Here is a 56,969-nt window from a genome sequence, read left to right as displayed (position 1 = left end):
GGAGCGGTGTGTACGCCGAGGAGAGACAACAGGCGATCGTCGACGAGGTGCGACTCGCGGGGCGGGCATCCGTGGCCGCGCTCGCCGAGAAATTCGACGTCACCAGCGAGACCGTCCGACGCGATCTCGCGGTACTGGAACGCGCCGGACATCTCCAGCGGGTCCACGGCGGCGCCGTGCGCGCCGAGATCATGCGCACCCTCGGCGAGCTCGGGATCGACGAACGGGAGTCGAGCCAGATCGAGCAGAAGACCGCGATCGGCCGGGCGGCCATCCGGTTCCTGCCGCCCGACGGCGGCTCGGTGCTCTTCGACGCCGGCACCACCACCTACCGCGCGGCCGAGGCGACCGCTCCCGATCGGAGGCTCACCCTGTTCACCAACAGCCTGCCCATCGCCGGCCTGCTCGCGGGAACCCATCCCGACGGTCTCCATGCCCTCGGCGGACGCGTACGCGGTCTCACCCAGGCGACCGTGGGCGTCGACACCGTGGACGCGCTTCGCCGACTGCGCGTGACCACCGCCTTCATCGGGACGAACGGCCTGAGCGAGGCCCACGGGTTGTCGACACCCGACCCGGACGAGGCCGCGGTCAAGGCGGCGATGGTCGCAGCCGCGCAACGGGTCGTAGTCCTTGCCGACAGCTCGAAGATGGACCGCGAGGACCTCACCTCCTTCGCCGGACTCGACGACGTCGACGTCCTCATCACCGACTCCGGGATCGACCCGGCCTATTCGGCGGCCCTGTCCGCGCGTGGCGTCGAGGTCGTGATCGCATGATCGTCACCGTCACCGCCAACCCGAGTCTCGACCGCACCCTCGAACTCGGCGCACCGCTCGCCCGCGGCGAGGTGCAGCGCGCCGGCGTGGTCCGCACCGAGCCGGGCGGCAAGGGCGTCAACGTGGCCCGGGTCGTCGCGGCCGCGGGCCTGGCCACCCGCGCACTGCTCCCGGCGCGGCCGGGCGACCCGTTGCGGGCCGCACTCGACGACCTCGCACTCCCCTACGACGCCGTGCCGGTCGAGGGCGAGGTCCGGTCCAACATCACCATCGCCGAATCCGACGGGACGACCACCAAGATCAACGCACCGGGCGTCACCTTGACGGGCCCGGATCGCGAGGCGCTAGTCGGGCTGATCCGTGAGCACGCCGGCTCCGCGCAGTGGGTCACCCTCTGCGGTTCGCTGCCTCCTGGCGTCCCCGACGACTGGTACCGCTCGATCGCCGACGACCTCGTCCTCGCCGGCTGCCGGGTCGCGGTGGACACCTCGGGCGCTCCCCTCCGTGCCAGCGTCACCGGTCGCGTCGACCTGATCAAGCCCAACGAGGACGAGCTCGCCGAACTGACCGGCGCCGACCCCGGACAGCTCCGAGAAGCACTCGCGCGCAACGATCTCGGACCGGTCATCGACGCCGCTGCGACCATCGCCGAACAGATCGGGGGCAACGTCCTCGCCACCCTCGGCGCCGTCGGGGCCGTGTTGGTCACCGCATCCGGCGTGTGGTCGGCGACCCCGCCGCCGATCGTCCCGCGCAGCACCGTCGGCGCCGGCGACTCGTCACTGGCCGGCTACCTCATCGCGCAGAGCACCGGGGCCGCGCCCGCCGACTGCCTCCGGTCGGCCGTGGCGTACGGCGCGGCGGCCGCATCGCTCGCCGGCACCCAGGCCCCCACGCCCGACCACCTCGACCTCCCCGGCGTGCGGGTGACCGAACTGTCGGGAGCCGCGCGCATGACCTGACGGCACCGTCCCGGCGGGTCCCCACATCCATCCAACACCGCACCCATCCAGCACCGACTCCATCCACCATCGACCCACCCAGCACCGACCCCACCCTTTCCACCGAAGGACATGCCATGACCGAGCAGATCATCACCGCGCAGACGGTGAGTCTCGACGTCGACGCCGGCGGCGATCCCGCCGCCGTCATCACCACGCTCGCCGACGCCCTCGCCGCGGCCGGCCGGACCACCGATCCCGCCGACCTCGCGCGGGCCGCACTGGACCGAGAAGCCAAGTCCGCCACCGGACTTCCCGGCGGCATCGCCATCCCGCACGCCCGTACCGCGTCGGTGACCGCGGCCAGTCTCGCCATGGCGCGGCTGTCCCGCAAGGTCGACTTCGGCGCACCGGACGGGCCGGCCGACCTGGTCTTCCTCATCGCCGCGCCCGAGGGGGGTGCCAGTGCGCACATGAAGCTCCTCAGCTCGCTGGCCCGCTCACTCGTCCGGCCCGACTTCGTGGCCTCGCTCCGCGCGGCCGAGAACGAGGAGCGGGTCATCGAATTGGTCAACGAGGCCATCGACCCCGCACCCCCGGCCCCCGCCACCGCGCCGACCGCCACCCCGTCGACCCCTGCCCCGTCGACCACTGCCCCGGCCGCCGCGGCAGCACCAGCGACGTCGACCACGGAACCCGAAGGTGCGCCGGCCCGCCCGGACTCGGACCGGACCCCGGACCCGGGACCGGCCACGCCGCGCATCGTCGCGATCACCGCATGCCCGACCGGCATCGCCCACACCTACATGGCGGCCGACGCCCTGAAGTACGCCGCCGAGCGGGCCGGCGTCGAGTTCGCGGTGGAGACCCAGGGGTCCTCGGCGACCACGGCCTTCGATCCGGATGTGATCGCGTCGGCCGACGCCGTCATCTTCGCCACCGACGTCGGGGTCAAGGACCGCAACCGGTTCCGCGGCAAACCCGTCATCGCATCCGGGGTGAAGCGCGCCATCAACGAGCCCGACGCCATGATCGCCGAGGCGGTCGCGGCGGGGCGCGACCCGAACGCGGCGCGCGTCACCGGCGACGGCGCGGACGCGGACGCGGCCGACTCGTCGAAGTCGGGCATCGGTCTCGCCGGCCGTACACGCCAGGCACTCATGACCGGTGTGAGCTACATGATCCCGTTCGTCGCGGCGGGCGGACTGCTCATCGCGCTCGGCTTCCTGCTCGCCGGCTACGAGGTCGCCAACACGAACCTCGACGACGGCGGCACCCTCAGCGACGGCGCGTTCATCGCCCTGAACAACAGCCTCTGGGATCTGCCGGCGGGCGGGTTGTTGCAGTACCTGGGCGCGGTGAGCTTCGCGATCGGCTCGGGCGTGATGGGCCTGGCGGTACCGGTCCTCGCGGGCTACATCTCCTTCGCGATCGCCGACCGCCCCGGTATCGCACCCGGTTTCGTCGCCGGCATCGTCTCGCTCGCCGTGGGCGCCAGCTTCATCGGCGCACTGATCGGCGGTCTCATCGCCGGCGTGGTGTGCCTGTGGATCGCGCGGACCCCGGTGCCCCAGTGGGCTCGTGGTCTCATGCCGGTCGTGGTCATCCCGCTGTTCGGCAGCATGATCGTCGGCGGACTGCTCTACATGGTCCTCGGCAAACCGCTCGCCTGGCTGACCGAGCAGATGAACAGCGGCCTCGAGAGCATGTCCGGCGGATCGGCCATCGCCCTCGGCATCGTGCTCGGCCTGATGATGTGCTTCGACCTCGGCGGACCGGTCAACAAGAGCGCGTACCTGTTCGCCACCGCCGGGATCGCCGACGCGGCGACTGCCGGACCCGCGCAGTTCCAGATCATGGCGGCGGTCATGTGTGCCGGCATGGTGCCCCCGCTCGCCCTGGCTCTCGCCACTGTCGTCCGACCGGGCCTGTTCACCGAACCGGAGCGCGAGAACGGCAAGGCCGCATGGCTCCTCGGCGCGTCGTTCATCTCCGAAGGTGCCATCCCGTTCGCCGCGGTCGACCCCTTCCGGGTCATCCCGTCGATGATGGCCGGTGGTGCCCTGAGCGGTGCGCTGATCATGGCCTTCGGTGTCGAACTGCGCGCCCCGCACGGCGGCATCTTCGTCTTCTTCGCCATGAACAACTGGGTCCTGTTCCTCGTCGCGCTGGTCGCCGGTACGGTGCTGTCCGCCGTCCTGGTGGTCGCGGCCAAGCAGGTGCACCGCAGTCGCGACGCCGTCGCCTTCGACGAACTCGAGGCGGTCGCCGTCTGACACCCGATCACACGACCACCTGACATCCGGGGCGCTCCCCGGCACCGAATCGCCCGATAACCACCGCAGAACACACGACAACACTCGAAGGAGTTCCCATGCCCAGCACCACCGCCACCGTCGGCTCCGCAGTCGGACTGCACGCCCGCCCCGCCACGATCATCGCCGAGGCGGTCGCCGAGACCGGCAGCCCGGTGACGCTGGGCCTCGAGGGCGGTGACCCGGTGGACGCGGGATCGGCGCTGATGATCATGACGCTCGGGGCCGAGAAGGGCACCCGCGTGGTCGTGACGGCCGACGACCAGGCCGCGCTCGACACCATCGTCGGTCTCGTCGAGAAGGATCTCGACGCCGACTAGGTCGGTCCAGCCGACTGGGTCCGTACCGCCGGCGAAGCGCTCAGATCCGGAGGTCCGCGATCTCGCCCGCGAAAGCGGCCGGGACGCGGACCTTCATCGTGGTACCGGTCTCGGTGTGCTCCGACGAGATGACCTCGCCCTCGCTGTGGACGCGAGACACGACATCACCCCGGTCGAACGGCACCTCGATGGTCATCTCGACGTCCTCGCGACCGACGAACTCGCGCACCCGCCCGAAGAGTTCGGGCAGTCCCTCACCGGTTCGGGCGGAGATGAACACCGCATCCGGACCGAGCGCGCCACGCAACTCGGTGAGGCGGTTGCCGTCGATGGCGTCGATCTTGTTGATGACCAACAACTCCGGCGGCGCGGTGACGCCCTCTTCGGTGACGATCTCGTTGATGACCTGACGGACGGCCGAGATCTGTTCCATCGGGAAGGCGTCCGCACCGTCCACGACGTGCAGCAGCAGATCGGCGTCGACGACCTCCTCGAGCGTCGAGCGGAACGCCTCGACGAGCTGGGTCGGCAGATGCCGGACGAACCCGACCGTATCGGTGAAGACGACCGCGCGGCCGTCGTCGAGCGTCGCCCGCCTGGTGGTGGGATCCAGGGTCGCGAACAACGCGTCCTGCACGAGGACACCGGCGCCGGTCATCGCGTTGACCAGGCTGGACTTGCCCGCGTTGGTGTAGCCGGCGACGGTGATCGTCGGGATCGAACCGCTCTTGCGCGCAGCACGTTTGGTGTTCCGCGCCTTCTTCATGCCACGGATCTCGCGCCGCAGCTTGGCCATCCGCTCCCGAATGCGGCGACGGTCGGTCTCGATCTTGGTCTCACCGGGACCGCGCAGGCCCACACCGCCGTTGCTGCCCGCCCGGCCACCGGCCTGCCGGGACATCGATTCACCCCAGCCGCGCAGACGCGGGAGCATGTACTCCATCTGCGCGAGGGAGACCTGCGCCTTGCCCTCGCGAGAGGTCGCGTGCTGGGCGAAGATGTCGAGGATCAGCGCGGTGCGGTCGATGACCTTCACCTTCACCACCTTCTCCAGCGCATTGAGCTGGGCGGGGGTGAGCTCACCGTCGCAGACGACGGTGTCGGCGCCGGTCGCGAGGACGATCTCGCGCAATTCCTCGGCTTTGCCACTGCCAATGTAGGTGGCGGGATCGGGTTTGGAGCGACGCTGGATCACCGCGTCCAGGATCTGTGAACCGGCCGTCTCGGCGAGGGCAGCCAGCTCGGTCATGTTGGCCTTCGCGGCAGCCGCGCTGCCCTCGGTCCACACGCCGACCAGGACCACGCGTTCGAGTCGTAGCTGCCGGTACTCGACCTCGGTGACGTCGGTGAGTTCGGTGGAGAGTCCCGCGATGCGCTGTAGCGAGGCGCGCTCGGACAGTTGGAGTTCGCCGGTGGTGGGATCCGCGGTGTCGCGGATCCCGAGATCGGCCGCGGACATGATCTGTGCTTCTGATTCGGTCATACGGGAACCATGGTCTCACGACCGTCCAGGACCGAGCACGCGAATATCGAGCTCAGCGCTCCCAGCCGGGCCGCAGCACCCCGTCGGCGACCAGCATCGACGGCCCGCGCAGGGTCGAGCCATCGGGACGGATCGTCACGGTGACCTCACCGCCGGGGATGCCGATGCGCAGCTCGCCGGTGTCCGCGCCGCGGGCGTCGAGAGCGGCGCGCGTTGCCGCGACCAGGCCGGTTCCGCAGCTGCGCGTCTCCCCGACGCCCCGTTCGAACACCCGCATCCGCGCGGTCAGGCTGCCGTCGGGCCCTTCCGCGGGTGGGGTCAGCAGCTCGACGTTCGCGCCGTGCGGGAAGTCGGCGGCCTCGATGATCACGCCGGCGGAGAAGTCGACCGCGTCGAGGTCGGCCGCGGTCATGTCCGCGACGACGCACGCCAGGTGGGGGTTGCCCACGTCGACCATCGCGCCGGGGTAGATGTCGTCACCGATGCGGACCACCGACGACCCGTCGAGCCGCGCCGGACCCATCTCCACCGTGACCTCGGCGTGCACGGCGTCGAAGGAGTGGATGGTGACGCCGCGGGCACCCGCACGGGAACCGACGGAGAACGTGTCGGTGTCGACGAGTCCCGACGCCCGGACGTAGTGGGCGAAGACGCGTACCCCGTTGCCGCACATCTCCGCGACCGAACCGTCGCCGTTGCGGTAGTCCATGAACCAGTCGTCGGCCGACACCCCGTCCGGCAGGGCGTCGAGGACACCGGTCGCGACGAGGGCGCCCGAGCGGGCGACGCGCAGCAATCCGTCGGCGCCGATCCCCCGTTGCCGGTCGCACAGCGCCGCGACCGTCGCGGCGTCGAGCGCGATCTCGGCGTCGGGGTCGGCGAGGACCACGAAGTCGTTCTGGGTGCCATGACCCTTGACGAAGTGCAGGCCGTCGCTCGCACTGCTCTGCGGGGCGGAAGTCACGGATCACAGCCTACGGGGAAGGCGCGTCGACGATGCGCAGCGCTCGGTCGAGCAGATCGGGTGCGGCGGCGTCGAGCCACTGCGCCCGGTAATCGCGACGGAACCACGAGCGCTGCCGACGGACATAACGCCGGGTGCCGATGAAGGTCAGCTCCTCGGCCTGCGCGAGGTCGTACTCGCCGTCGAGCGCCGCGAGGACCTGTTTGTAACCGATCGCCTGCGACGCGGTGCGTCCCTCTCGCAGGCCGCGGGAACAGAGGTCCTCCACCTCCTCGACGAGGCCCTGCCCGAACATCGCTCTCGTCCGACGGCGGATCCGATCGTCGAGTTCCTCGGTGTCCCGGTCGAGGGCGAGGATGATCGTGCCCCAGCGCGGTTCGCCGATGGTGGGCTGCGACGCGGCGAAGGGCGCACCGGTCAGCTCGACCACCTCCAGCGCCCGCACGATACGGCGACCGTCGGTGGCCAGGATGGTCGACGCCGCGGCCGGGTCGACCTCCGCGAGCAGCCGGTGCATCTCGTCCACTCCGCGCTCGTCGAGCAGATCCTCGTAACGCCGGCGTACCTGCGGGTCGGTGGCCGGGAACTGCCAGTCGTCGAGGAGTCCCTGGACGTACATCATCGATCCCCCGACGATCACCGGGACCCGACCCGCGGCGCGCAACCGGTCGACGTCGGCCCGCGCGGCCTGCTGATAGCGCGCGACCGTCGCCACCTCGGTCACGTCGAGCACGTCGAGCTGATGGTGCGGGATGCCGCGGCGTTTGTCGGGCGGGAGCTTGGCCGTCCCGACGTCCATGCCGCGGTACTGCTGCATGGCGTCGATGTTGACGATCTCGCCGCCGAGCCGTTCGGCGAGGTCGAGGGCCAGATCGGACTTGCCGCCGGCAGTGGGTCCGACAACAGCGATCGGGGTGGGCGGCGCGGTCATCGGACGTGCTCACCGTCGTCGACGGTCCAGGTCGCGACCACGTAACCCACGCCGAAGGGCGCGTCGGCGAAGTCGGGTACCGCCCGGACCGACCGGTCGCCGACGAGACCGGCCGCCACCTGCCACGCGACCCGGCCGCCGACGCCCTCGGCATCGCACTTCGCAGGGTCGAGTGCCATCAGCGTGTCCGTGTCCGCCGATCCGAGCGCAGCCACGATCGCGTCGTTCAGCGCCACCGCCGATTCCCGACGCCCCCCGCCGGGGGCCTTGTCGGTCAGCGCCGTCGACCCGTCGCCCACCACCAGGACCCCGACGGCGTCCGAGCCCTCGTCGAGACGGGCGGCCAGCCGGGTACCCACCGCGACGCACTCCGCGGGCGGCGTGGCGGAACCGACGCTGCACACGCTCAGCGGACCCAGCGACATCCGCTCGGCGATCCACCCGGCGATCAGCGCCGACAGACTCATCCGGGGCAGCGGGTCGGTGACCGCGACATCGGTGGCGGCGACATCGGTGGTCACGACATCGGTGATCGCGGAGTCGATCGTGACCGGGACGTCCACGCCGAAGCGCGCGAAGGTGCCGCGCAGGGGCTCGCCCACGAGGCCCGCGGTCGACCCGTCGGCGGTTCCGACCGCCACCCAGCGGTCGACGCCGAGCGCGCCCGCGACCGCGTCAAGAGCTGCCCGCCGCACCGGCTCGGTGTCGAAGGCGGCCGGTCCGGCCAACTCAGGGACGAGCAGCGGGGCACTCGGAACGAAGACGACGGCCGCAAGCACACCACGACGCTAGTCGACAACACGAGGCCCGCTCGCTCCGCTCCCGGCGCCGGTGACATTCGGCCCGCTCGCTCCGCTCCCGGCGCCGGTGACATTCGGCCCGCTCGCTCCGCTCCCGGCGCCGGTTACCCCGCGCCGCGACCCACCAACTCGGCATGGACGCCACATCGACGGGCCTGAACTGCTTGAATGGAACGGTACTTGTCGGCGATCGCGGGCGTAGGATGCCCGGCGAGAACCGACTCCAGCGACCGGCAGCCGTGACGCGCGGCACCACTGAGCGGCAGGACACGTGCACATGAGCAACCCGACCGAATCGGCTTCCGAACCCCAGCAGGCACCTGCCGGGCAGGACACACCGAAGCCGGGACCCAAGCCGGGACCCCGACCCAAGCCCGGACCCCGCCCCGGCATCGCGTCCGAACCGGTCGTCACGCATCTCGTCACCGGCGATCCGCACCGCTTCGGTCGTATCGACGAGTCGGGTGTCGTGTGGCTCAAGACCGACGAGGGCGAACGCGAGATCGGTTCGTGGCAGGCCGGCACGGTCGAGGAGGGGCTTGCGCACTTCGGACGCCGGTTCGACGACCTCGCCACCGAGGTCGAGATCCTCGAGGAACGGCTCACCGCCCGCTCGGGAGACCCGCGTAAGGCCCAGCAAGCCGCCAAGCACCTGCTCGACGAGTTGCCCAACGCGCATGTGATCGGTGACGTCGCCGCGCTGCAGCGCCGCCTCGAGGCCATCGTCGGCAGCGCCGACGAGGTCGCCGAGACCATCCGCGCCGAGCGCGAGAAGACCCGGTCGGAGGCCATCGCGCGCAAGGAGGTCCTCGCCGCCGAGGCCGAGCAGATCGGCGCCGACGCGACCAACTGGAAGAGCGCGGGCGACCGGCTGCGCGAGATCCTGGACGAGTGGAAGTCCATCAAGGGCGTCGACCGCAAGACCGACGACGCGCTGTGGAAGCGGTACGCCAAAGCGCGCGACGCCTTCAATCGCCGGCGAGGTGCGCACTTCGCCGAACTCGACCGCGAGCGCGCCGGTGCGAAGGAACGCAAGGAAGCACTCATCGCCCGCGCCGAGGAGCTGTCCGGCTCCACCGACTGGGGTCCGACGTCGGCCAAGTTCCGGGAACTGCTCGGTGAGTGGAAGGCGGCCGGCCGCGCCCCGCGGGACACCGACGAGGCCCTCTGGCAGCGGTTCAAGGCCGCACAGGACGTCTTCTTCGGCGCCCGCAACGCGGCGTCGTCGGAACGCGACGCGGAATTCTCCGCGAACGCGACCGCCAAGGTCGCCCTGCTCGATGCCGCCGAGAAGGCCATCGACCCGGCCGCCGATCTCGACGCGGCCCGCCGCGAGTTCCGGTCGTTCCGCGATCAGTGGGACGAACTGGGCAAGGTCCCGCGCGATCAGATGCACAGCCTGGAGGCCCGCGCGCGGGCCCTGGAGAAGCGCATCCGCGACGCCGAGGACGCTCAGTGGCAACGGACCGATCCCGAGGCACTGGCGCGGGCGGCGCAATTCGCCGATCGCGCAGCGCAACTCGAGGACCAGGCACGCAAGGCGGCCGAACGCGGAAAGGACCGCGACGCCGCGAAGTTGCGCGATCAGGCTGCGCAGTGGCGCGAGTGGGCCGCCGCCGCGGAGAGTGCCGTCACCGACCGCTGAGTCCGGTCGGGGCCGGCCGGATCAGTCCTCGTGCGGGTTCTTGCGGTACAGCGCTGCGGCGTAGGCCTCCTGCTCGGCGGCCTGCCGGCGCCGCTCGTCCTCGAGCGCGAGCTGGTAAGAGCTCCGCGCCCACACGACGCGGGACCAGTGGAACGTGAGCACGAAGACCGCGATCCAGCCCAGCACGAGGCCGATGCCGACGCCCGACGGCGGCTCGACGCCACCGACGCCCGGCGTGTTCCGCGACCACCACGCCAGCATCCCGGCGACGCACGCGATGGCGCACCCGCACAGCGCGATCCACGCCAGGAACCACCGGCGGGTGAGCAGCGCGAGCATGGAGACGACGATGCCGAAGATCGTCACCAGGTAGACGAAGATCCTCGACACGATCGTGACGCGCTCGGCGGCCGCCTCGGGCGTGAAGGTGAGGACCTCGAGCCCGGTGACGGATCCCGTGTGCGGCAACACCATCGACACCATGGCGAGGACGACTGCCACGGCGACGACGACCGCGCGCGCACCCGGGTCGATCTCGCCGGCCACCCGCCGTTCCGCCTTGCGCAGGTCGTTCTCGTACTGCTCGAACGCGGCCTTCTCGGACCCAGAGCTGCCGGACGCCTCGTTGTCGGACGCCGAATTCTCGGACATGGTCATCGCCTCACTTCGTGATGGTGGTCAGCTGCCGCAGCCACTGCCGCAGCCGGCGTCGGCCGGGACGGCGGCGGGGGCACCGAACCCCGGCAGCCCGAGCCCGACGCCGACGGGCGCGGTGGTGGGGGTACGGCTCTGTTCGTGTGCGTCGCCGGCGCGGGTGCGGCGGTGCGCGAGAACGCCGGAATCGGCGATCAGATGGTGTGGTGCCGCTGCGGTGAGCTGCGTGTGCACGACGTCACCCGGGCGGATCCCCGACGCCGTTCCGGGCGCGAAGTGCACCAGGCGGCCGTCCCGGGCGCGGCCGGTCATGCGCTGGGTCTTCGCCGACTTGCGCCCCTCGTCGGCGACCACGAGCAACTCCACCTCGGTCCCGACCAGCGCCTCGTTCTCGGCCAGGCAGATCCGCTCCTGCAGCGCGATGAGACGCCGGTAGCGATCGGCCACGACCTCGGGCGGCACCTGATCGGCCATCGTCGCGGCGGGCGTGCCGGGGCGGGGCGAGTACTGGAAGGTGAACGCGCTCGAGAAGCGGGCGCGCTCGACGACGTCCAGGGTGGCCTGGAAGTCCTCCTCGGTCTCGCCGGGGAAGCCGACGATGATGTCGGTGGTGATCGCCGCATGCGGCATGGCCTCGCGGACCTTGTCGAGGATGCCCAGGAACTTGGTCTGCCGGTAGCTGCGGCGCATCGCGCGCAGGATGCGATCGGACCCCGACTGCAGCGGCATGTGCAGTTGCGGACACACATTCGGCGTCTGGGCCATCGCCTCGATCACGTCGTCGGTGAACTCGGCGGGGTGCGGTGAGGTGAACCGGACGCGTTCGAGCCCCTCGATGTCACCGCAGGCGCGCAGCAGTTCGGCGAAGGCGCCCCGGTTGCGGGGCTGATCGGGATCGGCGAAGGACATCCCGTAGGCGTTCACGTTCTGGCCCAGCAGCGTCACCTCGACGACACCCTGGTCGACGAGGGCCTGTACCTCGGCGAGCACCTCGCCCGGCCGGCGGTCGACCTCCTTGCCGCGCAGCGACGGCACGATGCAGAACGTGCAGGTGTTGTTGCACCCCACCGACACCGACACCCAGCCCGAGTAGGCGGAGTCGCGCTTGGCCGGCAGGGTCGACGGGAACCGCTCGAGCGCGTCGAGGATCTCCACCTGGGCGGCGTCGTTGTGGCGGGCTCGATCGAGCAACGCGGGCAGCGACCCGATGTTGTGTGTGCCGAAGACGACGTCGACCCACGGGGCCCGGGACAGCACCGTGTCCTTGTCCTTCTGCGCGAGGCAGCCGCCGACGGCGATCTGCATGCCGGGCCGGTCGGATTTGACCGGGGCGAGGTGCGACAGGTTGCCGTACAGCTTGTTGTCGGCGTTCTCCCGGATCGCGCAGGTGTTGAAGACGACGAGATCGGCGGGGTCGTCCTCACCCGCGCGCACGTACCCGGCGTCCTCGAGCAGACCGGCGATGCGCTCGGAATCGTGGACGTTCATCTGGCAGCCGTAGGTACGGACCTGATAACTGCGCGCGGCGGGTGCTGCCTGCTCAGGCCGATCCGACAACTCGATACTCACCCCTACGAGGGTACGGGGCGCACGCAAATCGACTCCCACAGGACACCCTGTTCCACGTCGGCCGATAGGGTGCCCCAATGACCGTTTCGCCGAGTAAGTCCGCGGACCCAGGGTCCCAGCCGATGATCGCGATGCGCGGGGTGCAGAAACACTTCGGGTCGTTGCACGTCCTCAAGGACATCGATCTCGAGGTCCCCGCCGGTCAGGTCGTGGTGGTCCTCGGACCGTCGGGCTCGGGCAAGTCCACCCTCTGCCGCACGATCAATCGCCTCGAGCCGATCGACGGCGGCGAGATCCTGGTCGAGGGTCAGGTGCTGCCCGCCGAGGGCAAGGACCTCGCCCGGCTCCGCGCCGACGTCGGAATGGTCTTCCAGTCCTTCAACCTGTTCTCGCACAAGACGATCCTCGAGAATGTCACGCTCGCGCCGATCAAGGTGCGCAAGAAGAGCAAGGACGAGGCCGGCAAGCGCGCCCTCGAACTGCTCGAGCGCGTCGGCATCGCCAGCCAGAAGGACAAGTACCCCGCCCAACTCTCCGGCGGCCAGCAGCAGCGCGTGGCCATCGCCCGGTCGCTGGCGATGAACCCGAAGATCATGTTGTTCGACGAACCGACCTCGGCCCTCGACCCGGAGATGGTCAACGAGGTGCTCGACGTGATGGTGTCCCTCGCGAAAGAGGGCATGACGATGGTGGTCGTCACCCACGAGATGGGCTTCGCGCGCAAGGCCGCCGACCGCATCATCTTCATGTCCGACGGGGCGATCATCGAGGACTCCGATCCGGAGACGTTCTTCAGCAACCCGTCGACCGATCGCGCCCGGGACTTCCTCGGCAAGATCCTGGGGCACTGACATGACACAGCGAACCACCCGCCCGATGCGGACCGCGGGCCTGGTCCTCGCGGTCGGCGCCCTGCTCGCCACCGTGTTGTCCGCCTGCGGCAGCACCGAACCGCGCAACCTGCTCGACTCCATCCGCGAGGGATCGGTCGTGCTGGGCGTCAAGTTCGACCAGCCCGGTCTCGGCCTCTACGAGCCGGACGGCAACGTCGAGGGATTCGACGCCTCGGTGTCGCGCTATGTCGTCAACCACATCGCCGACGACCTCGGTGTCCCCCATCCCGAGGTCACCTGGCGCGAGACCCCCTCGGCGCGCCGCGAGGCGATGATCGACAACGGTGAGGTCGACCTGATCGCGGCCACGTACTCGATCAACGCGGCGCGCTCGAAGAAGGTGTCCTTCGGCGGTCCCTATCTCGTCACGTACCAGGGTCTGATGGTGCGTGCCGACGACAACACGATCGACGAACTCGCCGACCTCGACAAGGGCAAGAAGCTCTGCTCGGTGACCGGCTCGACACCGGCGCAGAACGTCAAGGCACAGCTGCCCGCGGTCCAGTTGCAGGAGTACGACTCCTACTCGGCCTGCGTCGAGGCGCTGCGTCGCGACAAGGTCGACGCGGTGACCACCGACGAGGCGATCCTCGCCGGCTACTCCAACTTCTGGGAGGGCGAGTTCAAGCTCGTCGAGATGACCTACCTCAAGGACGCCTGCGTGAAGGATGCCCTGAAGACCGCGGGCAGTCCGTTCTCCACCGAGCGCTACGGCGTGGGGCTGGCTCTGGACGACACCGCGTCGCAGAACGCCGTCAACACGGCACTCGACGCGATGCTTGCCCCTTCCGTCGACGGCGAGTCGGCCTGGAACGCCGCGCTGCGCGAGGCACTCGGCAATCCCTACGTGGACGAGATCATCGCCCGCGCCGACCGTCCGGACTCGAAGTTCCCCTACCTGCCCGATCCCGGCGACCTCGACTTCCTCGACTCGCCCTCCACACCGTGCCCGCCCGGGCTGCAGTGAGCGACGGAGCTACCGATGAATGACGTCTCTCTGTGGGAGAGCATGGGTCCAGAGCTGTGGCCGGCCTTCTGGGTGACCATCCAGCTGACCTTCTACTCGGCGATCGGCTCGCTGGTGTGGGGCACGATCCTCGCGGCCATGCGGGTCTCCCCCGTGCCGGTGATGCGCGGCTTCGCCGAGGTCTACGTGAACATCGTCCGCAACACGCCGCTGACACTCGTGGTGCTGTTCTGTGCGATCGGCCTGTACCAGAACCTGGGCCTGACCTTCGCGCCGACGATCGAGTCGAACAACTTCTGGCTCGCCGTCCTCGCCTTCGTGCTGTACACCTCGACGTTCGTCTGTGAGACGCTGCGCTCCGGCTTCAACACGGTCCCGCTCGGGCAGGCCGAAGCCGCTCGCTCCCTCGGCCTCTCGTTCACGCAGGTCTTCGGGGTCATCGTGCTGCCGCAGGCGATCCGGTCGGTGATCGGTCCGCTGGGCAGCGTCCTGATCGCGCTCACCAAGAACACGACGGTCGCCTCGGTGATCGGCGTCGCCGAGGCGGCGGCTCTGATGAAGACCGAGATCGAGACCTACTCCGACCAGCTGTTCGTCATCTTCGGCGTCATCGCGGCGGGATTCATGATCATCACACTCAGCGAGGGTGCCGTCTTCGGCTACCTCGCCAAGCGACTGGCGGTGAAACGATGAGCGCTGACTCGACCGTCCTCTACGACGCCCCGGGACCACGCGCCCGCACCCGGAACCGCCTGCTGGCGATCGCGTTCATCGCGGTTCTGGCCGCGATCGCGATCTACGTGATCGCCGTACTCGCCGCCAACGAACAGTTCACCGCCGAGAAGTGGTCGCCGTTCGTCACGTGGAGCACGTGGACCGGCTACATCCTGCCGGGCCTGTGGCGGACCCTCGCGGCCGCGGCGGTCTCGATCGTGCTGTCGCTGTTACTCGGTGCGGTCCTCGGTATCGGCCGCCTCTCCGATCACCTGTGGGTACGCACCATCGCGGGCCTGTTCGTCGAGGTGTTCCGCGCCATCCCGGTGCTGATCCTGATGGTGTTCACCTGGTTCCTGTTCGCGATCTACGGGATCTTCCCGTCGTCCTTCCTGGCGTTCGCGGCGGTGGTCACCGGACTCACCCTGTACAACGGGTCGGTCATGGCCGAGATCCTGCGATCCGGTATCAACTCACTGCCCAAGGGACAAACCGAGGCGTCGATGGCCCTGGGTCTGCGCAAGAGCCAGATGATGCGCATCATCCTTCTGCCACAGGCGATCACGGCGATGATGCCCGCACTGATCTCGCAGATGGTCGTGGCGCTGAAGGACAGTGCGCTGGGCTACATCATCGGTTACTCCGAGGTGGTCCGCAGCGGCCTGCTCTCGGCGTCGCGCTACGGCAACTACATCCCGGCACTGATCGTCGTGGCCATCATCATGATCCTGATCAACTTCGGGCTCTCGACCTTCGCCACCAGCCTCGAACGCCGGCTCCGGCAGGGGCGCCGGTCGTCCGCACCGCCCGCGGATCCGGAAGAGACCGAACTCGCTGCGTCGGAGAACCTGCCGACCGGCAGGTGACACCCGCACGATCGTCGTGTGGGGGCGCTCAGCCGCTACGCAGCTCGCTGAGCGCCTCCCCCACGACGTCGAACGCCAGGGATTGGGAATAGCCGCGCCGCACCAGCATTCCGACGAGACGTCGCATCGCCTTGTCGCGTTCGGCGCGATCCTCGGCTATCCGGTCGACGACCGAGGGCGTGAGTTTGCGCACGACCAGACCCGACGCGATCTCACGTTCGTCGTCGGGGTCGATGTCGGCGAGGGCCTCGGCGATGATCGACTCGTCGATCCCCTTGGTGCGGAGCTCGTGTCGTAACGCGACGCGCCCCTTACCGGAGTTGAGGTGGCGGGATCGTACCCAATCGGAGGCGAACTCCTCGTCGTCGAGGAGGTTGTGTTGCTCCAGGCGCGCCATCACGTCGTCGACCGCCTCGGGTTCGAAACCCTTGCGCGTCAATCGCTCTCGCATCTCCTGGCGTGAACGCGCACGGACCCCGAGCAGTCGGAGCGCCGAGTCCCATGCGCTGGGTCCCTTACGGTCGGGGTCGTTGTCCCGCCGTGTGCGCGTCTGCCCGGGGTCCGTTGCCTCGCTCACGGTCTACCTGAACTCGCCTTCGATGTCAGAATTCGACTGGGGCGGGGGCGATGTCGTCGGCGTCGACGGTTGCGCCGATGCCCAGCTTCTCTTTGATCTTCTTCTCGATCTCGTCGCGGATGTCGACGTTCTCGAGCAGGAACTTGCGCGCGTTCTCCTTGCCCTGGCCGAGTTGATCGCCCTCGTAGGTGAACCACGAACCGGACTTGCGGATGAAGCCCTCCGCGACACCCATGTCGATCAGCGAGCCCTCCTTGCTGATGCCCTGGCCGTAGAGGATGTCGAACTCGGCCTGCTTGAACGGCGGTGCGACCTTGTTCTTGACGACCTTGACGCGTGTGCGGTTACCGACCGCGTCGGTCCCGTCCTTGAGGGTCTCGATCCGGCGGACGTCGAGGCGCACCGACGAGTAGAACTTCAGCGCCTTTCCGCCCGTGGTGGTCTCGGGCGAACCGAACATGACGCCGATCTTCTCGCGTAGCTGGTTGATGAAGATCGCGGTGGTCTTCGACTGGTTCAGCGCGGAGGTCATCTTCCGCAGGGCCTGGCTCATCAGGCGGGCCTGCAGACCGACGTGGCTGTCGCCCATCTCGCCCTCGATCTCGGCCTTGGGGACCAGCGCGGCCACCGAGTCGATGACCAGGATGTCGAGCGCGCCCGATCGGATCAGCATGTCCGCGATCTCGAGCGCCTGCTCACCGGTGTCGGGCTGGGACACCAGCAGCGCGTCGGTGTCGACGCCGAGTTTGGCGGCGTAGTCGGGATCGAGTGCGTGCTCGGCGTCGATGAACGCGGCGATGCCGCCCTGCGCCTGGGCGTTGGCGACGGCGTGCAGGGCGACGGTCGTCTTACCCGAGGACTCCGGACCGTAGATCTCCACGACGCGGCCGCGGGGCAGTCCGCCGATACCGAGGGCGACGTCGAGCGCGATGGACCCGGTGGGGATGATCTCGATCGGCTGACGGGTCTCCTCGCCGAGCCGCATCACCGAACCCTTGCCGAAGTTCTTGTCGATCTGCGCGAGGGCGAGGTCGAGAGCCTTCTCGCGGTCTTGGGGCGCAGGTGCCATGGGAGTTCTCCTCGGTTGTGAGCCGGATTTCCGGCGGGCGGTCTGTGCGGTCCGGGCGTTCATGTGATGAAAGTAGCCGGTGGGTCCGACAACTCTTCAGACGCAGACTCGGCCCGTGTGGTTCCGTCTGATTTCACCTCTGGGCACCAGGATGGACGAACACCTGTTCGATGGCAAGTGTGACACGCGGTGGCGTGTCACCAGCGATGGCGCGGTACGTCGAAGTCGCGACAGATCGCGATCCAGACGTCGCGCGGGTCGACCCCGTCGTCGATCGCCTGGGCACCCGTGCGTCCGCCGACCTCGATCAGGATGTGATCGGACAGGATCGAATCCGCCGACGGCACACCGAATTCGGTGGTCATCAACTCGGTGAACTCGGTCAGACGCACGGGTCCAGCCTAGGTGACGCCGCCAGAACGCGATGCGCGACCGCCACCGGGTCGACGACGTCGGTCACCGACTCCCCGATCGCACCCGCCGCGCGTGCATGTGCCGGATCGTCCAGGACGGCCCGCACGGCGTCGGCAACCGCGTCCGCGGTGACCGGACGCACCGCCTGCCCCGCGCCGGCTCGTCGGATCCGGGCGGCGAGCTCCCACTGGTCACCCCCACCGGGTACCGCGACGACCGGCACCGTCGCGAGCATCGCCTTCGCGAGGATCCCGTGCCCGGAGCCACAGATCAGCAGGTCGGCGTGCGCGAGCACCTCGTCCTGCCGGCCCGGCCCCGCCGTGATCAGTTCCCCGCGGAAGCGGGCGAGATCAGCCCCGTCGGGGTCTCGGAGCCCCGAGACCACCACCCGCACGGTCCGGCCCAGTGTGTCGGGCGACAGCGCTTCGAGAGCCTCGCCGAGCATGTCGGCGGCGCCGGTCTGCGCGGTCGACGGGGCGACGACGACGAGGGGGTGATCGCCGGGAGGCACGGTGAAGTGATCGTCGGTGGGCTCCCACACCAGGGGTCCGACGAGATGCGCGTCGGTCGGCCAGTCGGGGCGCGGGACCTCGAGGCCGGGAAGGGTGGCGATGAGTCGCGCCGCCGGTTCCGCGTCGACGTCACCCAGCCCGATCGTCCGCCGGGCAGCGTCCCGCTGCCGCACGCCCTGGCGGATCGACGACGCGGTGGCGGCGCGCATCAGCGTGTCGCGCAGCCGACCCCCGACGCCGCGACCCGGTTCGAGCCCGGACCCGATCGGCGGTAGTCCCCGGGACGGCCGGTACAGCGGATGCGGCGACAGCTCGATCCAGGGCAGTCCACACAGTTGAGCGGCCCAGCCCCCGCCCACGGTGATGACGTCGGAGATGACGAGTTGCGACCCGGCCGCACGCAGCGGCCCGACGAGCTGCTGGGCCATGCGCGCGGCGCGGGCACTCAGTTTGGCTCCGGCGTCGGAGTCGTCGTCGGAGTCCTCGGCGCGCAGCCCCGGGAGATCAGCGATGTCGATCCCCCGGCGGCGCGCGGCCTCCGACCATGCGAGGGAGGTGAACACGACCGGTGTGTCACCGGCGGAGCGGAACCGCTCGGCCAGCGCGAAAGCCGGGAAGGCATGCCCGGCGTCGGAGCCCGCGACGATCGCGACGCGCACGGGTTCGTCGTGCACGCGTGCGCGATCTGTCAGTTCTGCTGGGGCGGCTCGGTGGTCGGCGGCGCGGACTGGGTCGCCGGCTTCTGCAGACCCGGTGCGGTCGTCCCGGCGGCGGGCAGCGCGTCACCGCGCATGCTCGCGCGGATCTGTTCGAGACGAGAATGTCCGGCCATCTGCACGCCGGCCTGCTCGACCTCCTGCATGCGGCCCTGCACGGAGTTCTTGGCCAGCTCCGCCGAACCGAGCGCGTTCGCGTAGCGTCGTTCGATCTTGTCGCGGACCTGGTCGAGGCTCGGCGTGTTCCCGGGCACCGACAGCTCGCTCATCTGGTTGAGCGACGCCGAGACCTGCTCCTGCATCTTCGCCTGCTCGAGTTGACTGAGCAGCTTCGAACGCTCGGACAGCTTCTGCTGCAGGATCATCGCGTTGCGCTCGACGGCCTTCTTGGCCTGATCGGCCGCCTGGAGCGACTGGTCGTGCAAGGACTTGAGGTCCTCCACGCTCTGCTCGGCGGTCACCAGCTGGGCCGCGAACGCCTCGGCGGCGTTGGTGTACTCGGTCGCCTTCTGGGTGTCGCCGGCCGCGGCGGCCTGATCGGCCAGCGTCAGCGCCTGGCGGGTATTCGCCTGCAGCCGCTCGACGTCCTCGAGTTGCCGGTTCAGCTTCATCTCGAGCTGCCGCTGGTTGCCGATCACCGAGGCCGCCTGCTGCGAGAGCGCCTGGTGCTGACGCTGGGCGTCCTCGATCGCCTGCTGGATCTGGACCTTCGGGTCAGCGTGCTCGTCGATCTTCGCGTTGCCGAGTGCTGTGAGGTAGCGCCACAACTTCACGAACGGGTTCGCCATGCTCGTCGTACTCCATTCAGGGGTCTGAGAACTCTGGTGACCAATCTAGCGTCTGCGAGTCCGGTGTTGAGTCGGTGTCGTTCAGACGGTGCGGGTCAGGCAGCCGCGAGAGCCGTGGCCTCCCGGCGACCGGCGGGAGCCGGGATCACGACCTTGGTCGCGGTCAGTCCGGCCTCGGTGGCTTCGACGCCGTCACCCATCGGCTCGGCGCCGACCACGACGGGTTCGGCACCGGCCGGACGCATTGCGCTGCCGACTTCGAGGAGCAGGTCGGCGATCTCGACGTCGAGCGCGTCGCAGATCGCGGCGAGCAGTTCGCTCGACGCCTCCTTCTGACCGCGTTCGACTTCCGAGAGGTAGCCCAGACTCACCCGCGCACCGGTGGACACCTCGCGCAGGGTCCGGCCCTGCTGCGTCCGGACCCGACGCAGGCTGTCGCCGAGCGCCTCGCGTAAGAGCATCGCCATCGAGTCTCCTCCCTACTGAACGTCTCGGCCCAACTGAACTGCTCGGCGCCCACCGAACCGGCGGCGCGCCTGCTGCCCTCCCCAACGCTTCGCGGTCCCGACGGGTTCCCCGCGGCACCGGCGGCGTCGGCACCCACGGTCGGGGCAGCACCGTCTGATCGACGATAGTCGAAGTCAGTGACCGCCGCCGGTTCCTCCCACAGCACGTCCGCGCGGTGCCACCGGCCGGGGTGCGGTCTCATCGCGATCGGACCGGACCTTGACCGCCTGCCAGGTGTAGTCCAGACCCGTGTAGATCGTCACCACCACCGCCAGTCCCATCAGGATGTCGGCGGCGAGCTGCCACGGTCCGCCGAGCGGGAGGAGGTACAGACCGATGGCGAGCGCCTGCAGCAGCGTCTTGAGCTTGCCGCCGCGGCTGGCCGGTATGACCTTGTGCCGCAACACCCAGAAACGCAGCGCCGTCACCCACACCTCGCGGGCGACGATCACCACGGTGACCCACCACGGCAGGATGCCGAGGATCGACAGCCCGACGAGGGCACCGCCGATCAGGGCCTTGTCCGCGATGGGGTCGGCCAGCTTCCCGAAGTCGGTGATCAGGCCGCGCTGCCGCGCGATCATCCCGTCGTACCGGTCGGTCAGCGCCGCGACCCCGAAGACGATCGTGGCGATCGTGCGCCACAGCGTCGACTCGCCCGACTCCATGAACAGCGCCACCAGGAACACCGGCACCAGGACGATCCGGAACACCGTGAGTGCGTTGGCGATGTTGACCACCGGCACCGGGTCCACCGGGTCGGTGATGTGGTCGGGCCCGCGGCCCACATTGGCGATGCCGTTCTCTTCGACGGCCCGCCGGATCCGGTCGGTCATGAGCTCGCTCCTGACCGCGGCGTCGTGCCGCAGTTCAGGGCAGTCCTCAAGTACACGCCCATCAGGGTATCGGCAGTCCCGAGGAACGACGTGCACAGGTCGCCCCATCGCAGAGACTAAGCTGAATTCCCATGTCCCCCGCCGATCACGTCGTCATCCGTCGTGCGCGCACCTCCGACGTCCCGCGGATCAAAGAACTGATCGACCAGTACGCCGGGAAAATCCTCCTCGAGAAGAACCTCGTCACGCTCTACGAGTCCGTCCAGGAGTTCTGGGTCGCCGACGTCGACGGCCTGGTCGTCGGTTGTGGTGCGCTGCATGTGCTCTGGGCCGATCTCGGCGAGGTCCGCACGGTCGCCGTCGACAACGCCCACGCCGGGCGCGGCATCGGCCACCTCCTCGTCGACCGGCTCATGGCGGTCGCCCGCGAACTGCAGCTCTCGCGCGTCTTCGTGCTCACGTTCGAGACGGCCTTCTTCGCGCGGCACGGTTTCGCCGAGATCCAGGGCACCCCGGTCACGCGCGAGGTGTTCGAGGAGATGTGCCGGTCCTATGACACCGGCGTCGCAGAGTTTCTCGACCTCAGTTATGTCAAACCCAACACCCTGGGCAACACCCGGATGCTGGCAACCATCGAGCAGGGGTGACCATGCCGTTCTTCGCCGTGCAGTACACCTATCGCCCCGCCAAGGCCGCCCTGCGGGATCAGCACCGGCCTTTGCACCGGGAGTGGCTCGCGGAAGAACACTCGGCGGGCAACGTGCTGATCGCCGGCCCCTATCCCGACGGGTCGGGCGCGCTCATCGTCATCCGCGCAGCCGACCTCGAGGCGGCCGAGGCATTCCTGGCCAACGACCCGTTCCAGGCGCATCAGGCCGTCGATGCCATCCGCATCGACGAGTGGACGCAGGTGTTCGGGCCGTTCCCGGGCTGATGCCACGTCCACCCGTCGGCGACGGGTGGACGTGGACGGGTCAGGAGTCCTTGGACTTCGGTGCCGGCGAGTCGGTCGTGTCGCCGGCGGATTCGACCTCCGGCGACTTCGCCATCCCGCGACTCTTGATCAGGCTGGCCACCGTGGTGATCACCAGGACACCGAGGATCACCGACAGCGACAGCCCGGTGGAGATCTCGGGGACCGCCACGTGCTCGCCACCGTTGATGAAGGACAGGGTGTTCTCGTGCAGGGCGTGGAGGACCAGCTTGACGCCGATGAAGGCCAAGATGATCGACAGGCCGATGGACAGGTACACCAGGCGGTCGAGCAGTCCGCCGATGAGGAAGAACAGCTGACGCAGACCCATCAGGGCGAACGCGTTGGCGGTGAAGACCAGGTAGGGCTCGGACGTGAGGCCGTAGATGGCCGGGATCGAGTCGAGCGCGAACAGCACGTCGGTGAAGCCGATGACGATGAGAACCATCAGCATCGGGGTCGCGAGGCGCTTGCCGTTGACGCGGGTGAACAGCTTGTCGCGGTCGTACGAGTCATGCGTGCGCAGGTAGCGCTTGACGAAGCGCTCGAGGCGCGTCTCGCGCTCCTCCTCGTGCTCGACCGGGTCGTCGCTCTCGCGGAGCAGCTTGACGGCGGTGAAGATCAGGAACGCGCCGAACAGGTAGAAGACCCAGCTGTAGGCGTTGATCGCGGCCGCACCGACGGCGATGAAGATGCCGCGCATGATGAGGGCCATCAAGATGCCGAGCAGCAGGACCTTCTGCTGGTACTCCTTGGGCACCGCGAACTTCGCCATGATGATGACGAAGACGAACAGGTTGTCCACAGACAGCGCCTTCTCGGTGACGTAACCGGCGAAGTACTCACCGCCGAAGGTCGAACCCCAGTTCCACCAGACGAACAGACCGAAGATGACGGCGAAAGCGATGTAGATCGCCGACCAGATGCCCGACTCCTTGAGCGACGGCGCGTGGGGCACGCGCACGTGGGTGAAGAAGTCGAACGCGAACAGGGCGAGGATCACCGCACAGGTGATCAGCCATACGGACAGCGAAACATCCACTTGTAACCTCCAGCAGGCAGCAAGAGCTGACGAGCCAGAGGTCTCTCCCACCGAACGGGGGCCGACGCTCCGGGTCAGGGCCGCGACGATGATCGGCATCGTTGCGAATCGTGACCGTATTGACGGAGACGCCGCTTTGGGGATACTCCCCTCATGGATCTCCGGCTACCTTATACAAACTGCAGGAAACCTGCAGAAACCGCAGGTCAGCGACCCGAGTCAGGTGCCGGAACTGTCCGTTTCGTCGCCGCCGCCGGTGATCGAGGCGATCACCCCCGCCAGATCGTGGGGCTTCACGAGCACCTCACGCGCCTTCGATCCCTCGCTGGGGCCGACCACTCCCCGCGTCTCCATCAGGTCCATGAGACGGCCGGCCTTGGCGAACCCGACCCGCAGCTTGCGCTGCAGCATCGACGTCGACCCGAACTGGCTCGACACGACCAGTTCGATCGCCTGCAGGAGATCGTCGAGGTCGTTGCCGATGTCGCTGTCGATGTCCTTTTTGTCGCCCGCCTTCGCCGCGGTGACACCCTCGGTGTACTCCGGCTCGGCCTGCTCCTTGGAGAAATCGACGACCGCGGCGATCTCCTCGTCGGTGATGTAGGCACCCTGCATGCGGATCGGCTTGTTGGCGCCCATCGGGAGGAACAGGCCGTCGCCCATGCCGATCAGCTTCTCGGCACCCGGCTGATCCAGGATGACGCGTGAGTCGGTCAGCGACGACGTCGCGAACGCCAGCCGCGACGGCACGTTGGTCTTGATCAGACCGGTGACGACATCGACCGACGGACGCTGCGTCGCGAGCACCAGATGGATGCCGGCGGCGCGCGCCTTCTGGGTGATCCGCACGATCGCGTCCTCGACGTCGCGGGGCGCGGTCATCATCAGGTCGGCGAGCTCGTCGACGATGGCCAAGATGTACGGATACGGCTTGTAGACGCGTTCGCTGCCCAGCGGGGCGGTGATGTCTCCCGACCGGACCTTCGAGTTGAAGTCGTCGATGTGGCGCACCCGCGAGGCCTTCATGTCCTGATAGCGCTGCTCCATCTCCTCGACGAGCCAGGCGAGTGCGGCAGCGGCCTTCTTCGGTTGCGTGATGATCGGCGTGATGAGGTGCGGGATTCCCTCGTACGGGGTGAGCTCGACCATCTTCGGGTCGATCAGGATCATCCGCACCTGCTCCGGCGTCGCACGGCTGAGCAGCGACACGAGCATGGAATTGACGAAGCTCGACTTGCCCGAGCCGGTCGACCCGGCGACCAGCAGGTGCGGCATCTTCGCCAGGTTGGCGCTGACGAAATCACCCTCGATGTCCTTGCCGAGCCCGATCACCAACGGATGCTTGTCCTTCCGGGTCGACGGCGAGTTCAGCACGTCGGCCAGGCGAACCATCTCACGGTCGGAGTTGGGGACCTCGATACCGACCGCGGACTTGCCGGGGATCGGCGCGAGCAGGCGCACGTTGTCCGTTGCCGCGGCGTAGGCGATGTTGCGTTGCAGCGCGGTGATCTTCTCGACCTTCACACCCGGGCCGAGTTCGATCTCGTATCGCGTGACGGTCGGCCCGCGGGTGTATCCGGTGACCGCGGCGTCGATCTTGAACTGCTCCAGCACGCCGGTCATCCGGTCGATCATGTCGTCGTTGGCGCTGCTGCCCATCTTCGGCGGATCGCCCTCGAGGAGAAGGTCGGCGGGCGGCAGGCGATAGTCCCCGTCCGCGGTGGGATCGGACGGGATGAACGCCTCGTCGTCCGACATCCCCTCGTCCGTCATCTCGTCGTCGAGATCGGGTTCGTGCCGGGGCTCCGGTTCGGGTGCGGGACGCGGCTCGGATCGCGCGGTGGCCCGCCGGGCCGGGGTGGCGCGGGTACGGGGGCTCGGCGCGATCACCTCGGTGACCTGCTGGTCGGCATCCGCGAAGTTCTCGGTGACGGCCTCCTCGAGCGGGGCGACGTCGGCGATGTCGGCGGGCTTGCGCCGCGACGTCCGTCCCGAGGTCCGCGCCGGCGCCGAATCCGGCGGGTAGTTGTCGTACGGGTTCGACGAGTACGGCCGACGCCGGGACCGCGACTCGAGCGCACCGGAGTCCCAGGGATCCGACTCGGCGCTGTCGGTCTCGGTATCGGGGTCGTCGAAATCCGGATCGTCGTAGTTCTCGGCGTCGGCATCCCACTCGTCGTCGTCCCAGGGCGCGTCGTCGCCTCGTCCGACGCCCAGCCCGAGGTAACCGGCGGCGGCGTCCACGACCTCGCGGACGGTTCGGCCGCTGAGGATGAGTACGCCGAATGCCATGCACAACAACAGGATCGGCACCGAGACCCACGCGGTGACACCCGCGGTCAACGGTGTGCCCACCGCGAAGCCGACGAACCCGGCCGCGCCGGACCGTCCGGGCAGGTCGACCGGCGCGCCGGCGACGAGGTGCATCAGACCGAGCAGCGGAAGGATCACCAGGAACCCACCCGACAGGTAGCGGCCGCGTCGCTCCGGGGCGGCCGGCCGTCGCATCAGGACCACTGCCAGCGCGAGGAGACCGACCGGCACGAGCACGGCCGCCGACCCGATGACCGCGCGGATGAGGGCCTCGATGAAGGCGCCCACCGGACCCGCCGCACCGAACCACACACTGGCGCCGACGAGCAGACCGAAGGCGAGGAGACCGAGTGCTGTCCCGTCCCGCCGATGGCTGTGACCGCCGGGCCGGGGTCGACCGTTGCCGTCGGACCCGTCGTCGAACTCCTCGAAGTCCGGGTCGGTGTCGTCGATGTCGTCGAACTCTCCGACGACTTCGGTGCGCGGTCCGCGGCCGACGCCCGAGCCCGCCCGGGCGGCGCTGCCGACGCCCCGCGCGAACAACGACCATCCGGCACCGATGCCCTTGCCCACCGCGGACGCCCCTGCCGCGGCGACGGAACGACGATGCAGGTCCACCGACTCCGCTGGTGCAGCGGACCGGGAACTCTTCCGCGATGCCCCGGCCTTCGACCTCGTCGAGGCACCGGCGCCCGTCTGACGACGCGAACCACCGCTCTTCGAACCGCCGCTCTTCGAACCGTCACCCGTCGAGCGGCGAGCGGCGGTCGAACTCCCTCGAGCCGAACTCGCCCGCCCCGAACCACCGCGAGCGGATCCACCGCGCGTGGAACCAGCAGCGCCGCGCGCGGAGGACGCGCGTGTACCCGTGCTTGCTTTCGAAGCCATACCGACAGACTAGTGGGCAGCGGTCACATCAGTCACACGGGCAACACAGACAACGAATGCGTGTCGAAGTTGTGATCGCTCAGAGGCCGCGCGAACTCTCGCGGACGCCCGTGATCGCGGCGGCGTCACCGGCGAATGTGACGTCGACCGGTGTACGGCCGAACGCGAACAGCACCAGCTCACCGACACGACCGGTCACGATGACGTCGTCACCCGATCCCGCCGTCACCAGATCCTCGCCGTCCGGGGTGCGCAGGGTCACGCGGGCCGGGACCTTCTTGAGCGTCATCCGGCCCATCGACTTGGCCGGCGTGCGCAACTCCGCCTCGAGTTCGGGGGCCAGCGACCGGGGCGTCCACGGCCCGTCGGGGTCGGCGCCGCCACGCAGGACGTCTTCGTGGTGGACGAACATCTCGGCCAGGTTGGCGAATCGGTCGACCAGCTTGAACGGCGAGTAGACCGGCGGCCCCGAGGCGAGCAACGCCAGTTGGGCATCCCAGTCCTTCGACGTCGCCTGGGCCCGCACCTTCTCGGTGTGGCCGGCGAAAGCCGGGATGAGGATGCCCGGCCCGGTGTCCGGGCGTCGTTCCCGGACCACGAGATGCGCCAACAGATCGCGGGTGGTCCAGCCCTCACACAAGGTGGGCGCGTCGGGGCCCACCTTTCGAAGGGTCTCGACGAGGGCTGCTCTTTCCTTCTGCGCTCCGGTCACACGACCACGGTAGCGACAACGCCGTGGTCTCGTTCCTCGACGCCGGTCAGTCCCCAACCGCGATGACCGTCGGCACGATCATCGGACGGCGACGATAGGCGGTCGACACCCAGCGCCCGACCGCACGGCGAATCCCCTGGGCGATCCGGTGCGTGTCGGAGACACCCTCGGCCGCCAGCGAATCCAGCGTCTGGTTGACGATGTCCGCCGCCTCCTTGAGCGCGTCCGGGTCGTCGGAGAAACCGCGTCCGGAGACCTCGGGTGTGCTCACCGCACGGCCCGTCGTCACGTCCACGGCGACGGTGATGGCGATGAAGCCACCCTCCCCCAGCACGAGCCGTTCGGAGAGCGTCGACTCCCCCACGTCGCCGACCGAGAGGCCGTCGACGTAGACGTGCCCGACCGGAACCCGTCCGACGATGTCGGCGCGACCGTCGACGAGGTCGACCACCACGCCGTCCTCGGCGAGGACGACCCGGTCCTCGGGCACACCGGTCGCTACCGCGAGCGCGGCGTTGGCGCGCAGGTGCCGCCATTCGCCGTGCACGGGCATCGCATTCGAGGGGCGCACCGCGTTGTAGAGGTAGAGCAGCTCACCGGCCGAGGCGTGGCCCGAGACATGGACCTTCGCACTCTGCTGGGTGATGACGGTCGCGCCGCGCTTGGCCAGCCCGTTGACGACGGCGAACACCGAGTTCTCGTTGCCGGGGATGAGCGAGGACGCCAGCACGACGAGGTCGTCGGCCCGGATGTTGATCTGCCGGTGCTCTCCGCGCGCCATCCGGGAGAGCGCGGACAGCGGCTCGCCCTGCGAGCCGGTGGAGATCAGCACGACGCGGTGGTCGGGCAGGGTTGCCGCGGTGTCGAGATCGACGACGACGCCGTCGGGTACCGAGAGGTAGCCGAGATCCTGCGCGATCTGCATGTTGCGCACCATCGAACGGCCGACGAAGGTGACCCGCCGATTGTGGGTGTGCGCCACGTCGATGATCTGCTGGATGCGATGGACGTGGCTCGCGAACGACGCCACGATGACCCTCTGTGTGGCCTTGCCGATGACCTGGTCGAGCACCCCGCCGATCTGACGTTCCGGGGTCACGAAACCGGGCACCTCGGCGTTGGTCGAGTCCACCAGGAACAGGTCGACGCCCTCATCGCCGAGGCGGCTGAACCCGGCGAGGTCGGTGAGCCGGCCGTCGAGGGGCAGCTGGTCGAGCTTGATGTCGCCGGTGTGCAGCACGACGCCGGCGGGGGTCCGGATCGCGACGGCCAGGGCGTCCGGGATCGAGTGGTTGACGGCGAAGTACTCGCACTCGAACGGGCCGTGCGAGGTCTTCTGACCTTCGACGACCTCGACGAGCTTGGGTCGCAGGCGATGCTCGCGACACTTGGCCTCGACCAGGGCGAGCGTGAACTTCGCGCCGATCACCGGGATGTCGCTGCGTAGCCGGAGCAGGAACGGCAGAGCGCCGATGTGGTCCTCGTGGCCGTGGGTCAGGATCACCGCGTCGACGTCGTCCATGCGGTCTTCGATGTAGCGGAAGTCCGGCAGGATCAGGTCGACGCCCGGCTGGGCGTCCTCGGGGAAGAGCACACCGCAGTCGACGATCAGCAGACGGCCGTTGTATTCGAAGACGGTCATGTTGCGGCCGATCTCGCCGATCCCGCCGAGCGCCACCACGCGCAGACCACCCTTGGGCAGTCGGCGGGGTGTGCCCAGTCGGTCGACAGGGGCCGGGGTTGCCGGTTCGGGCCGGCGGCCGCCGCGGGCGTCGCCGCGCTCGTGGCGGGGGCGACGGGTGTTCGACGCGGGACTCGCCGGACGCTTGGCCGCGTGCTTCGGCGAGTTCGCGTCGGACTTCGGTTCCGATGATCCGGTCCGCTCGGCTCGCGCGCGCCGGGGTTGCCGTGCCTTCGAGGTCACCTCGACGGGCTCGGCGGACGGGGTGGGCTCGGCGGGCGGGGTCGGCTCGGCGGGGGGCGGACTCGGCGGGCCGGCCTTGCGGGCGGCAGCCCGGCGTCGGGTCCGGGGGCGGACGGTGCCGGCGGTGTCGTTGCCGGTGGTGTCGTTGTCGGTCATCAGATCAGCACACCCGCCGCGCGCAGATCCACGATCAGTTCCTCGATCTGCGCCGGGTTCGCGGGCACCTGCGGCAGGCGCGGGTCGCCGACCTCCAGCCCGAGGATGCGCAGTGCCGCCTTCACCATCGTGACCCCGCCGAGGCGCCCCATGGCGTTGACCAGCGGCAGCATCGAGGTGTTGATCGCGCGGGCGGTCGGCAGATCGCCCTTCTCGACAGCGATCTGCATGTCGCGCAGGCGATCCGGGACGAGGTGGCCGATGACGCTGACATAACCGGTCGCGCCGATCGACAGCCACGGCAGGTTGAGTGCGTCCTCGCCGGACAGGTACTCCAGGCTGGTGCTGGCGATCAGGCCGGCCGCCGAGTGCAGGTCGCCCTTGGCGTCCTTCACCCCGCGGATGTTGGGGTGTTCGGCCAGGGCGAGCATCGTCTCGTTCATGATCGGGACCACCGATCGCGGCGGGATGTCGTAGAGCAGCACCGGCAGCGCGGTGGCGTCGGCGACGGTCCGAAAGTGCGCGAGGAGCCCGGCCTGCGGCGGCTTCGAGTAGTACGGGGTCACCACGAGGAGCGCGTGCGCACCGATCTTCTCGGACTCGATCGCGAACCGGACGCTCTCGGCGGTGTCGTAACTGCCTGCGCCCTGGGTGATCCGGGCCCGGTCGCCCACCGCGTCGAGGACCACCCGCAGCAACTCGAGCTTCTCCGGCACGGTGGTGGTCGGCGATTCACCGGTGGTGCCGGACACGACCAGCCCGTCACATCCCTTGGCGACCAGATGGTCGGCGAGGACGGCGGCCTTGTCCAGATCGAGGCTTCCGTCCGGGCGGAAGGGGGTGACCATCGCAACCACGTTCGTCCCGAAGGGATGCTCGTGCAGCGGTTCCTGGACTGCGTTCATGGTGCTCAAGGCTACCGCCTCCCTGTTGGTGACGATCCTCACCCTTCCAGCACGAATGGTGAGGTGGCGACCTCGGTCCCGTCGGCCAGGGTGCCGATCTCGAAATCGCCGAACACGGTGGGCGCCACCCGCATCAACTGGCGTAGACACTCCACCGCGAGCTGGCGGATCTCGACGTCGGCGTGCTCGGTGGCGCGCATGCCGACGAAGTGCCGCCAGGCGCGATGGTTGCCGGTGACGACGATCTTTGTCTCGGTGGCGTTCGGCAGTACGGAGCGAGCGGCCTGACGTGCCTGTTTCCGACGCAGGATGGCGTTGGGGACGTCGGCGAACTTCGCCTCCAGCGCCGCGAGGAGCTCGGTGTAGGCCGCCCGGCTCGCGTCGGTCGCCGCGGTGAAGAGGTCCTCGAGCTCCGGGTCGCCCACGATCGCCGGCGGCGCCACGACGTTGGAGTCGTGCTCGGGCACGAACCGCTGGGACAGTTGCGAGTACGAGAAGTGGCGGTGCCGGATCAGTTCGTGGGTGCACGAGCGGGAGATGCCGCTGATGTAGAACGTCACCGATGCGTGTTCGAGCAGCGACAGGTGCCCGACCTCGAGGATGTGCCGCAGGTAGCCGGCATTGGTGGCGGTACGCGGGTTCGGCTTGTCCCAGCTCTGGTAGCACGCCCGGCCGGCGAACTCGACCAACGCCTCACCGCCCTCGGCGTCGGTGCTCCACGGCACGTCTCCCGGCGGGGTGAACTGGGTCATCGCCACCATCTGCACCTTCAGCGGCACCAATTCGGACACGCATGTCTCCTGTCGTCCGTCGCGGCCACACGTCCGCGTGCCGCGCGGTATCCGATTCTCCCCCACCACGTGAGTACCGCACCGTCGGGCTCCGCCCGCGGTAGAGTCCCTGCAGGCGTGGGCGAGTACCCGGGGGTGGATGCGATGACGACGCGACGCGACTTCCTGCGCACGGGTGCGGTCGTGACCGGTGCGGCGCTCGCCTCCCCCGCCGTCGTCGCCCAGGGCGCGCCGCGGTCGCCCGGGCCCCCGTCGGCGGCAGTGTTCCGCCACGGCGTCGCGTCCGGCGACCCGCTCCCCGACGCCGTCGTCCTCTGGACCCGCATCACCCCGACCCCGGCTGCGACACCCGGTTCCGGCCTGGGGCCGCAGAGCCTCGTCCGCTGGGAGATCGCCCGGGACCCCGGCTTCGGCGCCGTCGTGGCCGCGGGCGAGGTGCGGACGTCCGCCGACTCCGACCATACGGTGAAGATCGACGCGTCGGGTCTGGCGCCGCGCACCTGGTACCACTACCGCTTCACGGTGCTGTCCGGACCCGCCACCGGCGCGGTGTCGCCCGTCGGTCGCACGTGCACCGCCCCCGCAACGGGTGCCGACGTCGCGAAGATCCGTTTCGGCGTCGTGTCGTGTGCCAACTGGGAGGCCGGATACTTCGCCGCCTACCGGCATCTGGCCGCGCAGCCGGCACTCGACGCGGTGGTCCACCTGGGCGACTATTTCTACGAGTACGAGACCGGGCGATACACCGGCAAGACCGGAACCGTCCGGCCGCACGACCCCCGCCACGAGATCGTCACCCTGCGCGACTACCGGACACGCCACGCGCAGTACAAGACCGACCCCGACCTCGCCCGGCTGCACCGGAACCTGCCGTTTATCTGCATCTGGGACGACCACGAGTCGTCGAACGACTCGTGGTCGGGCGGGGCGGAGAACCATCAGGCGGGCGAGGGCTCCTGGGCCGCACGGCGCACCGCCGCGCTGCGCGCGTACGCCGAGTGGATGCCGATCCGCCCCGCCGTCGACACCGCGGGCCGGCACCTGTTCCGCAGGCTCCGCTTCGGCCGTCTGCTCGAGTTGTCCATGCTGGATCTGCGCTCCTACCGCGACCTGCAGGTCAGCGCCCGGTCGGCGGCCATCGACGATCCCGCCCGCTCGATCCTCGGCCGGGCACAGATGTCGTGGCTGACCAATGGACTCACGTCGTCGGAGACCCGCTGGAAGATCGTCGGCAACCCGGTGATGATCGCCCCGGTGCTGATCCCCCCGCTGGATCCGCAGACAACCGGCGCGGTCACCGCACTGCTCGGCATCCCGCGCGAGGGCATCCCGTACAACGCCGACCAGTGGGACGGTTACGCCGCCGATCGTCGACGTCTCCTCGAATCGCTGCGCCGCAATCGCGTCGACAACGTCGTCTTCATCACCGGTGACATCCACTCGTCGTGGGCGTGCGACATCCCGGCCGACCCGGCGAACTATCCCGGCGGCGGGAGTGTCGCAACGGAATTGGTCGGCACCTCGATCACGTCGACCAACATCGACGACATGCTGAACGTGCCCGCCAACACCGCCGGGGTCGCGGTGTCCTCGGCCTTCGCGGCCACGAACCACCACGTGCGCTGGAGCGAGTTCGACGCGCACGGGTATTCGGTCCTGACCGTGACGCCGGCGGCGACGCAGATGGACTGGTACTTCGTGCACGACAAGACGAATCCGCGCTCCGGCCAGTATTACGCGAGGTCTTACCGGGTCGCGAACGGCACCCAGCGGGTCGTACCGGCGGGCGGGCCGGTCGACTAGCTGCCCGTCTCGACCTGATCCAGCAGCGCCGACAGCTTCGCGTGGGTGTCGGGCCAGCCGTGGACGGCGATAGACGTGATGCCCAGAGCCTTGACCGGGTAGTCGTTGCCGCCCTCGTCGAGCCGGTCGCCGAAGAACAGGATGTCGCTGGTGCTGAGGCCGAGGATGTCCATCAACTTCAGTGCGCCGTAAGCTTTGTCGATGCCCTTCTTGGTGACGTCCACCGACGTCGACCCGCCGCTGCGCACCTCGAGGTCGGGAAGTCGCTCGGCGGCGTAGGCACGCAGGGACTCTTTCTTCGCTCCGTCGGGGTCCCAGGCCGCCTTCGCGTCGACGGGCGCCTTCTGCCCCAGCGCGCTGAAGGTGATCTGGCTGCCGCGGTCCTCGAGGATGTCACCCCACGTCTCGCTCTCCCACAGACCCAGTTCTTTGGCGCCGGTCTCGAGCACGTCGAGCGTGCGCTGCTTCTCGTCGTCGGTGAGGAACTCCGCGTAGACCGTCTCCCAGTCGTTCCCGGACCACCGCACGTACTGCGTTCCGCACGTCGGCATGAGGTGGAGGTTGGCGACGCTGTCGAAGTTGCCGAGCCGCGCGAGAACCTGCTTCTCGAACTGGGTGAAGTTGCCGCCGGAGATGATGCAGCCCAGGCTCACGTCGAGCATCCGCCGCAACAGATCGACCATCTGGTCGTCGAGCGGGCTCTTCGACGGGGCCAGGGTGTCGTCGAGATCGAACATCACCAATCGGTAGTCGTTGCCCTCATACGACACGGTCATCGCTTCGTCTCCCATCGCTGTCGTGAACTTTCGATCCTCAGCATCGCATCACTCGGGGTGAGTCACGCGACGTGCAGCACCCGTTGCAGGTCGGGCGCCAGGTCGCCGCGTCCGGACACGACGACTTCGTCGAGGTCCTGCCAGCCGGCGAAGCTCCGCAGATCCGCGGACAGCCGTTCGGCGACGAGGCCTCGGGAACGACCCGGCTCGCAGTATGCCCCGAGCACCTGCAGGGTGCGGTTCTTGCGGTCGGCCTTCAGGTCCACGCGCGCGGCGATGTCGGTGCCCAGCAGATACGGCAGCACGTAATAGCCGTGCACGCGTTTGTGTTCGGGCACATAGATCTCGATGCGGTAGTGGAAGTCGAAGAGTCGTTCGGCGCGGGGGCGGAAGAACACGAGCGGGTCGAACGGCGACAGGATCGCCGAGGCGTCGACGCGCCGCGGAATCACTGCGCCGGCGGCCAGGTAGGCCGGGTCGCGCCAGCCGTCCACGGAGATCTCCTGCAGCCCACCGTCCTCGACGAGTTCGGCGACCGCCGGCCGCGCGTCGGCCGGCCGGAGCCGGTAGTAGTCGGCCAGATCGGCCACGGTGGCGACACCGAGCGCCTGGGCGGCACGGCTGACGAGTTCACTGTGCGCCTGCCCACGGTCGGGTCGCAGCGCGACGATGTCCGCGCCGACGATCCGTTCGGTGAGGTCGTAGTGCCGCACGAAGTTCCCGTTGCGGACCGCCGACAGGTCACCGGCGGCGAACATGGCCTCGCACAGGTGCTTGACCTCACCGCGCTGCCACCAGCTCCCGGCTGCACCGGGTTCACGTTCGATGCCCAGTTCCGCTTCGATGGCACGGGGCGTGGTCGCGCCGACCGCCTCGATCACGGCCCGGATGTCGCCGACCAGAGAACGGTTGCGACGCATCACGTCTCGCGTGTGCCGATACCGACCGTCGGCGAAGTCGTCCATCCGCCATCGGAAGAGGGGCCAGTCGGGTACCGGGATCAGCGCCGCTTCGTGGGCCCAGTACTCGACGAGTAGCCGCCGACCGCGCCCGGGCTGCCACGCGGCGCGGTGCAACAGGTCGGGATCGTAGGCACCCAGGCGAGAGAACAGCGGCATGAAGTGCGCACGCGCGGCAATGTTGACCGAGTCCATCTGCAGCAGCCGCGTCCGGCCGACGACGCGCTTCAGGTGTGCCATGGTGGGCGCGGCGGCGGGCCGGCGGTCGGTGAAACCCTGTGCGGCGAGCGCGATTCGACGCGCCTGCGCGATCGAGAGACGATCCGGCGCCATCAGCCCTGCCGAGCGCGCCGATAGTCGACGAAGCGGTACCCGATGCCGCTCGTCGAGGTCTGCCACTCACCGCGATGTGCCAAAGCCCACTCGTCGGTGATCTCCGGGGCGAACGCGTCGGCGCCGTCGACCTCGACGTCGATCTCCGTGACACACAGTTCGGTGGCGAATTCCATTGCCAAGCGGTAGATCTCGCCGCCGCCGATGATTCCGACCCGTTCGCCACCGGCCAGCTCGAGCGCCTCGGCGACCGATCCCGCGACCGACGCGCCGTCGGCCGACCAGCTCGCGTCGCGGGTGACGACCACATTGGCGCGACCGGGCAGCGGCCGAAATCGCGGCGGCAGCGAATCCCATGTCTTGCGGCCCATGACAACCGGGTGCCCGACCGTCAGTTCCTTGAACCGCGCCACATCTTCGGGGACCCGCCACGGGATCGTGTTGTCCCGGCCGATCGCCCCGCCGCGTCCCTGTGCCCACACCAGGCGCACCTCACGCGAGCCCTCCCCCGCGAGGTCGGACGTCACACCGCCACCGGGGCTTTGATCCCGGGATGGGACCGGTAGTCGACGATGGCGATGTCGTCGTACTCGTAGTCGAAGATCGAATCCCGTTTGCGCAGTTCGAGTTTCGGGTACGGGTACGGGTCGCGAGACAGTTGCAACGTCACCTGCTCGACGTGGTTGTCGTAGATGTGGCAGTCGCCGCCGGTCCACACGAACTCGCCGACCTCGAGGCCCGCCTGCTGGGCCATCATGTGCGTCAGCAGCGCATACGACGCGATGTTGAACGGTACTCCCAGGAACAGGTCGGCGCTGCGCTGGTACAGCTGGCACGACAGTTTGCCGTCGGCGACGTAGAACTGAAAGAACGCGTGGCAGGGCGGCAGTGCCATCTGCGGGATCTCCCCCACGTTCCATGCGGACACGATGTTCCGGCGCGAATCGGGGTTGGTCTTGAGCAGGTCGAGGGCGGCCGCGATCTGGTCGATGTGCTCGCCGGACGGTGTCGGCCAGCTCCGCCATTGCACGCCGTAGACGGGTCCGAGTTCACCGTTCTCGTCGGCCCACTCATCCCAGATCGAGACCCCGCGCTCCTGCAGCCATCGGACGTTGGAGTCGCCGCGCAGGAACCAAAGCAACTCGTAGACGATCGACTTCAGATGCACCTTCTTGGTGGTGATCAGCGGGAAACCCTCGGCGAGGTCGTAGCGCAATTGCCTGCCGAAGAGGCTGCGCGTCCCGGTGCCGGTGCGGTCGGCCTTTGGTGTCCCGGTCTCCATGACGAGGCTCAGCAGGTCCTCGTACGGAGTCGGGATGGTCCCGGTCGATGACATGTCGCGGATGGCCGTGCTCACGGGTGCCAGTCTAGGCAAAGCAGTAGTCGCACCGCCGGGCGCACGACACGGCCCCGACTCGGCCTGTGACGGCTGTGACACGTGTGATCCGAGCGGTAGGCTCCTCCCGTGGCCACCCGCAGCACCACCCGCGCCAATCGGTACGCGAAGCGTCGTCGCAAGCGTGTTGCCGCCCGCGACAACGACCTCACCGACGCCCAGTGGCTCGCGCTGCAGGAGGCCTGGGGTGGGTGCGCGTATTGCGGCGCGGTGGGCGTCGCCCTCCAGCGCGACTGCATGCTGGCCATCTCCCGCGGCGGCCGGTACACCGTCGCCAACGTCGTGCCGTGCTGCGGTTCGTGCAATGCGAGCAAGTGCAACTCCGAGGTCACGACGTGGATGCGGCGGAAGAAGCTGGACGAGAAGGCGTTCCTGGTCCGGCAATTCGAGGTGAGCAGCGCGCTCGCCGCCGCCGTCGACCCGGCCGCCGGCGAGGACGAGTGATCAGCCGGCTCGCGCTGCGCGTCGTACTCGTCCGGGTGAGGACCGGTGACGACATCAAACGTCGGATCACGCCGCGGTTCTCACCGAGTCACCGCGGTCACTGCGCCGAGTTGCGGGCGATGATCAGTTTGTCCGTGCTGCGCAGCGGTCCCGGCGATTCGAGGGTGCGACTCAGCGTGCCGTCACGGACGATCCCGATCACGTCGTCCGGCAGGTCCTGCGGCTCTCGTCCGATCTCGCCGGAGGTGACGGCGCGCTCGCGGATGGCCAGTCCGGTGGCCGGGGTGAGCAGATCCTCGATGACGTCGACGACGTGCGGAGTCCGTGTCGCGATGCCCATGAGCCGCCCGGCGGTCGCTGCCGAGACGACGACCGAGTCCGCTCCGGATCTCCGTAACAGGGCGGCGTTGTCCGCATCACGGGCCGCGGTGACGATTCTCGCGGAGGGGTTGAGTTGCCGTGCGGTCAGCGTGATGAGGACCGCGGTGGCGTCTCGGTGGGCACCGATCAACACGGTGCGCGCGTCGTCGACCTTGGCAAGGGCCAGCACCTCCCGCCGTGTGGCGTCACCTCGTACGGCCACCACGCCGAGCGCTTCGGCCGCCTCGAGCGGTTCCGGTTCCGAGTCGACCACGACGATCTGCGATCGGTCGACACCGGCATCGAGCAGCGCGTGGGCGGCGCTGCGTCCCTTTGTGCCGAAACCGACGATGACATGGTGGTCACGGAGCTGCTGCCGCCACCGCTGGATACGCAAGGCCTGCCGGGAACGCTCCGTCAGGACCTCGAGGGTGGTCCCGATCAGCACGACCAGGAACAACACCCGGAGCGGCGTGATCACGAAGACGTTGATGGCCCGGGCCTCGGCGGTGATCGGCGCGATGTCGCCGTAACCGGTCGTCGACAGTGACACCGTGACGTAGTAGAAGCTGTCGAGCAGCGTGAGCGGTTCGTCCGTGGAGTTGGTGTACCCGTCTCGGTCGAGGTAGACCACGAACGCGGCGATGCAGATGACGGTGACCGCGATGGCAACCCGCCGTCCGATGGCGCGCAACGGGTTCTGCGCGCGCTCGGGGACGGTGATCACGCCGACCGCGAGGTTCTCCTCGCCCTTGGGCCGCCGGCTCAGGAACATGCCCTTCCCCCAGTTTGCGCTCTCACCGTTCTTGTTGTTGATACACGTCCGGGATGCCGTCGTGGTCGTCGTCGCGCATCTCCTCTTCGGCGATCCTTCGATAGTGCCGGTTGCGCATCCGCAAGATCACCGCTGCGGCCGAGGCGGCGGTCAGCGAGCCGACCAGGACACCGATCTTGACGTACTCGGCGCGTTGGGAGTCCGGGTCATACGCCAGGTCCCCGATGAGCAGGGAGACCGTGAACCCGATGCCGGCGAGCATCGCGACACCGGTGACGTCGATCCATCGGATGCTGGCGTCGAGGGTGGCCCGCGTGAACCTGGCCAGCATTGCGGTGGTGCCGACTATGCCGGCCGTCTTGCCGGCCACCAGACCGAAGATGATGCCCAGCGCAACAGGACTGGTGAGCGCCTCGCCCAGCCCGCTCAATCCGCCGATCGTGACGCCGGCGGCGAAGAAGGCGAACACCGGGATGGCGAAGCCGGCCGAGATGGGTCGGATTCTGTGTTCGAAATGCTCTGCCAGGCAATGCCGGGTATCAGTCTGGTCGCTCTCGGTCCGACGGAGCACCGGGACCGTGAAGCCGAGGATGACGCCGGCGACGGTGGCGTGGACGCCGGACTCATGGACGAACGCCCACGTGAGCGCGGCCAGTGGCAGCAGGAGCCACCACGAAGTGATCCGCCGCTGCACGAGGAGGGCGAACGCCGCGAGTGGGATCAGGGCCAGGGCCAGCGCGGTGCCGTTGATGGAGTCGGTGTAGAACACCGCGATCACCGTGATGGCCAGCAGGTCGTCCACGACGGCCAGGGTGAGCAGGAAGGTACGCAGTGCGGCGGGCAGATGCGTCGAGATCACGGCCAGCACCGCGACCGCGAAGGCGATGTCGGTGGCGGTGGGAATGGCCCAGCCCTGCACGGCTCCATCCCCCGCCCGCATGGTGATCGCGACGAAGATGAGTGCGGGAACAGCCATTCCACCGACCGCCGCGGCGATGGGCAGCGCGGCCCGCGCGGGGTCGCGGAGGTCGCCGGCGACGAACTCGCGTTTCAGCTCCAGTCCGACGACGAAGAAGAAGATGGCGAGCAGACCGTCCGCCGCCCAGGTGGCCAGGGAGAGATCAAGGTGCAGACCGAGCGCGTCGGACCCCACATGGATGTCACCGAGGCCGAAGTAGGCGGCCGACCATGGCGAGTTGGCCCATACAAGGGCTACGACCGCGGCGACGAGCAGCAGCATGCCGCCGATGGTTTCGCGCCGGAAGATGTCGGCGATGCGGGAAGCTTCGGGCCAGGAGCCGCGCGAGAAGAGCGTCGGGGTGGCCCGACGTGAGTCGGTGTCAGTCATGGTGCGTACGGAGTCCTTCGTCGGGTGGGCTACGTACGCGTCGTGGCCGCCCCCTCGTGCAGGGCTCACCGTCAACGCGCAGCCGACCAGACTTCCCGGCACACCGCGTGTCAGTCTAACAGCTAGGCGCCTACGCGGCCCTCTGCACGGCGGGATCGGAGCGAGTTGCGTTGCGTGCCTTCCACTCCCACACGGCGTAGAGCACCTCGGTGGTGTAACCCAGGTCCATCCGACCACCGCCGACCGGGATGGTCGCGTCTGCGTCTATCCGGGCGTTCGGCCGCCACCCAACCGGTCTCTCGGTTGGGGGCGCCGCCTCGATCTCCGAACCGTCCGGACGATGAAAGGTGAACCGTTGCTCACCATGTGCGGTGATCGAGAACTCACCCCGATGCAACGACCGATGACACGACCCACACAACAAGATCAGATTGTCCGGATCCGTCCGCCCACCCGCCGACCAGAACACCACGTGATGGGCATGCAGATGACGCGTCCGACCACACCCCGGCACCTGACAACACCGATCCCGCACGAACAACGCCCGCACCAACGCCTTGTTCGGCGCCCGCTTCCGACGCCCCACCCCCAACAACGCCAACTTTCCCGGCCGCCCAGGCATTCCGCGGCTCACCACATCCCGCGTCGACGCCCCGCACCGGGCTTCGTCCACCTCGACCTCCGACAATGCCGGACCGTCATCGAGATGAGCATGCTCCACCCCGTCACCGGCATGGATCAGGATCTCCGCACCCGGTGCGAGATCGGGCATCGCGATCCCCTCGTGCACCATGTCGGCCATCGCCACCACCGCCGGCGCCACATTCGACGGCACCTGCCGCCACAGATCCCGCCGCCGCGACGGAACCACCTCCGAATCCTCAGGTGCCGAACCGGCTTCAGTGTTCCGCGGAACACTCTTCACCGTAGGTAGATCCGGGTCATCGCAGGTCCGGGTGCGTTCATACTCCGCCCGCACCGACCCCGCCAGGAACCGCGCCCCATCCAACGGACTCAACCGCAACGACACCGACAACGACCCATCCGCATTCCACTTCCACCGCCCGGTCGACTCCACCGGCGGCCGGCGTTCGTCTTCGACGCCACGGTTGCGGTCGATCTGGCCCATCGCCCGTACCGCCCGATCCAACTGAGACGCCGTCGTCGACAACGCCAGATTCACCAATTCCGCCTCACGCTCCGGCGTAGCCACCCGTGTCAGGGCGCGGACCTTCGAATACGACAACCGGCCTTCGCCAAAGGCCCTGCGGATCACCGGCAACTCCCGTATCGCCTTGGCGACCCTCAACTGCTCATGCGCCGTTCGCGGTGCGATGCCGGCTTTCACGACAACCAGTGCGCCAGCGAGTGAATCCCCGGCCCCCGCCACGACTCCCGCTCGTTCAGTTCTGCCACCAGGTCAAGGAAATCCGCTGTCAGCGCAGTGATCTGCGCGGCATACCCCAGCACACGGCCCTCGAGCACCTCATCCGTCAGCGACGCCGGAGCCGCACCATCGAACATCGACGACGCATCTCCACCGCAACGAAAAGCACTGACCCCCAACGCAACCCCCTGAACCGAGCGAGAAGTACAGGAACAAGGTATCGCCAGGCACCGACAATTCCTCGAGCCTCAACCCGAGGTCACGAGTGTTCCGCGGAACACTCGTTCATCCCTCCATCAACCCCGCGGCCACCGTCGCACCCAGCTCCCAGCACGCTTCGCGATCGTCCTTGCTCGGCGCACCGGAGACGATGACGTACTCGGCGGCCTTGGTCCAGCCGAGGCCGGAGGTGATCGAATCGACCGCTCGCACAGCCCCTTCGGTGCCCTGGTTCCCATGCAGGTACAGCCCGAACGGCCGACCCTGAGTCGAGTCGAGGATCTGGTAGTAGCTCACGTCGAACGCGTGTTTCAGTGCGCCGCTGATGTATCCGAGGTTGGCGGGCGTGCCGAGGAGGTAACCGTCGGCGTCGAGGAAGTCGGAGGCGGTGACGGCGAGCGCCGCGCGTCGGATCACCTCGACGCCTTCGATCTCGGGGTCGGTAGCACCGGACACGACTGCCTCGAACATCTCCTGGCATGCCGGTGACGGGGTGTGGTGGACGATGAGCAGCCGGCTCATCGGACTACTGCTCCCGGCCGTGGTACTGGGCGACAGCCCGTTTCATCATCGAGCGGGCACGGGTGCGGTCGCCGGCGTAGTCGTAGGCACGGGCGATGCGGTAGGTGTTGCGCCAGTCGCTCGGGTCGGCCTCCCATTCGGCCTTCACCTGGGCGAAGAGTTCGTCGGCCGCGTCGCGCTCCATCCGGCCCGATGCGCGGTGCGGCAGGTTCGAGATGTCGAGTTCACGTCCCTCGTCGGCCATGATGGCGGCTAGTTTCTGGTGCTCGAGGCCCGCCCGCAGCGTCGCGTAGACCAGCCACGCCCCGATCAGCGGCAGCGCGATCACGCCCAGACCGAGACCGATCCCGGCGGCCGACCCGGAGGCGATCAGCTGGAAGCCACGCCATCCGAGCAGGACGAAGTACACGATGAGCGCCACGACGAGAAATGCGATCATCCAGACGATCGGACGGGAGTCCTTCTTCCGCGGGCCGAGTCGGGGTGCGCCGCCCTCGGTGTCGTCGTCGTGAGCTGGCTCGTTCGGCGGGCCGGAGGAGGTCATCGTCAGAGGTCCATCAGTTCTTCGAGCCCGATCGTGAGTCCCGGACGGCCGGCGATGCTGCGCACGCCCAGGAGCACTCCGGGGGCGAACGACGCCCGGTCGAGGGAGTCGTGCCGGATGGTGAGCGTCTCGCCTTCGGTGCCGAGCAGCACCTCCTGATGTGCCACGAGTCCCGCGAGGCGCACCGAGTGGACACGTACGTCGTCGACGACCGCGCCGCGGGCGCCGTCGAGTTCCTCGGTCGTGGCATCGGGACTGCGTCCGACACCGGCCTCGGCCCGCGCGCGCCCGATCAGCTCTGCCGTCCGATAGGCGGTTCCCGACGGCGCGTCGGCCTTGTGCGGGTGATGCAACTCGATGACCTCGACCGAGTCGTAGTACTTGGCGGCCTGGGAGGCGAAACGCATGGACAGCACTGCGCCGATCGCGAAGTTGGGTGCGATGAGGACGCCGACACCGGGGTTCTCCGACAACCAGCCGCGGACGGTGTCGAGGCGTTCCTCGGTGAATCCGGTGGTCCCGACGACGGCGTGAATTCCGTTGGCGATGAGGAACTTCAGGTTGTCCATGACCACATCGGGATGGGTGAAGTCGACGACGACCTGGGTCTCGGTGTCGGTGAAGAACTCGAGTGAGTCACCTTTGTCGACGCCCACGGTGTAGGTGAGGTCGTCGGCATTCTCGACCGCCGCGACGATCGCCTGCCCGACCTTGCCCTGGCTGCCCAGGACGCCCACCTTGATACCGCTCATGTCCACCTCTTCGTGTCGTGTCCTGCCGGCCGAGTCGCTGCCGGGCCAGTCTAGTGGCGTCTCTCCTCAGAAGATCGGGGCACCGCCGCGGCGGTGTTCGAACACCAGCGACGTGGTGGTTCCGGCGACCTCCGGCCGGCCGTTGAGTCGTTCGACGAACTGGCGCAGAGCCTCGGTGTCGGCGGCGGCGACATGCAGCAGGTAGTCGTCGGTGCCGGCGAGGAAGAACACGTCGATCACCTCGTCGTGGGTGGCGATCTCGCCGACGAAGCGCCGGATCTGACCGCGCGCGTCGGACTGCAGACTGACGGCGACCATGGCACGCAGCGGGCGCCCCAGCGCCGCCGGGTCGACGTCGGCGAAGAAGCCGCGGATGATGCCGAGGTCGACGAGCCGACGCAGTCGGCCGTGGCAGGTCGACGCGGCGATGCCGACGCGCTGCGCCAGTTCGCTGTTCGGCATCCGCGCATCGGACTGCAGCAGGCGGAGCAGCTCCCGGTCCGTCGCGTCGAGTTCACCGGCCCGAACATCCTTCGGTGTGGTGGCCATCGCACCCTCCGTCCTCACACGATCGTCGGCAGACCGAGCTGCACGAGAATATTCTTCCGCACGATTGTGTCATGGCCGATGTTCCTTCACTCTGAAAACAAGTTCATCGAGGAACGTTCAGGAGACCACAACCCGACGGAGTCATCATGCGCATCGGCATCCCCACCGAGATCAAGAATCACGAATACCGCGTGGCCATCACCCCCGCCGGCGTCGCCGAACTCCACCAGCGCGGCCACGACGTGATCGTCCAGGCCGGCGCGGGCGAGGGATCGGCCATTGCCGACAACGACTTCAAGGCCGCCGGTGCACAGATCTTGGGAACCGCCGCCGCGGTCTGGGAGCAGGCCGAACTACTGCTGAAGGTGAAGGAACCGATCGCCTCGGAGTTCGCGCTGATGCGTCGGGATCAGACGCTGTTCACCTACCTGCACCTGGCCGCCGGCAGGGCCTGCACCGACGCGTTGCTGGCGTCGGGCATCACCTCCATCGCCTACGAGATGGTCCGGACCGCCGACGGCGCGCTCCCGTTGCTGGCCCCGATGAGCGAGGTCGCCGGACGCCTCGCACCGCAGGTGGGTGCCTATCACCTGATGCGTTCGGCGGGCGGTCGGGGCGTACTCATGGGCGGCGTGCCGGGAACCGAGCCCGCCGACGTGGTCGTTCTCGGCGGTGGCGTCAGCGGCGTGAACGCGGCGCAGATCGCGCTCGGCATGGGCGCCCAGGTCACCGTCTTCGACATCGACATCGCCAAACTCCGCTCGATCGACGCCCGCTTCGGCGGCCGCGTCCACACCCGGTACAGCACGGCCCTGGCAGTCGAGGAGGCGGTCGTCGGTGCCGACCTCGTCATCGGGGCCGTCCTCGTGCCGGGTGCTAAGGCACCGGTCCTCGTCTCGAACAGCACGGTCGCCCAGATGAAGCCGGGCGCGGTGCTCGTCGACGTCGCGATCGACCAGGGCGGCTGCTTCGAGGACTCTCGACCCACCACCCACGACGACCCGACCTTCGCCGTCCACGACACAGTCTTCTACTGCGTCGCGAACATGCCCGGCAACGTCGCGCGTACGTCGACACAGGCGCTCACCGGTGCGACCCTCCCCTACGTCCTCCGGCTGGCCGATTCGGGACCGGAGCAGGCGTGCGCAGCCGACCCGGCACTCGCCTCGGGACTGAGCACGCGGCACGGTCAACTGTTCACCGCCGAGGTCGGCGCCGCACTCGACCTGGACGTGTCGCCAAACCCCCACGCGCACAACTGATCAGAACGTCAGCGTGGTGGTTCCGCGGCGTCGGCCCCGCCAACCGTAGCGGCGCTCGGTCATCGATCCGTGGCCGTCGTACCCGACGCGCAGCAGGGTCGATGCCCGGGTCCCGTACCCGGGGATGTTGATGAACATCGGCGACAACGCCGCCTCGGCCTGTGGCCCGACGCCGGTGTCGGGCAGACGCGTCGGGTCGGGCCGATCCTGGTCGGCCAGCATGGCGAAGTAGGACTCGTCCGCAGACCCAGCCGACCCGCCGCCGTCTGCCTCGACCAGCCCACTCAACGCCGCCGCACCGTCGACGACCTTCGGCCAGTCGTTGTCCAGGGCACCGTTCGAGAGACCGTGCACACCGTCGGCGACCCGCTCGGCGCGCGGTTCCGGCCAGTTGGTCATCCACCACAGCTCGTCCCGATCGGCGATGAGCAGATTCACCGGATCGTACGCGGCCGCATCGTCGAGGACCCGGTGGGCGTACACCTTCGGGTCGTCGTCGCCGATCAGATAGTCCACGGGAAGTTGTCCGCGCGAACGGATTCCGGCCCGTCGAGCCGGCCCGACACGGACGTTGGTGACCATGGCCACCCGGTCGGGGATCTCGGCCGAGACAGCCATCCACGTACCGCCGGCGACGGCGTCGCGACCGCCGAGGATCGGCAGGTCGTCCCAGTGCGACAGCGCGAAGGTGCGGCGACGGTGTTGCTCGTCCCGATTGGCGGCCACGATCAGCCGCTGAGTGGGGTGTGCGTTCCACGCAAAAAGGATCAGGCACATCGGGTTTCAGGTCACCTGCTCGGTTCCGGGGATGAGTCGGCTCATGGTCGACATGCGGCGCTGCACTCCGGCGATCTCGCGCACCGCCTGCCCGAGCAGGCTGCGGTCCAGCGGGGACAACTGCCTGACATCGAACCGATCGCCGGGCGGATCACCGTTGTCGAACTGTGCGACCTGATATCGCAGCCGAACGCGCTGCAGCACATCGAAGACCTCGATGAGCGTCGACGCCTGATCGGTCGGCAGCATCTCGCTGCCGGACGCCGCGCGCAGACGGCCGCGGGTGTCGACGTCGGTCGAACCCACACTGACCGCGGCCCACCGCGCGATGTTGACGAGCGGTGTCACCGCATGCCCCTTGATGTCGACGATGTTGCCCCGGCCGGTCAACACATCCCGCCGGGACCGCAGCCGGGCACGCGTCGAAAGGGTTTCGGCCAGCAGCAGATTCATCGTCCGGGGGTCACGCCGCAACCCGGTTATCATCGCGACCGCGGGCGTCGCCGACACCGCGTCGCGCCCACGGACCGGCCGGCCGTCGAGCATCAGCGATGTGAAGATCATGCCCTTGCCGGCGAGCGGATCATCGATCCACGCACGCGCCGCCGTCTGCCACTGCGTGTGGGTCCGCGCGAACAGCGGCTTCGACGCGACGGCGCCGTTGTCGTCGACCCGCAGTCCCGCGTTCCGCACCACCTCGTCGACCTCACCGAAGGCTGCCCGATAGCGTTCGATCTCGCCGCCGGCCGAATCGTCGAAGGAGACAGCCGAATCCACGTCCGAGCTCAGCACCGGCTCCCGACGTGCGTTGCTGCCCAGCGACAACCAGGTGAACGCTGCGGGGTCGAGTTCGGGGTGTGCGGTCAGGACGACATCGAGCGCGCGACCGACGACCGCGTCGACGATCATGGAAGCCGCGCGCGCGATCTCGTACGGCGGTCGGTCCCGGGCGAACCTGATCGGCCACGAACTGCGGCAGCCTGCGCGCGTGCCCCTGCAGCTCCTCGACGTCGATCGAACGTCGGATCTGTTCGCGCAGCGGGATACCCGCACCGACGGGGTCGGCGACGAAATCCCCCGCCCCGACGACACCGATCACCTCGCCGTCGGCGCCACGGACGGGGACGATCGCCAGATCGCGGTCGACGAGCTCGGTCAGCACGTCCATCGACGCCGCACCGGCATCGACGACGAACGCCGGTTCCGTGACGATCTCCCCGACCGAGGTGTCGATGCTGCGGCCGGCCGCGACCACCTCGGCCCGGATGTCGCCGTCGGTCAGCACGCCGAAGCGCCGGTCCGGCAGCGGGATCACCACGTAGTCCTGTCCGCGCTCGGTCATCAGCGCGGCCGCCTGGCGGACGGTCATGTCGGCCCGGCCGATCACCGGTGCGGTGCGGAGCAGTTCCGCGACCGTGCTCGCCGCAGAGATCCCACCGGCGTCCCGACGCCGCGCCACCGTCAGCCTCGGCTTCTCGTCACCGGCCATGTCTGCAGAGTCTAGGCGGGCCCGGGGTCTCCGAAGACCGTCGGCCGGTCGAATGATTCGGAGTCCGGCCGGCACACCGCGAGGCCCGGGTTCGGCTCGAAGGGAGCAGACACCCTCTCGGAGCAAAGGACCCCCGATGATCAAGCCGCACGTCGCCGCCGCGACCACCCTGCTGGCCGCTCTGGCCGTGGCAATGGGCACGACCGCCCCCGCAGCCGCCATCACGCCCGAATACGCCGACACACTCACCGCCGGCCAGGGCATCCTGATCGGCGACGGCCTGTGTTCCATCGGCTTCTTCGGGACCAACGCCGACGGTGATCGCCTCGCCGTCACGGCCGGGCACTGCGCCGAGGGCGTCGGCGACGAGGTCACCACCACCGACGGCGAGACGATCGGTGAGGTCGTGGACTGGCAAGACGACGGCGGCACCCCCGACGGGTCGATCACGCTCGCCGATCCCCGCGGTTACACCGTCATCGCGATCGAGGACGACTGGGAGGTGGAACCCGTCTTCGCGACGGCGGCCGACCCCGAGGTCGGCGAACCGGTCGCCAAGACCGGCGAACGCACCGGCACGACCGTCGGCACCGTGACCGCCCTGCTGCATCAGGACGCCGCGCCCGAGCATCGGCTCGTCAACGCCGAACTCGTCGTCCTCGGCGGGGATTCGGGTTCACCGTGGTACCAGGAGACCCGTGGCGGACGGTATGTCCTCGTCGGGATCTCCTCGAGCGGCAACTTCGGCACGCAGAACCCCGACCAGGCGATCTCGACGGCCCAGACCATCGAAGGCCTCTACGAGCAGATCGCCGGATCCGGGTCGGCCTGGACCGACGGCTTCGAGATCAGCTTCGACACCGCCGACCGATCCTGACGCCGGCTTCCAGACGACACCGGGGCCCGCCGTCCGCAATGGACGACGGGCCCCGGTGGGTCGTACTCAGATCAGGCGTCGGCCTTCACCGCGTCATCCTTGACCGCGTCGGGGGCGGGTGCGTCGGCCTTGTCGGCGTCGTCATCGACCGGGACGAGGCTGATCTTGCCGCGCTCGTCGATGTCGGCGATCTCGACGCGGAGCTTGGAGCCCACGTTGACCACGTCCTCGACCTTGTTGATGCGCTTGCCCTTGCCGAGCTTCGAGATGTGCACGAGGCCGTCGCGACCCGGGAGCAGCGACACGAAGGCGCCGAACGCGGTGGTCTTGACGACGGTGCCCAGGAAGCGCTCCCCGACCTTGGGCAGCTGCGGGTTGGCGATCGCGTTGATGCGGTCGATCGCCGCCTGCGCGGACGGACCGTCGGCCGCGCCGACGAACACGGTGCCGTCGTCCTCGATGGAGACGTTGGCGCCGGTCTCCTCGGTGATGCCGTTGATCGTCTTGCCCTTCGGGCCGATCAGCTCGCCGATCTTGTCCATCGGGATCTTGATGGTGGTGATCCGCGGCGCGAACGGGCTCATCTCGTCGGGCTCGTCGATGGCCTCGGCCATGACGTCGAGGATGGTCAGTCGGGCGTCCTTGGCCTGACTGAGCGCACCCGCGAGCACCTGCGACGGGATGCCGTCGAGCTTGGTGTCGAGCTGCAGGGCGGTCACGAAGTCCTTGGTGCCCGCGACCTTGAAGTCCATGTCGCCGAAGGCATCCTCGGCGCCGAGGATGTCGGTCAGTGCGACATAACGGGTTTCGCCGTCGACGGTGTCGGAGACGAGGCCCATGGCGATACCGGCGACCGGGGCGCGCAGCGGCACACCGGCATTCAGCAGCGACATGGTCGACGCACAGACCGAGCCCATCGAGGTCGAACCGTTGGAGCTCAGTGCCTCGGACACCTGGCGGATCGCGTACGGGAAGTCCTCGACGCTCGGCAGCACCGGCACCAGGGCACGCTCGGCGAGCGCACCGTGGCCGATCTCGCGACGCTTGGGCGATCCGACGCGACCGGTCTCACCGGTGGAGTACGGCGGGAAGTTGTAGTGGTGCATGTACCGCTTGGACGTCTCGGGTCCGAGCGAGTCGATCTGCTGCGCCATCTTGACCATGTCGAGTGTGGTGACGCCCATGATCTGGGTCTCGCCGCGCTCGAACAACGCACTGCCGTGGGCGCGCGGGATGATCGCGACCTCGGCCGAGAGGGCACGGATGTCGGTGATGCCGCGGCCGTCGATGCGGAAGTGGTCGGTCAGGATGCGCTGCCGGACGAGCTTCTTGGTCAGCGACCGGTAGGCCCCGCCGATCTCCTTCTCGCGGCCCGCGAACTGCTCGCCGAGCTGCTCGAGGACGTCGGCCTTGAGCTCGTCGGTCTTGTCGTCGCGCTCCTGCTTGCCGGCGATCGTCAGGATCTCCGACAGGCGATCGGTGGCGGCGGCCGCCACCGCGTCGTAGGCATCCGACTGGTATGCCGGATACAGCGGGAACTCGGCGGTCTCCTTGGCCGCGGCGGCGGCCAGGGACTTCTGCGCCTCGCAGAGGCGGGCGATGAACGGCTTGGCGGCTTCGAGGCCCTCGGCGACGATCGCCTCGGTCGGTGCCTGCGCGCCGCCGGCGATGAGGTCGATGACGTTGTCGGTGGCCTCGGCCTCGACCATCATGATCGCGACATCGGCGCTGTCACCGGAGCCGGCGACGATGCGGCCCGCGACGACCATGTCGAACACGGCGCCCTCGAGCTGCTCGACGGTCGGGAACGCGACCCACTGCCCGGCCTTGTTCTCCTCGGTCGGGATGAGCGCGACACGCACGCCGCCGACCGGACCGGAGAACGGGAGACCCGCGAGCTGGGTGGAGGCGGACGCGGCGTTGATCGCGACGACGTCGTAGAGGTCGTTCGGGTTCAGCGAGAGGACGGTCACGACGACCTGGATCTCGTTGCGGAGACCGTCGACGAACGACGGACGCAGCGGACGGTCGATGAGACGGCAGGTCAGGATCGCGTCGGTCGACGGACGACCCTCGCGACGGAAGAACGACCCGGGGATTCGGCCCGCGGCGTACATCCGCTCCTCGACGTCCACGGTCAGCGGGAAGAAGTCGAAGTGCTCCTTCGGGTGCTTCGACGCCGCGGTGGTCGAGAGCAGCATGTTCTCGTCGTCGAGGTACGCGGTGACCGAACCGGCGGCCTGCAGCGCGAGGCGCCCGGTCTCGAACCGGATCGTGCGGGTGCCGAAGCTGCCGTTGTCGATGACGGCGGTCGCCTCGGTGATGGCGTCGTCGTAGTCGTCGGCGAAGTCTTCGGTGGTGTTCACATCTGTCATGTGGGGTGGAATCCCTTCGTAGCGGCTGCCGATGGCGGCCGTCTGACGCGGCCACGAGAAGGTGGCCGCTTGTGCGGTTGGGGGTGGCCTTCGCGGAGGTGCGCAGCACGAACTCACGTGTGACGTCGAGCGAGCTCGCACAGCAGCGCACGCGCGGATCGGACCTACCCAGAACGCGCCGAGAATGTGCGGCAGCACGGTGAATGGCGCAGCATGTCTGCGCCGGCTGAGTGCTCAGACGGCCTTCGATCGAAGCGGCCGGAATCCTGCGCGCCCGAGGGTTGCCCGGGCGAGGGTTCCGGCGGCCACTACCGAGGACCGATCTGGCTGGTCGTTCCGCACTGCCTCGAGTTCCGGCACGATCCGTCTGTCAGCGTATCACCGCCGACTGTCGATACCTCAATACGACAACCCCCGATACGACAAACCGGCCGCCCCCGTCTCGGGGGCGGCCGGTGGAAGTCGGGAGATCAGCGACGGTGGAGTCAGCGACGGAGGCCGAGACGCTCGATGAGCGAACGGTAGCGGTTGATGTCGACCTTGGCGACATACTTCAACAGACGACGGCGACGGCCGACCAGCAGCAGCAGACCGCGGCGGCTGTGGTGATCGTGCTTGTGCTGCTTCAGGTGCTCGGTGAGGTCGGTGATGCGCTTGGTCAGCATCGCGACCTGGGCCTCGGGCGAGCCGGTGTCGGTCTCGTGCAGACCGTACTCGGCGAGGATTTCCTTCTTCTGCTCGACAGTCAAAGCCATGGAGATACTCCTGTTTCTCAGTACCGCGTCCGAAACAACCACGGTGCGCCACCGCGGACTGCAGCAACACCGACTGATCAGGCTACCGCCCGGGTGGCACCCGGCCCAAATCCACCGGGCTCAGCCCTCGGCCGCCGCCAGGATCTCGCGCGTCTTCGTCACGTCGTCGCCCATGGCGGTGATCAGGTCGTCGACCCCGTCGAACTGTTCCATCCCGCGGATGCGGTGCACGAAGTCGACGGCGACGTGCTGCCCGTAGAGGTCGGCGCTCTTGTCCAGGACGAACGCCTCGACCGTTCGGGTGCGGCCGGAGAAGGTGGGGTTGGTGCCGACCGACACCGCGGCCTGGTAGCGCTCCCCCGGTTCGACCTCGCCGACGACCGGACCCGCGCCCAGGATCGTGAACCAGGCGGCGTAGACGCCGTCGGCGGGGATGGCGGCGTACATCGGCGGGGCCACGTTGGCCGTCGGGTATCCGAGGTCGCGGCCACGGCCGTCGCCGCGCACCACCACTCCCTCGACCCGATGCGGACGGCCGAGCGCCTCGGTCGCGCGGTCGACGTCACCGGCCGCGACACACGAGCGGATGTAGGTCGACGAGAAGGTCACCGCATGTTCACCGAACAGCGAGACCGATTCCACCGAGAAGCCGAACTTCCCACCGAGTTCGGCGAGCTTGGCCACGTCGCCGGCCGCCTTGCGTCCGAACGTGAAGTTGTCGCCGACGACCACGACGGCCGCGTGCAACGTCTCCACGAGGATGTCGTGGGCGAAGTCCTTGGGCGACCGGGCGGCGAGTTCGGGTGTGAACGGCATGACGCAGAAGACGTCGATCCCGAGCTCCTCGGCCAGCTCGGCGCGCCGTGTCAGCGTCGTCAGTTGCGGCGGATGGGATCCCGGGCGGACCACCTCGGACGGGTGCGGGTCGAACGTCATCAGCACCGCCGGGACGCCGTGCTCCTTCGCCGCCTTCGTGGCGGCGTTGATGAGCTCGGCATGTCCCCGGTGAACACCGTCGAAGACACCTATGGTGACCACGCACCGTCCCCAGCCCGCGGGGATGTCGTCCAGACCTCGCCAACGCAACACGCGACCAGACTACGGGCACCCGGTGTTCCAAACCACCACCGCCACTCGCGTTTGCGGTGGGGTTAAGCTCTTGGTCATGCCTCGGGGAACGGATCGTCCGGTGACAGAACTGTCACAGGTGACCCAGGACTATCTGAAAGTGATCTGGACCAGCCAGGAGTGGGAAGACGTCAAGGTCACCACCAAGCTGCTGGCTCAATCCCTCGGCGTGTCCGCATCGACCGCGTCGGAGGCGATCCGCAAACTCGCCGACCAGGGCTTCGTCTCGCACGAACCGTACGGCGCGGTCACCCTCACCGCCGCGGGCCGGTCCGCCGCAGTCCTGATGGTGCGCCGCCACCGGCTGATCGAGACCTTCCTGGTGCGCGAGCTGGGCTACCGCTGGGATGAGGTCCACGACGAGGCGGAGATCCTCGAACACGCGGTGTCCGACCGGCTGATGGCCCGGCTCGATGCGAAACTCGGCTTCCCCGACCGGGATCCGCACGGCGACCCGATTCCCGCACTCGACGGCTCGATCCCCGCACCGGACGCGGCGCTCCTGGCTGACCTGGAGGTCGGGGCGTCGGGCGCCATCGCCCGGATCTCCGACACCGATCCCGAGATGCTGCGCTACTTCGACCAGGTGGGCGTCGCCCTCGACTGTGTGGTGACCGTCGCCGAGAAGCGCCCGTTCGCGGGCACGATCTCGGTGTCGCTCGACGACGGCGATCCCATCGACCTCGGCGACATCGCCGCGCGCGCCATCTTCGTCGTCCCGCGCGGCTGACCCGTTTCGGCGGCAGGGCGCGTCAGCGCAGGGTCGCCGGCCGCACCACCATCACCGAACTCGCGCGGCGTCCCTTTTCCTGGATCAGCGCGATCGCCTGTTCCCGCGGATCGACGACGACATAGATCTCCTTGCGGCCGATCGGCTCCAGCCATCGACCCTGACTGATCGACTCGGCCTCGTCGTCGTCGATGTCGCGGCGCGGGAACGAGATCTTGACCGCCTCGTCGATGTCGAGGCTGACGCGGGGCTCGTCGCGGACGTCGTCGAGTGTTCGCGCGTGGTCGAGGGTGAACGGGCCGACCGCCGTCCGCCGGAGTTCGGTCAGGTGCCCGCCGACCCCGAGCGCGGCGCCGAGATCGCGCGCCAGTGACCGGATGTACGTGCCCGACGAACAGTCAACGGCCACATCGAGATCGACGCACGCCGCGTCGCGCCGGGCGTCGAGCAGCTCGAAGCAAGACACGGTGACCGGGCGCGGCGCGAGGTCGAAGTCGGCTCCCGTCCGCACCAGTGCGTGCGCTCGCCGGCCGTCGACCTTGATGGCGCTGACCTTCGCCGGGACCTGCTGGATGTCACCGGTGAGATCGGCCATGGCCGTGGCGATGTCGGCGTCGAGGACCCCGGATGCGTCTGCCGTGTCGAGGATCTCGCCTTCGCGGTCGTCGGTCGTGGTGGACGCGCCGAGTCGGATCGTCGCCGTGTACGACTTCGTCGTCAGCGACAGCAGTCCGAGAAGCTTTGTGGCCCGCTCGATCCCGACGACCAGGACCCCGGTGGCCATCGGGTCGAGGGTGCCGGCGTGCCCGACGCGGCGGGTGTTGAAGATCTTCCGGCATCGGGAGACGACATCATGGCTGGTCATCCCGGCCGGCTTGTCGACGACGAGTAGGCCGGCGTTCTCGATGGTTGCGTCGGCCACGTCAGGTCAGCGCGATCGTGGTGGTGATGATGCCGCGCTCGACCAGCCAGCGTCCGGAGAACTCCAGCAGCGGCGGCCCACCGTCGGCGGCGGCCGGGTCGATGAGGATGCGGGAGGTGAACGTCCCCGACGTCGGGGTGGACTGTTCGAAGGTGATGTGGGCGTCCTCGAAACCCAACCAGCGCTTCGCGACCGGGAACCAGGCCTTGTAGGTGGCCTCCTTGGCGCAGAACAGCAGCCGGTCCCAGTGCAGGTCACCCGACCGGGTCGCGAGCACCTCGCGCTCGGCGGGCAGGCTGGTGTGCTCGAGCACACCGTTGGGCAGGCGGTCGTGCGGCTCGGCGTCGATGCCGAGGGACCGCACCGACATCGCGTACGCGACCGTCGCGGCGCGGTAACCGTCGCAGTGCGTGAGGCTCCCGACGATCCCGGCCGGCCACACGGGTGCCCCCTTGTCCCCCTTGAGGATCGGGACGGGCTCGTAACCCAGCTCGCCCAGCGCCTGCCGGGCGCAGTGGCGGACGGTGGTGAACTCGCGACGACGCTTCTCCACCGCGCGCGAGATCAGGCTCTGCTCGGCCGGCAGCAGGACGAGATCCGGTGGATCGGCGAACGCCTCCGCCGAGGCGACGCCGGCCGGCAGGAGTTGTTCGATCATCGGTTGTCCTCTCGCGCTTGCCGTTCCGCTTGCCGCTCGGCCTGTCGTGTTCGTCGTTCCGCCTGCCGCTGCTCGACCCGCTGCCGGAACTCGGCGGCGCGTTCGGCGTAGTCGGGCGGCAGATCGAACCGGACGCCGTGCTCGGGCAGATCGGACGCGCCGAGCCCGTCTCCGGGAACGATGTTGCGCATCAGGGGGTTCGGGAGTCCCCGGCGCTTCCATTCCCGCGGGTAGCCGACCGACACCTCCTCGAACCGGATGCCGTCGTACCAGGTGGTCCGGGGGATGTGCAGGTGTCCGTACACGCAGCAGGCCGCGTTGAACTCGGTGTGCCAGTCGGCGGTCAGCTCACTGCCGCACCACAGCGCGAACTCCGGGTAGATGAGCGCGTCACACGGTTCGCGGCGCAGCGGCCAGTGGTTGATGAGGACCGTCTTCTCGGCGGGGTCGATGGCCTGCAGCCGACGCCGGGTGATCTCGATCCGCGCCCGTCCCCACGCGTCGCGAGTCGGGAACGGTTCGGGTGACAGGAGGAACTCATCGGTCGCCACCACATTGCGTTCCCGGGCGAGCGCGAGCGCGGTCAGTTTGTTGGCCGTGCCCTCCGGGCGGAAGGTGTAGTCGTACAGCAGGAACATCGGGACCACGCGGACGGGATCGGAGCCATCGCCCGGATCGAACAGCGGGTAGATGTCCTCCGGGGTCACCACGCCGATGTCGCGGCAGGCCTGGACGAGGTAGTCGTACCGCGCGACCCCGAACACCTGCAGCGGGTCCTTCGCCGTCGTGTACAGCTCGTGGTTGCCCGGCACCCACACGACGGTGGCGAACCTTGCCCGCAGACGACGCAGGGTGTCGACGATGTCGTCGGTGCGTTCGGCGACGTCACCGGCGACGATGAGCCAGTCGTCCGGCGAGGTCGGCCGGATGCTGTCGATGATGTGCTCGTTGCCCCGATGCGCGATGTGCAGATCGCTGATCGCCCACAGAGTAGCCACGAGGATCCATCGTGCCAGAGGACCGCGATCAGGCGCGGACCGCACCTGCCCGGCGCCACCGGCCGGACCGGATCCGCCACACCACGGTGGCCAGACGCACGAGCATGAACACCACCAGGCCCGACCACACACCCGCGAGTCCCCAGTCGAACACGAGCGACAGCCAGATCAGCGGCAGGAACCCGATCAGGGCGCCGGCGAGGGTCGCGGTGCGCAGGAAGGCGGCGTCGCCGCTGCCGAGGAGCACGCCGTCGAGCGCGAAGACCACGCCGGCGATCGGCAACATGCCGACGAAGAACCACCAGGGCACCCCGACGGCGTCGAGGACGGCGGCGTCGGAGGTGAAGATGCGCGGGATGAGCGCCGCACCGGCCGCGAAGAGGGTCGCCATCGCGGTGGCGGCGACCACGGACACCGCGGTGACGCGCCGGGCGACGGAATCGGCTGCGCCGAGTCGTCCCGCCCCCAGCGCCGCGCCCACCAGCGCCTGCGCGGCGATGGCCACCGAGTCGAGGAACAGGGCCATGAACTCCCACAGCTGCAGCACGAGCTGATGCGCCGCCACCTGGGCGACACCGAAACGCGCCGCGACCGCGGCCGCCGAGACGAAGCAGATCTGGAACGACAGACTCCGCACGACCAGATCCCGCGCCATGACCAGCTGCGCGCGGATGATCGACCAGTCGGGTGCGAAGGCGCGCGAACCGGACCTGTCGGCTCCCGCCGCGACCCGCCGTGCCTCGCGGACCACCCGCACGGCGAACAACACTCCCGTCACGCCCTGTCCGATCACGTTGGCCACCGCGCTGCCGTCCAGACCGAGACGCGGGAACGGGCCGACGCCGTGGACCAGTCCGACGACGAGGACCGCGGCGAGGGACAACCCGACCACGACGTAGACGACGGGACGACGAGTGTCCTGGACGCCGCGCATCCACCCGTTCCCGGCCATCGACAGCAGGATCAGCGGGACACCGAACATCGCGATCCGCAGCCAGCCCGCCGCATCCTCGGCCACCGCGGCGGACTCCGGCGACGACGTCCCGACCAGCAGACGCATCACGACCGGGGCGCACGGGTAGGCGACGGCGACGATCAGGACGCCGACCGCCACCGCTATCCAGCTCGCCTGCACGCCTTCGACGACGGCGCCGGCCCGGTCACCGGAGCCGAAGCGACGCGCGGAGCGGGCGGTGGTGCCGTAGGACAGGAAGGTCAGCTGCGTACTGACGATCGAGAGCACCAGGGTGCCGACGCCGAGAGCGGCCAGTTGTTCGCCGCCGAGGCGTCCGACGACCGCCAGGTCCAGCAGGAGGTACAGCGGCGGCGCGATGAGGACGGCGAGAGCCGAGACGGTGAGGGTGGCGATGCGTGCCACGCCCGGGGCGTCCCCGGCATCCGGCTCCGACGCGAGGCTCAGAGCGACTCCAGCAACCTGGCGACCACCTCGTCGGCGGTACCGGTGTCGCTGTACCCGGAGGCCTGACGATGCCCGCCGCCGCCGTGCGCCCGGGCGATCGGTACGAGATCGACGATGTCCTTGGACCGCAGCGAGACCGTCCAGACACCCGGCTCGCCCTCCTTGAACACCGCTGCCACCTCGGCCTCGCGAGCGGTCCGGATGGTGTCCACGACGCTCTCGGACTCCTCCCAGCTCATCCCGGCCAGCGCCTGCTGGTCGACCACGGCGTACACCAGACCCTCACCGTCGCAGGCGGTGGGTACGAGCTGCGCCGACGCCAGGACACCCGACATCATCGAGAACCAGGCGAACGGATGGGAGTCGAACAGGATCCGGCTCCACTTCCGCGTGTCGACGCCGGTCTCCAGAAGCCGGGCCGCGACCCGGAACGACGCCGGACGGGCC

General features: G+C 68.9%; 54 protein-coding genes and 2 pseudogenes (1 of these 56 only partly in view). 16 read left to right on the top strand and 40 right to left on the bottom strand.

From position 1 onward, the window contains the following. The first annotated feature begins 8 nt into the window (after positions 1 to 8). From KB201_RS08750 to KB201_RS08735, 4 genes are all read left to right on the top strand, one after another. Positions 9 to 779 carry a DeoR/GlpR family DNA-binding transcription regulator gene (locus KB201_RS08750; RefSeq protein ID WP_058250196.1) on the top strand — a complete coding sequence of 257 codons (771 nt, stop codon included), beginning with the start codon at positions 9 to 11 and terminating at the stop codon, positions 777 to 779. Further along, positions 776 to 1,741: a 1-phosphofructokinase family hexose kinase gene (locus KB201_RS08745; RefSeq protein WP_211538831.1), complete on the top strand. Its 966-nt coding sequence runs from the start codon at positions 776 to 778 to the stop codon at positions 1,739 to 1,741. The genes KB201_RS08750 and KB201_RS08745 overlap by 4 nt, the downstream gene beginning before the upstream one ends. 116 nt (positions 1,742 to 1,857) lie before the next feature. Next, positions 1,858 to 3,996: a fructose-specific PTS transporter subunit EIIC gene (locus KB201_RS08740; protein WP_159370676.1), complete on the top strand. Its 2,139-nt coding sequence runs from the start codon at positions 1,858 to 1,860 to the stop codon at positions 3,994 to 3,996. 98 nt (positions 3,997 to 4,094) lie between these two features. Further along, a complete protein-coding gene (locus tag KB201_RS08735) occupies positions 4,095 to 4,355 on the top strand; it encodes an HPr family phosphocarrier protein (protein WP_058250193.1) in 261 nt (86 codons plus the stop codon). A 40-nt stretch (positions 4,356 to 4,395) separates the two neighbouring features. Here KB201_RS08735 and hflX read toward each other — a convergent pair whose 3' ends face one another. Genes hflX through KB201_RS08715 form a run of 4 tightly spaced genes read right to left on the bottom strand, consistent with a single transcriptional unit; the run spans position 4,396 to position 8,512 of the window. After that, positions 4,396 to 5,838: a GTPase HflX gene (gene hflX, locus KB201_RS08730; RefSeq protein ID WP_159370675.1), complete on the bottom strand. Its 1,443-nt coding sequence runs from the start codon at positions 5,836 to 5,838 to the stop codon at positions 4,396 to 4,398. 52 nt (positions 5,839 to 5,890) lie between these two features. Continuing rightward, positions 5,891 to 6,802: a diaminopimelate epimerase gene (gene dapF, locus KB201_RS08725; RefSeq protein WP_159370674.1), complete on the bottom strand. Its 912-nt coding sequence runs from the start codon at positions 6,800 to 6,802 to the stop codon at positions 5,891 to 5,893. A 10-nt stretch (positions 6,803 to 6,812) separates the two neighbouring features. Then, the gene (gene miaA, locus KB201_RS08720) at positions 6,813 to 7,733 is read right to left on the bottom strand and encodes a tRNA (adenosine(37)-N6)-dimethylallyltransferase MiaA (protein WP_211538830.1); all 921 of its coding nucleotides are present in this window, start codon (positions 7,731 to 7,733) and stop codon (positions 6,813 to 6,815) included. Next, positions 7,730 to 8,512 (bottom strand): hypothetical protein, encoded by a 783-nt coding sequence (locus KB201_RS08715; protein ID WP_159370672.1) that lies wholly within the window; start codon positions 8,510 to 8,512, stop codon positions 7,730 to 7,732. The genes miaA and KB201_RS08715 overlap by 4 nt, the downstream gene beginning before the upstream one ends. 298 nt (positions 8,513 to 8,810) lie before the next feature. Here KB201_RS08715 and KB201_RS08710 point away from each other — a divergent pair, with 298 nt between their 5' ends. After that, a complete protein-coding gene (locus KB201_RS08710; RefSeq protein ID WP_175404257.1) occupies positions 8,811 to 10,178 on the top strand; it encodes a DUF349 domain-containing protein in 1,368 nt (455 codons plus the stop codon). Positions 10,179 to 10,199: 21 nt separating this feature from the next. On the opposite strand, the gene KB201_RS08705 is transcribed toward KB201_RS08710, so the two are convergent. Together KB201_RS08705 and miaB are read right to left on the bottom strand one after the other, a co-directional pair. Further along, positions 10,200 to 10,835 (bottom strand): hypothetical protein, encoded by a 636-nt coding sequence (locus KB201_RS08705; RefSeq protein WP_374100843.1) that lies wholly within the window; start codon positions 10,833 to 10,835, stop codon positions 10,200 to 10,202. Positions 10,836 to 10,856: 21 nt separating this feature from the next. Beyond that, entirely contained in the window at positions 10,857 to 12,389 is a 1,533-nt protein-coding gene (gene miaB / locus KB201_RS08700) for a tRNA (N6-isopentenyl adenosine(37)-C2)-methylthiotransferase MiaB (protein ID WP_068969901.1), read from the bottom strand. A 134-nt stretch (positions 12,390 to 12,523) separates the two neighbouring features. On the opposite strand from miaB, the gene KB201_RS08695 reads away from it, so the two are divergent. Genes KB201_RS08695 through KB201_RS08680 form a run of 4 tightly spaced genes read left to right on the top strand, consistent with a single transcriptional unit; the run spans position 12,524 to position 15,841 of the window. After that, positions 12,524 to 13,252 carry an amino acid ABC transporter ATP-binding protein gene (locus KB201_RS08695; protein ID WP_165630857.1) on the top strand — a complete coding sequence of 243 codons (729 nt, stop codon included), beginning with the start codon at positions 12,524 to 12,526 and terminating at the stop codon, positions 13,250 to 13,252. 1 nt (position 13,253) lies between these two features. After that, on the top strand, positions 13,254 to 14,261 hold the full coding sequence (locus tag KB201_RS08690) for a glutamate ABC transporter substrate-binding protein (RefSeq protein WP_065628923.1): 1,008 nt from the start codon (positions 13,254 to 13,256) through the stop codon (positions 14,259 to 14,261). A 15-nt stretch (positions 14,262 to 14,276) separates the two neighbouring features. Then, positions 14,277 to 14,954, top strand: coding sequence for an amino acid ABC transporter permease (locus KB201_RS08685; RefSeq protein ID WP_058250184.1), 678 nt, complete (start codon positions 14,277 to 14,279; stop codon positions 14,952 to 14,954). Continuing rightward, positions 14,951 to 15,841, top strand: coding sequence for an amino acid ABC transporter permease (locus tag KB201_RS08680; protein ID WP_137808711.1), 891 nt, complete (start codon positions 14,951 to 14,953; stop codon positions 15,839 to 15,841). Before KB201_RS08685 ends, KB201_RS08680 begins: the two co-directional genes overlap by 4 nt. Positions 15,842 to 15,869: 28 nt before the next feature. Here the strand turns inward: KB201_RS08680 and KB201_RS08675 are convergent, their stop codons facing one another. The 7 genes from KB201_RS08675 to pgsA form a co-directional block, all read right to left on the bottom strand. Continuing rightward, entirely contained in the window at positions 15,870 to 16,418 is a 549-nt protein-coding gene (locus KB201_RS08675; protein ID WP_159370671.1) for a regulatory protein RecX, read from the bottom strand. Between the two features lie 25 nt (positions 16,419 to 16,443). Next, the gene (gene recA / locus KB201_RS08670; protein ID WP_006866461.1) at positions 16,444 to 17,487 is read right to left on the bottom strand and encodes a recombinase RecA; all 1,044 of its coding nucleotides are present in this window, start codon (positions 17,485 to 17,487) and stop codon (positions 16,444 to 16,446) included. Between the two features lie 197 nt (positions 17,488 to 17,684). Continuing rightward, complete coding sequence (locus tag KB201_RS08665; RefSeq protein WP_058250181.1) at positions 17,685 to 17,879, bottom strand: DUF3046 domain-containing protein; 195 nt, start codon at positions 17,877 to 17,879, stop codon at positions 17,685 to 17,687. Then, positions 17,870 to 19,072, bottom strand: coding sequence for a glycosyltransferase (locus KB201_RS08660; RefSeq protein ID WP_159371894.1), 1,203 nt, complete (start codon positions 19,070 to 19,072; stop codon positions 17,870 to 17,872). The genes KB201_RS08665 and KB201_RS08660 overlap by 10 nt, the downstream gene beginning before the upstream one ends. 29 nt (positions 19,073 to 19,101) lie before the next feature. Next, the gene (gene pspA, locus KB201_RS08655; RefSeq protein WP_058250180.1) at positions 19,102 to 19,917 is read right to left on the bottom strand and encodes a phage shock protein PspA; all 816 of its coding nucleotides are present in this window, start codon (positions 19,915 to 19,917) and stop codon (positions 19,102 to 19,104) included. A gap of 95 nt (positions 19,918 to 20,012) precedes the next feature. Beyond that, positions 20,013 to 20,384 carry a helix-turn-helix domain-containing protein gene (locus tag KB201_RS08650; protein ID WP_058250179.1) on the bottom strand — a complete coding sequence of 124 codons (372 nt, stop codon included), beginning with the start codon at positions 20,382 to 20,384 and terminating at the stop codon, positions 20,013 to 20,015. Positions 20,385 to 20,558: 174 nt separating this feature from the next. After that, a complete protein-coding gene (gene pgsA / locus KB201_RS08645; protein WP_065628926.1) occupies positions 20,559 to 21,260 on the bottom strand; it encodes a CDP-diacylglycerol--glycerol-3-phosphate 3-phosphatidyltransferase in 702 nt (233 codons plus the stop codon). A gap of 131 nt (positions 21,261 to 21,391) precedes the next feature. Between pgsA and KB201_RS08640 the strand changes: the two genes are divergently transcribed. Together KB201_RS08640 and KB201_RS08635 are read left to right on the top strand one after the other, a co-directional pair. Then, the gene (locus KB201_RS08640) at positions 21,392 to 21,907 is read left to right on the top strand and encodes an amino-acid N-acetyltransferase (RefSeq protein ID WP_159370670.1); all 516 of its coding nucleotides are present in this window, start codon (positions 21,392 to 21,394) and stop codon (positions 21,905 to 21,907) included. A 2-nt stretch (positions 21,908 to 21,909) separates the two neighbouring features. Further along, on the top strand, positions 21,910 to 22,194 hold the full coding sequence (locus KB201_RS08635) for a YciI family protein (RefSeq protein ID WP_068969879.1): 285 nt from the start codon (positions 21,910 to 21,912) through the stop codon (positions 22,192 to 22,194). 40 nt (positions 22,195 to 22,234) lie between these two features. Here the strand turns inward: KB201_RS08635 and KB201_RS08630 are convergent, their stop codons facing one another. From KB201_RS08630 to thyX, 6 genes are all read right to left on the bottom strand, one after another. Beyond that, positions 22,235 to 23,275 carry a TerC family protein gene (locus KB201_RS08630; RefSeq protein WP_159370669.1) on the bottom strand — a complete coding sequence of 347 codons (1,041 nt, stop codon included), beginning with the start codon at positions 23,273 to 23,275 and terminating at the stop codon, positions 22,235 to 22,237. Between the two features lie 219 nt (positions 23,276 to 23,494). Beyond that, positions 23,495 to 26,476: a DNA translocase FtsK gene (locus KB201_RS08625; RefSeq protein ID WP_238995067.1), complete on the bottom strand. Its 2,982-nt coding sequence runs from the start codon at positions 26,474 to 26,476 to the stop codon at positions 23,495 to 23,497. 79 nt (positions 26,477 to 26,555) lie between these two features. Continuing rightward, positions 26,556 to 27,188, bottom strand: a complete 633-nt coding sequence (locus tag KB201_RS08620; protein WP_058250173.1) for a TIGR03085 family metal-binding protein — start codon at positions 27,186 to 27,188, stop codon at positions 26,556 to 26,558. Between the two features lie 46 nt (positions 27,189 to 27,234). Then, positions 27,235 to 29,268, bottom strand: coding sequence for a ribonuclease J (locus KB201_RS08615; protein WP_065628930.1), 2,034 nt, complete (start codon positions 29,266 to 29,268; stop codon positions 27,235 to 27,237). Next, complete coding sequence (gene dapA / locus KB201_RS08610; protein WP_159370667.1) at positions 29,268 to 30,173, bottom strand: 4-hydroxy-tetrahydrodipicolinate synthase; 906 nt, start codon at positions 30,171 to 30,173, stop codon at positions 29,268 to 29,270. The genes KB201_RS08615 and dapA overlap by 1 nt, the downstream gene beginning before the upstream one ends. A 38-nt stretch (positions 30,174 to 30,211) precedes the next feature. Then, entirely contained in the window at positions 30,212 to 30,964 is a 753-nt protein-coding gene (gene thyX / locus KB201_RS08605; protein WP_065628932.1) for an FAD-dependent thymidylate synthase, read from the bottom strand. 144 nt (positions 30,965 to 31,108) lie between these two features. On the opposite strand from thyX, the gene KB201_RS08600 reads away from it, so the two are divergent. Then, a complete protein-coding gene (locus KB201_RS08600; protein ID WP_211538889.1) occupies positions 31,109 to 32,767 on the top strand; it encodes an alkaline phosphatase in 1,659 nt (552 codons plus the stop codon). Here the strand turns inward: KB201_RS08600 and KB201_RS08595 are convergent. From KB201_RS08595 to KB201_RS08580, 4 genes are all read right to left on the bottom strand, one after another. Further along, positions 32,764 to 33,543 (bottom strand): HAD-IIB family hydrolase, encoded by a 780-nt coding sequence (locus KB201_RS08595; protein ID WP_137808704.1) that lies wholly within the window; start codon positions 33,541 to 33,543, stop codon positions 32,764 to 32,766. The two genes, KB201_RS08600 and KB201_RS08595, sit on opposite strands and share 4 nt — an antisense overlap. Before the next feature lie 62 nt (positions 33,544 to 33,605). Then, positions 33,606 to 34,835 carry a winged helix-turn-helix domain-containing protein gene (locus tag KB201_RS08590; protein ID WP_078112289.1) on the bottom strand — a complete coding sequence of 410 codons (1,230 nt, stop codon included), beginning with the start codon at positions 34,833 to 34,835 and terminating at the stop codon, positions 33,606 to 33,608. Next, positions 34,835 to 35,362, bottom strand: coding sequence for a dihydrofolate reductase (locus KB201_RS08585; RefSeq protein ID WP_065628934.1), 528 nt, complete (start codon positions 35,360 to 35,362; stop codon positions 34,835 to 34,837). Before KB201_RS08585 ends, KB201_RS08590 begins: the two co-directional genes overlap by 1 nt. Continuing rightward, the gene (locus tag KB201_RS08580; protein ID WP_078112288.1) at positions 35,359 to 36,192 is read right to left on the bottom strand and encodes a thymidylate synthase; all 834 of its coding nucleotides are present in this window, start codon (positions 36,190 to 36,192) and stop codon (positions 35,359 to 35,361) included. The genes KB201_RS08585 and KB201_RS08580 overlap by 4 nt, the downstream gene beginning before the upstream one ends. 108 nt (positions 36,193 to 36,300) lie before the next feature. On the opposite strand from KB201_RS08580, the gene KB201_RS08575 reads away from it, so the two are divergent. Next, entirely contained in the window at positions 36,301 to 36,675 is a 375-nt protein-coding gene (locus KB201_RS08575; RefSeq protein ID WP_078112287.1) for an HNH endonuclease, read from the top strand. A 97-nt stretch (positions 36,676 to 36,772) separates the two neighbouring features. On the opposite strand, the gene KB201_RS08570 is transcribed toward KB201_RS08575, so the two are convergent. The 7 genes and pseudogenes from KB201_RS08570 to KB201_RS08540 all read right to left on the bottom strand — a co-directional run bounded on the left by KB201_RS08570 (position 36,773) and on the right by KB201_RS08540 (position 43,131). Beyond that, complete coding sequence (locus KB201_RS08570) at positions 36,773 to 37,810, bottom strand: TrkA family potassium uptake protein (RefSeq protein WP_058250165.1); 1,038 nt, start codon at positions 37,808 to 37,810, stop codon at positions 36,773 to 36,775. Between the two features lie 22 nt (positions 37,811 to 37,832). After that, on the bottom strand, positions 37,833 to 39,158 hold the full coding sequence (gene nhaA, locus KB201_RS08565) for a Na+/H+ antiporter NhaA (protein WP_058250164.1): 1,326 nt from the start codon (positions 39,156 to 39,158) through the stop codon (positions 37,833 to 37,835). A 130-nt stretch (positions 39,159 to 39,288) separates the two neighbouring features. Then, a pseudogene (locus KB201_RS08560) lies at positions 39,289 to 40,682 on the bottom strand (HNH endonuclease). A 148-nt stretch (positions 40,683 to 40,830) separates the two neighbouring features. Next, positions 40,831 to 41,286 (bottom strand): flavodoxin family protein, encoded by a 456-nt coding sequence (locus KB201_RS08555; protein WP_078112286.1) that lies wholly within the window; start codon positions 41,284 to 41,286, stop codon positions 40,831 to 40,833. Positions 41,287 to 41,290: 4 nt separating this feature from the next. Next, positions 41,291 to 41,830 (bottom strand): hypothetical protein, encoded by a 540-nt coding sequence (locus tag KB201_RS08550; RefSeq protein ID WP_065628941.1) that lies wholly within the window; start codon positions 41,828 to 41,830, stop codon positions 41,291 to 41,293. A 2-nt stretch (positions 41,831 to 41,832) separates the two neighbouring features. Next, entirely contained in the window at positions 41,833 to 42,582 is a 750-nt protein-coding gene (dapB, locus tag KB201_RS08545; protein WP_078112443.1) for a 4-hydroxy-tetrahydrodipicolinate reductase, read from the bottom strand. Positions 42,583 to 42,648: 66 nt separating this feature from the next. Then, a complete protein-coding gene (locus tag KB201_RS08540; RefSeq protein ID WP_058250145.1) occupies positions 42,649 to 43,131 on the bottom strand; it encodes an Lrp/AsnC family transcriptional regulator in 483 nt (160 codons plus the stop codon). A 146-nt stretch (positions 43,132 to 43,277) separates the two neighbouring features. On the opposite strand from KB201_RS08540, the gene ald reads away from it, so the two are divergent. Beyond that, a complete protein-coding gene (ald, locus tag KB201_RS08535; protein ID WP_078112285.1) occupies positions 43,278 to 44,393 on the top strand; it encodes an alanine dehydrogenase in 1,116 nt (371 codons plus the stop codon). Here ald and KB201_RS08530 read toward each other — a convergent pair whose 3' ends face one another. Next, the gene (locus KB201_RS08530; protein ID WP_078112284.1) at positions 44,394 to 45,170 is read right to left on the bottom strand and encodes an NRDE family protein; all 777 of its coding nucleotides are present in this window, start codon (positions 45,168 to 45,170) and stop codon (positions 44,394 to 44,396) included. Positions 45,171 to 45,176: 6 nt separating this feature from the next. Beyond that, positions 45,177 to 46,659 (bottom strand): annotated as a pseudogene (locus KB201_RS08525) (putative nucleotidyltransferase substrate binding domain-containing protein). A gap of 136 nt (positions 46,660 to 46,795) precedes the next feature. Here KB201_RS08525 and KB201_RS08520 point away from each other — a divergent pair. Continuing rightward, a complete protein-coding gene (locus KB201_RS08520; protein WP_078112282.1) occupies positions 46,796 to 47,536 on the top strand; it encodes a hypothetical protein in 741 nt (246 codons plus the stop codon). A gap of 71 nt (positions 47,537 to 47,607) precedes the next feature. On the opposite strand, the gene KB201_RS08515 is transcribed toward KB201_RS08520, so the two are convergent. The 3 genes from KB201_RS08515 to KB201_RS08505 form a co-directional block, all read right to left on the bottom strand. Next, a complete protein-coding gene (locus KB201_RS08515) occupies positions 47,608 to 49,911 on the bottom strand; it encodes a polyribonucleotide nucleotidyltransferase (protein WP_078112281.1) in 2,304 nt (767 codons plus the stop codon). A gap of 485 nt (positions 49,912 to 50,396) precedes the next feature. Beyond that, the gene (gene rpsO, locus KB201_RS08510) at positions 50,397 to 50,666 is read right to left on the bottom strand and encodes a 30S ribosomal protein S15 (RefSeq protein ID WP_004021887.1); all 270 of its coding nucleotides are present in this window, start codon (positions 50,664 to 50,666) and stop codon (positions 50,397 to 50,399) included. Between the two features lie 120 nt (positions 50,667 to 50,786). Continuing rightward, on the bottom strand, positions 50,787 to 51,755 hold the full coding sequence (locus KB201_RS08505) for a bifunctional riboflavin kinase/FAD synthetase (protein ID WP_078112280.1): 969 nt from the start codon (positions 51,753 to 51,755) through the stop codon (positions 50,787 to 50,789). 100 nt (positions 51,756 to 51,855) lie between these two features. Here KB201_RS08505 and KB201_RS08500 point away from each other — a divergent pair, with 100 nt between their 5' ends. After that, a complete protein-coding gene (locus KB201_RS08500; RefSeq protein ID WP_078112279.1) occupies positions 51,856 to 52,524 on the top strand; it encodes a metal-dependent transcriptional regulator in 669 nt (222 codons plus the stop codon). 22 nt (positions 52,525 to 52,546) lie between these two features. On the opposite strand, the gene truB is transcribed toward KB201_RS08500, so the two are convergent. The 5 genes in view from truB to KB201_RS08475 are tightly spaced (at most 38 nt apart) and all read right to left on the bottom strand, a layout consistent with a single transcriptional unit that may run on beyond the window. Continuing rightward, complete coding sequence (gene truB / locus KB201_RS08495) at positions 52,547 to 53,446, bottom strand: tRNA pseudouridine(55) synthase TruB (protein WP_078112278.1); 900 nt, start codon at positions 53,444 to 53,446, stop codon at positions 52,547 to 52,549. Between the two features lies 1 nt (position 53,447). Then, positions 53,448 to 54,104 carry a 4'-phosphopantetheinyl transferase gene (locus KB201_RS08490; protein WP_078112277.1) on the bottom strand — a complete coding sequence of 219 codons (657 nt, stop codon included), beginning with the start codon at positions 54,102 to 54,104 and terminating at the stop codon, positions 53,448 to 53,450. Then, positions 54,101 to 55,102 carry a metallophosphoesterase gene (locus KB201_RS08485; RefSeq protein WP_175401038.1) on the bottom strand — a complete coding sequence of 334 codons (1,002 nt, stop codon included), beginning with the start codon at positions 55,100 to 55,102 and terminating at the stop codon, positions 54,101 to 54,103. The genes KB201_RS08490 and KB201_RS08485 overlap by 4 nt, the downstream gene beginning before the upstream one ends. A 28-nt stretch (positions 55,103 to 55,130) precedes the next feature. Further along, positions 55,131 to 56,480, bottom strand: coding sequence for an MATE family efflux transporter (locus KB201_RS08480; RefSeq protein ID WP_176455893.1), 1,350 nt, complete (start codon positions 56,478 to 56,480; stop codon positions 55,131 to 55,133). Positions 56,481 to 56,518: 38 nt separating this feature from the next. Next, positions 56,519 to 56,969 carry the 3' end of a bifunctional oligoribonuclease/PAP phosphatase NrnA gene (locus tag KB201_RS08475; protein WP_058250134.1) on the bottom strand. The gene runs 506 nt beyond the window's last position, so the window shows 451 of its 957 coding nt (coding positions 507-957); its start codon lies beyond the right edge, outside the window; the stop codon is at positions 56,519 to 56,521.

Origin of the sequence: Gordonia sp. SCSIO 19800 (genome assembly GCF_018132775.1) — a bacterium.
GTDB lineage: Bacteria > Actinomycetota > Actinomycetes > Mycobacteriales > Mycobacteriaceae > Gordonia > Gordonia hongkongensis.
Note: the sequence above shows the minus strand (reverse complement) of the source record. Positions and strands in the feature narration are given on the sequence as shown.

Excerpts from the sequence above, each read along its gene's own strand:
- hflX (WP_159370675.1), bottom strand. The coding sequence starts at position 5,838 with ATGACCGAATCAGAAGCACAGATCATGTCCGCGGCCGATCTCGGGATC.
- KB201_RS08570 (WP_058250165.1), bottom strand. The coding sequence starts at position 37,810 with ATGTTCCTGAGCCGGCGGCCCAAGGGCGAGGAGAACCTCGCGGTCGGC.
- miaA (WP_211538830.1), bottom strand. The coding sequence starts at position 7,733 with ATGACCGCGCCGCCCACCCCGATCGCTGTTGTCGGACCCACTGCCGGC.
- pspA (WP_058250180.1), bottom strand. The coding sequence starts at position 19,917 with ATGGCGAACCCGTTCGTGAAGTTGTGGCGCTACCTCACAGCACTCGGC.
- KB201_RS08745 (WP_211538831.1), top strand. The coding sequence starts at position 776 with ATGATCGTCACCGTCACCGCCAACCCGAGTCTCGACCGCACCCTCGAA.
- KB201_RS08680 (WP_137808711.1), top strand. The coding sequence starts at position 14,951 with ATGAGCGCTGACTCGACCGTCCTCTACGACGCCCCGGGACCACGCGCC.
- KB201_RS08615 (WP_065628930.1), bottom strand. The coding sequence starts at position 29,268 with ATGACCGACAACGACACCACCGGCAACGACACCGCCGGCACCGTCCGC.
- KB201_RS08540 (WP_058250145.1), bottom strand. The coding sequence starts at position 43,131 with ATGGCCACCACACCGAAGGATGTTCGGGCCGGTGAACTCGACGCGACG.
- KB201_RS08695 (WP_165630857.1), top strand. The coding sequence starts at position 12,524 with ATGATCGCGATGCGCGGGGTGCAGAAACACTTCGGGTCGTTGCACGTC.
- KB201_RS08640 (WP_159370670.1), top strand. The coding sequence starts at position 21,392 with ATGTCCCCCGCCGATCACGTCGTCATCCGTCGTGCGCGCACCTCCGAC.
- KB201_RS08735 (WP_058250193.1), top strand. The coding sequence starts at position 4,095 with ATGCCCAGCACCACCGCCACCGTCGGCTCCGCAGTCGGACTGCACGCC.
- KB201_RS08595 (WP_137808704.1), bottom strand. The coding sequence starts at position 33,543 with ATGACCGTGTCGTATGAGGGCAACGACTACCGATTGGTGATGTTCGAT.
- KB201_RS08625 (WP_238995067.1), bottom strand. The coding sequence starts at position 26,476 with ATGGCTTCGAAAGCAAGCACGGGTACACGCGCGTCCTCCGCGCGCGGC.
- KB201_RS08690 (WP_065628923.1), top strand. The coding sequence starts at position 13,254 with ATGACACAGCGAACCACCCGCCCGATGCGGACCGCGGGCCTGGTCCTC.
- KB201_RS08710 (WP_175404257.1), top strand. The coding sequence starts at position 8,811 with ATGAGCAACCCGACCGAATCGGCTTCCGAACCCCAGCAGGCACCTGCC.
- pgsA (WP_065628926.1), bottom strand. The coding sequence starts at position 21,260 with ATGACCGACCGGATCCGGCGGGCCGTCGAAGAGAACGGCATCGCCAAT.
- KB201_RS08490 (WP_078112277.1), bottom strand. The coding sequence starts at position 54,104 with ATGATCGAACAACTCCTGCCGGCCGGCGTCGCCTCGGCGGAGGCGTTC.
- KB201_RS08600 (WP_211538889.1), top strand. The coding sequence starts at position 31,109 with ATGACGACGCGACGCGACTTCCTGCGCACGGGTGCGGTCGTGACCGGT.
- KB201_RS08555 (WP_078112286.1), bottom strand. The coding sequence starts at position 41,286 with ATGAGCCGGCTGCTCATCGTCCACCACACCCCGTCACCGGCATGCCAG.
- ald (WP_078112285.1), top strand. The coding sequence starts at position 43,278 with ATGCGCATCGGCATCCCCACCGAGATCAAGAATCACGAATACCGCGTG.
- KB201_RS08550 (WP_065628941.1), bottom strand. The coding sequence starts at position 41,830 with ATGACCTCCTCCGGCCCGCCGAACGAGCCAGCTCACGACGACGACACC.
- KB201_RS08515 (WP_078112281.1), bottom strand. The coding sequence starts at position 49,911 with ATGACAGATGTGAACACCACCGAAGACTTCGCCGACGACTACGACGAC.
- KB201_RS08740 (WP_159370676.1), top strand. The coding sequence starts at position 1,858 with ATGACCGAGCAGATCATCACCGCGCAGACGGTGAGTCTCGACGTCGAC.
- KB201_RS08590 (WP_078112289.1), bottom strand. The coding sequence starts at position 34,835 with ATGGCGCCGGATCGTCTCTCGATCGCGCAGGCGCGTCGAATCGCGCTC.
- dapB (WP_078112443.1), bottom strand. The coding sequence starts at position 42,582 with ATGAGCGGTATCAAGGTGGGCGTCCTGGGCAGCCAGGGCAAGGTCGGG.
- KB201_RS08650 (WP_058250179.1), bottom strand. The coding sequence starts at position 20,384 with ATGGCGATGCTCTTACGCGAGGCGCTCGGCGACAGCCTGCGTCGGGTC.
- recA (WP_006866461.1), bottom strand. The coding sequence starts at position 17,487 with ATGGCACCTGCGCCCCAAGACCGCGAGAAGGCTCTCGACCTCGCCCTC.
- KB201_RS08530 (WP_078112284.1), bottom strand. The coding sequence starts at position 45,170 with ATGTGCCTGATCCTTTTTGCGTGGAACGCACACCCCACTCAGCGGCTG.
- KB201_RS08685 (WP_058250184.1), top strand. The coding sequence starts at position 14,277 with ATGAATGACGTCTCTCTGTGGGAGAGCATGGGTCCAGAGCTGTGGCCG.
- nhaA (WP_058250164.1), bottom strand. The coding sequence starts at position 39,158 with ATGACTGACACCGACTCACGTCGGGCCACCCCGACGCTCTTCTCGCGC.
- KB201_RS08705 (WP_374100843.1), bottom strand. The coding sequence starts at position 10,835 with ATGACCATGTCCGAGAATTCGGCGTCCGACAACGAGGCGTCCGGCAGC.
- rpsO (WP_004021887.1), bottom strand. The coding sequence starts at position 50,666 with ATGGCTTTGACTGTCGAGCAGAAGAAGGAAATCCTCGCCGAGTACGGT.
- KB201_RS08635 (WP_068969879.1), top strand. The coding sequence starts at position 21,910 with ATGCCGTTCTTCGCCGTGCAGTACACCTATCGCCCCGCCAAGGCCGCC.
- dapA (WP_159370667.1), bottom strand. The coding sequence starts at position 30,173 with ATGAACGCAGTCCAGGAACCGCTGCACGAGCATCCCTTCGGGACGAAC.
- KB201_RS08520 (WP_078112282.1), top strand. The coding sequence starts at position 46,796 with ATGATCAAGCCGCACGTCGCCGCCGCGACCACCCTGCTGGCCGCTCTG.